The following is a 46,853-nucleotide window of genomic DNA, read 5'->3' as shown; positions in this document are numbered from 1 at the left end:
ACCTTATATTTGCTCTTTTTATCTTTTGGATAGCTAATTTTTGTCCCCAGTTTGTCCCCGAAGCATTTCATAAAAACATAATATATTAAATATCAATTTATTACAAGTCAAAAATGATACAAAACATTTTCTGCGTGGGCAAGTAATCACAAACAAATTATTATCAATATATTACGCAATAAAATACCACAAATTATTGGCTATAATTAAGTTAGAGTATATTCTCTTGCTTTCTTTTATTTGCCGTATTTTCTGTGCATTTGCATATGCTTCCTCAAGTTTTGTCCCCCGTTTGTACTCGACCAGTCAGACTGGGGACAAATTATTGTCCCTCATGACTATTTTGGTGTAATAAGCAATCAAAACCTTGTATTTACCATTAAGGTATAGCAGTAACGATACCGATACAATATACGCACTCACATATTATACTATTGATATATAGCCAAATATGATATATTATATTGTAGCAAAAGTTACAACAAACGGTATTTCATCAACAATATCCCACAAGTATTTTATGATTATTTCTGTATCAAAATTTCCAAGCACTAGGACGAAAGCAAGATTCAACAATAGAGTTCATCATGATACTATCCACATTTACATAACACGAGTAGTGTGAAATATTTTATAACACCACAGAAGTGTTTATTACTCAATTGATTATAGAGACAATTTAATACCTATTTTGTCGCAAAAAAGATGTTTTTTTGCGACAAAATCAATCTATATGAAACTGAAACAATGACTGAATTTACAGTGCGATATATAAAGTCGACATAAAAACATATTTATTTCCGACTTTATATTGTAATGTCCGCAAAATAGCGTTTTTAAGCTTCCACATCATCACATATCGACCAGTTGAAGTATCTGTCGTTTTTCAAATTCATCCAGTAGTCAACACCTTGACTTTTAACTCCGAGTTTATGGAGTTTCTCTGCCATAAGAATTGATAACTCTGCACATAAAATCACATTCTGCTCAAGATCTCTAAATTCATCCAACGTGAGTTTATCTATCAAAAGTCGAAGTTGTGGTAGCAGTTCTAGATCTTCCATTGTATTCAGATAGTAACGCACATAATACTGCATATAGTCCAAAACCCTTCTATAAGAATATCTATTTCTGCAAAGAAGTCTTGTTACCAGCACATTAATATAAGCAATATTACAATAAATCCCCTCTTTCTTTACTTTTGCTGCAAGATCCTCTAGACAAGCTTCCACTTCACTGTTAATATCAGAAAATATAGATTTATCTAACTCCATATAGTCAGTTAGCAATTTATACTTCTCTTCAAGTGAGTTATACAATATATCAAGTCCTTCTTTATCTGAGAGTTCTCGCCGATGTAGATCAATGAATTTCATCATCTCATACACCAAATCCTCGTAACGCATTATTCTCTCAAAACCATCACCTTTGATACGCTTTAATAAAGTCTTTGCACTTGCCTCTAATTTGTCATACACAGTATGTACTTCTTCTACAGTCCACTCCAATGTGTCATCAAGGTCTACAATTGGGATATAGCCAGCTCGTACAAATGATCCATCCTTCCTTATTCCATTTTCCCATAATAACCCAGAATCTAACAAAGCATTTTTTACTATTGCCAAGGTTTTCTTGTCTGACTTGGCATAATAAACCAATCCGTTTACAGAGGAAGTTTTTATGCCTAAATACGAAATCAATGCAGGGATTTTCTTGGCAATATCTTTGTATTGTGACTTGTTGATTACTCTATAAAGATTCCCAAGTAAGATAAAATCATTGCCATTGTCCATCTTGCTGATATACTCTGTCAGTACCGGCTTTATTGCAGTTGAAACTTTCCTGCTATGCTTAGTCCGCAAATGATAGAACAAATCCTGGACTATATGATACTTACCGTTTGTCTTGACTACTTCAAGGCAATCATTGATTACTATCGCGACCAAATCTTCATTCATTGTGCATGACAGACCTACGCATATAAGTTTATAAACGGCATCGGACTCACGTATTTCATCGAATTGAGGCAAAAAGTCTTCTTTCCATAGTTTCAGAATGAATGCGTCCCAATGCGAAGAAGGCACTGCCTTGATTATCTCACTGAGAAGATGGCAGATGTTGTGAAAAGTCCAATATGACAATGGGGGTTCCTTATTAGTTATCAGCTTAAACATCCTTGCTACAAATTCCGGTAATTGGGCATGGAGCACCCCACTATAAGCAAAATCCTGTCCTATTCGTCTTAGAGTATTCGAATCATTAATTGTCGAACTATAGAAGAGAACCGGATAGGGATATTTCTCGAACAGTGCATGGACAACCTTATACCACTGTACTGTTGAGACAATACTCCACATATTTATTTGTGGCATTAACGGAGTTTCCAACATAAAATTCAGACACCTCACAGCATCCTCCACTCTGATTTTCTTATCTTCATCAGCCTCATTCCCATAAGTATAGATTCTCTCTTTGGGTTGAATCAGACTTCCAAAGTACCAATCTCTAAGTGAAAATATACTATGTTGAGCCAAGTCGGTAAACTCATCCACCGAATATGTTCCCCGTATGCTTCCCGACAAAATATTAGCCAGTTGTGTAGCCCTGAACCGTTCTATAGACGGATGTATCTTATCCAATAAAGATTGCGACAGAATCCCGTCGATAGCCTTTCCGTCCACCAGACTAAGAAGCATAAGTTTCTTCATGATAAAGTCTTCCGACGGGTGCCAAGCTTTTAACGCCCCGTTTAGCTGGCCAAATTCAAATGTGAAAGCGAGCCTTACACAACGTTCATAGACAGCCATGTCAGAGTCTCCTTCTACCGGAGCAAGTGGAGAGACAAGCGTGAGGTGGCGATTCTTCAGCCTCTTCACACGCTCCTGTTCCGCATCATTTTGCAGCACCTTTTCAATCTTATCAATAAGGTCAAGCTCTTCGTTCTCATAATCCTCCTGCATCTGTTCCAAAGCCATCAACGCCATTTGGGCTTCAAGTTCGCCTATTTCTTGCCTTCGAACCATCGCATCAATGAAATGAGACTGATAGTGAGTTCCCCGCACAAGCCTCAGATAAGCATCGTAGCGTATCAACCGATTGGCAGCACTCTCGTCAATATCAACATCGAGCATATGTTTGCCCGTGAGTGTATAAGCTTTTGCCCAAAGACTGAAAGTATCGTGAAGGATATGCTGTTCGTTCTGCTTTTCCACACCGGGCAATTCATCTTTTTCTTCCTTTTCCGCTTCCTCGCTCTTCGTTATAAGCCGTTGCTGCTCATTGATCTGTTCTTTTATAGCTTCATCTACGCAGTCTTCATGCCAAGAGCGGCTGTCTTCATCAGCAGCTTTCAGATAATCAAAGAACGCCTTAAACAGTTTACTTCCACGTTCTGGGTCATCATTACCAGAAACCTCCGCTCCTATCAATTCCATTACTTTGCCTTCCGTCAGCAGAATTCTGTATATACGGTGATTCTCAAAATACTGGCGTGTGGCGTCGTCCTGTTCGTCACCTCTCGCATCAATAAAAAACACTTTAATATCTTTTGCCTGCGGATAATCCTGAGTATTATTTTGAGAATTCATCTCAATGATTTCACGCACCCAATTTATCCAGGCAATAAAGTTGGCATCCTTACCGGAGAAACCGACAATACACAAGCAATCCTTCAACAGCGAGATTCTCATCAGTTGCATAAAAGCCTCGTGCTTGGCTGGATAATCGTCATAATCTTCTTGGGTAATGATATATTTCCTGTGCTTGTCACAGTCAAAGCCGTTCGACTCATGCTCGAAGTCTATGCTGCCATGAAGTTTGACTATCATCTCACGCATGTTGCGAAGCGACAAATCGGCAGCACGATTGCTTGCATTAAACTTTTGCATCCCATTCATCATGGCCACGTGCTCCAACAGATTATCATAGTTTGTCGTAAAAATGGCATTCCAATTAATCTTGAGCATAGAGGCCAGAAAATTCGTACTTACGCCGAGCGACATCGACTTGCCAAACAGGGTTGCAGTATTATCGTTGCTAAGTTGCGGCGTATGCGATTCGATATAAGCCTCTACTGACTCTCTCAGCCCCGTCCTTTTCTCAAACTGGGCTGGAATCCGAAGTACGCCTTCGCGCTCAATAATGTTCCTGATAATGTTTTCAATCTCTTTCTCTGAGTTTTCTCCGCCTTTTTCTATCGTATAATGACAGTAGAACTGCTTATCCTGCTCCACCTTAACACCTTTCGCTTTCAATTCGTCGGCATAAAGGAAAGCCACCATATCTTTTATCAAGCCATACCAGTCTTGATAAAGCTTGCATGCACAACACGATGCGCCACTCCCTACCAAAAGGCTCATCCTGCCATTTTCGATATGCGTCTTCATCGCTTTTATAGCATCAACGACATCTATATCTTTAAATTTACCCATTCCTGAATATCTGTTTATAAATATATTCTTTTATTGTGTCACAAACACTCTCCAGCTGCCTTCCTTCTCTCCGCGTTCTACATATTTTTTGGAAATCAGCTGATCCAACAATTTCTGTATAGCAGTCACACTGATGCCTGTTTCTTCTTTCATGTCCGAGAGCGTCAAAGTCGGTTGTGTCCGCATAGCGTTCAGTATCTTCGTATAATTAGGTGTTCGGAATGCAATCCGTTCTCCATCATACCACCACACATTTTCATTCCTTTCGCTCAAAAACAACACATCATTATAGACCTCTGTAGCCACTAAATCATTGAAATACTTCAAAAAAGGACGAATATCCTTGATATTTGCATGAGCACCATCACTGGGAACAGGCCCTACTTCAAGATCCGCCTGATGCAAAGCTTCCAGATACTCACTTTTTTTACGGCTACGAACTACAATCATTGGATAATCATGGCGGGTTAAAATGAAATTTACCATCAATCGGGCGATACGACCATTCCCATCCTCAAAAGGATGAATACGTATATAGCGGTAGTGGAACAGGGCAGCCAACTCCACCGGTGAGAGTTTTCCCTCTTGTTCTGCCGCATTATACCAGTCAACCAAGTCCCCCATCAGTCCCGGTGTTTCTTCCGGTGAGGCATATTCAAATCGGTCTCCATATCGTGTAATGACACTGTTAGGTCGAGTCTTATACTGTCCGGCATGAATCACATAACTTGTTTGTATTCCACCGGGTAAATTACGGTACACAGTGTAATCCTCTCGCAATAGAGTCTTATGCAATGTCCAGATAAAATTCTGCGTCAGTGGCATTCCTTTCATGGCTGCCTCTTCTCTCATCATCCGTAATCCAACATTACTGGCTGTCATTTCTTGTACATCACGCACATCTGCTTCTCCAATCACCTTACCGAAAAGCAGCAGGATTTCTGTCTGTCCATAAGTCAATGTATTACCTTCGATATGATTACTGTTGTAGTTGAAGTCCACGGTAAAACGGCGACTAAGCCTTTCCCTATCCTTCTCCGACAACGGTTGCAAATTCTGCCATGCGGCTAATGCTTTCTTTATATTAAGATACTTCATACGGATTTATATTTATCACTTGACAATGCAAATGTATAAAAAATCGCCGAAATGGTTATAATGATACAACCATTTTTCCGATTTACTTCACAAAATATCTACTTATAAATCCCTGAATAAATATGCTGTCCAAAAGAAAATAGAGTTTTATCACAAATGCTCGCTACTTTAAGGCTGTAAACAGTTTAGTTTAGAACTTGAAGAGATATACAATAAACAAACTAAACCTATTTTTCGTACCGCTATTGAAGTTTCCGCAGAATACATAGAAGCAACAACCATGTATCACTCACAAGGCAGAGTATGACACAATGAAAAGATATTATGTATTTGCTTTTATTTTCTTTTGGACAGCATATTTTTGTCCCCCGTTTGTCCCTTAAAGGTATTTTAATACATAAACACATATTGATTACCAGTATATTACACACTCAAAACACATATTGCGGCGGCAAGTGATGTCGCATTATTAACCGTAACTATTTAGAACCAATCATAACGAAGTCGCTGATTTTCAGCGATTTTTTTTTACCATTAGTCCAGCTAAGTCCAGTTGGATGCAGTTATTCACCATATTTTTCTACCGTATTTCTACCGCGGAACAAGTACACAATTAACCGCAATGTCACACTGACGTATTAGTTTACGTGGGTTGACAATGGTTTACGTGGGTTGACAAAAAGGGAAATTAAACAACGTATGTTTTACTCAAATATGGAGAAAAAAGAAAATGGAAGTAAAAAGAATTTGTCAATGGTGTGGTAAGCCTTTTATCGCTCAAAAAACCACCACCAATTATTGTGGTCCACAGTGCTCCAAACGTGGATACAAACATCGCATGAAAGAGCGAAGAATGGAGCTGAAAGAGAACCAGCAATTGCAGGAAGTAAAAACCAAGCTTGAAAATCAAGAGTACTTCACCTTTGCAAAGGTTGCTCAGTTGATGGGTGTCACTCGTCAATACATTTATAAACTGGTCAAGGAGGATAAGCTTCGTGCATCACGCATCAGTACCAGAATGTCTATAATACGCCGTTCCGATTTAGAGCTGATGCTGAAATCCAAACCTTATGAACGTGTCATGCAAAAAGACGATTATGATGTTGCTGACTACTACACCGCTGAGCAGATTGCTGAAAAATACAAAGTCAAGCCGAAATGGGTCTGGACCTACACCAGAGAAAACAACATTCCCAAGGTGAAAATCCGTCAGTTCAATTACTACAGCAAAAAGCACATTGATGCTGCCTTTGCCAAGTACAAGACAGATGAAGCATTGAGTGAGTGGTATACTCCAGAGGAAATTGAAAAGAAGTATGGAATGACTCGCGTTGCAATCCGTTCCCAGGTTTATCGTAATAACATCCCATCAAAGAAAGAGAATGGTAAGGTCTACTATTCCAAGGTTCACTTCGACCTCTCGAAAACATCTGAGCAGGAAAGCACTGCCGAATACTACACTGTACAGGAGGCCATGCAGAAATGCAACCTTTCCCGTGACTCTGTATATGGTGTTCTGCAATTTCATGAAATCAAACGAGAGAAGAAAGGTCGGTTTGTGAGGTTCCTGAAAGTGGACTTTGACCATGTTATGGGTGCAAGAAAATAGACCATCCGCAACAAATTGAATATAAATGGAAAATTAATCTATGCTGAAAGAAATCTGCATATCTCCATTATTCACATTTGCATCAGTTATTCATTTATTAATTTCTAAAAAAGTACAACTATGGATTGCAAGACAATTACATTGAGAACAAGAGTTCTAAAACATGGCATGTTGGGTTTCTATCTGGATTTCTATCCTGGTTATCGTGACAGAGAAACTATGAAGGTGTATCGCCACAAAAGTATCGATATTCAGATATACGCTGAGCCAAAGAACCAACGAGAGAAAAATTTCAATGCACAGATGACCGAGAAAGCCGAAGCTATCCGCTGTCGCATCTATGCATCAGTAGTTAATGACAAGTATGACTTCTTTGACAAGGACAGATTCAAAGGTGATTTCCTGGCATACTACAAAAAGCAGCTCTCCAAGCATGATCCGAAATGGGAGTTCGTGTATCTCCACTTCTGCAACTACGTGAAAGGTAAGTGTACATTTGAGGACATCACCCTTGAGCTATGTAATGGTTTCAGGGAATATCTTCTCAAAGCCAAGCAGTTAAGGCGCAAAGCAAAGGTATCAAAGAACTCAGCTTCAGGATACTGGTCAACTTTCCGTGGCTTCCTTAAGATATTATATCGCAATAAGCTGATTAAGGAGAATCTCAATGACTTCCTTGATAAAATTGAGACCGACGATGTAATTAAGGACTACCTCTCTGTTGAAGAACTGTATGCCCTGGCGGAGACTCCATGTGAAATTCCTGTGCTTAAAACGGCATCGCTATTCTCCTGTCTGACCAGTCTGAGACGAAGCGACATCATAGCACTCAGATGGGAAGATATTGTTGACTACTCTGCTGGTGGTAAGTGTGTACACATCATCACTCAGAAGAACAAGTCGGAAGATATTATTCCTATTGGCGAGGAAGCACTGGAGCTGATTGGATATGATCCGGAGAAAAGAGGTGTTGTGTTCAAAGGATTAAAGGTAAGCTGGACTCAGTTTCCTATGAAGAAATGGATCAGTTCGGCTGGCATCAGAAAGAACATAACCTTCCACTCATATCGTAGAACATTTGCGACGCTTCAAGCAGCTGCAGGTACAGACCCTAATACTATCCGCAGTATGATGGCCCACAAATCCATTACCACAACACAGAGATATGTGAAAGTGGTGGACAAAAACAAACTTGAAGCCAACAGTAAAATCACGCTGAGAAGACCTGCGAAGAAAGCGAAATAAACTCGCCTGAAATACCCCATTTACCCTCCAAAGTATGATTATTTGAAACAAATCATACTCTGGAGGATTTTTTCATCATATTTTGAACGAATTACCGCAACTAATTGCAACGTATTGGAATAGAGGATATAATTTTGAGATGAAGTTAAATTTAAAACAGCTCATAATATGAATTATTCTACTCAAATTCCAATGCGAAAGTTGTGTTTCATACTTTCTCTTTTGTCTGTTGCTTTTACCATTGTCAGCAGTTATCTGTTCATGAAACATCAGATTAATGTGATGCAGTATTCCACACCTGTTATATTGGTAACAGTTCTGGCTATCATCACTTGTGGCGTACTGAACAAAGTTTTCAAAAAGTTGCTGTCTGAGTTTGGATTTAAGAGCACACCCATCACTCAGGAGCCAGCTACCATCATTGTTCCTATTGAGGAAGCACCTGTTGAAGATCATCAGCCCGAAGATACAATCCAGGAGGAGAAAGAGCCTGTAACCCCACCTATCAACATTACCATCAATCTTGAAAACAGTGGTAGTGTGCAACCTGCAACTGCAAAGAGTAACATTCTAGATAGCTACGAAGAGGCCATGGAAATCAACGAACGTAAAAGCAGAGAGAGACGCATCGAGATTATGAATGCAGTACGAGAGTACACGATAGAAGTTATGCCTGAATTCCTGAGTAAGGAGGATCTGGCTACCCTGCTTGAGAATATCAATTACATGTCTTGTGGCGATACAGATAAGTACGTTCCATTGCGCTCTAAGATTGATAACCCTCTAAAATCACCAGACTTGCGCCATTTTGCTTGGAATATCGGGCACAGATTAAATATTCCCATGAGAGACAGAGCACTTTTTATAAAATCAGTATTCCCATTCGAGCTAAGAGAAGCTACCATAGAGTATCTGGAAAAGAATCTTCGTGACTCTGTTCCATCAAAAATCAAGATTGATGTACCTAAAAAAGGTGATTATCGCTTCAAATGCATGATGAAAGAGGCAGCATAATGCACCAACTGAGATTATTTTGATCTATTCGGATAATTAGTTCCTGCTGACGAAAATCTGCAAAATTCCATTGTATTGGTTTGCAGCATGTTTAACTAAATTATAGTTTAAATTATGTTGCATAAAGAATTAACATTTAATGATTTGCCAACCGTGGTAAATCAATTGTGCGAGAAGATCGCAAGTCTGGAATCTATGATGGAGAAGCATTTTGCAACTCCCGTCCAAAAGAAAGAGAACACGCACGTACCTATGAGTAGAGAGGAAGTGTGTGCCTATCTGGGTGGTATCACAAAATCATCATTCTATCACAAGGTCAAGTTCGGAAAACTCCCGGTAGTCAAGCAGGGCAAACGTCTCCTAGTCTATCGTGACGAGCTTGATAAGTGGCTGGAGGCTGGAAGAAAAAGTGATCCTCTCAAGAGTATTGAAGAGGAACACGATGCTATGCGTGCATCCATTCGCCGTAGACCTGAACCTTTAAATTTTTAGGCTATGGAGAAGAGAGCGATATTAACGCCTGAAGAGCTGCAGGCTTACATGGATGAATCTACCATCAGCCTTTCACAAACCTACATCAAGGCACCAGAAGTGCTGAAAGTTGGTGACTCTGTTTTGGGTACATTAGGAAACTTCAGTGTATCCATCGGTAAGGCCAAGAGTAAAAAGACCTTCAACGTATCAGCGATGATTGCAGCTGCTCTGTCTAACGGATCTGTGCTCCACTATCGGGCACAGTTTCCTGAGGACAAGCGTTTCATCCTTTACTTCGATACTGAGCAAGGACAGATACATTGTCAGAAGGTGTTGAAGCGTATAACCAAGTTGCTCAATCTTCCTGAGGATGCCGATCCCGATAACCTGCTGATGGTCGCACTTCGCAAGTATGATCCGAACACACGTGTGGCAATTATCGAAGCCTTGATTGGCACAATGCCCAATGTAGGACTGGTGGTCATTGACGGAGTTAGAGACCTTCTTTATGACATCAACAATCCTCATGAGGCAACAGCCATCTCATCCCTGCTGATGCGTCTTACTTTTGACAAGCAGATACACATTCACACCATCCTTCACCAGAACAAGGGTGATGAGAACGCTCGTGGTCATATCGGAACAGAGCTCAATAACAAAGCGGAATCTGTCATTAAGGTGGAAGTTGATAAAGATGATAAATCCATCAGCGTGGTCGAATCGGTACTCAGCCGAGACAGAGACTTTGAACCATTTGCCTTTTGTATCAATGAGGACATTCTTCCAGAACTTGTAGAGGACTATTCGCCAACAGAGAAAGGTCCAGGCAGACCGAAGAAACCACCATTCGACCCATACTTTGACATTAGCGAGAGTGTACACCGAAGTGCGTTGGAGGTGGCATTCAAAGATGGGAGTATTGGCAAGTACCAGGATCTGCGTGATAAGTTGCAAGAGGGATATGAAAGCCAGGGTATAAAGATGAATCACAATAAAGCAGTTGCCTTGGCTAAGTTTCTACGCAACAAACGGATGATACTTCAGGATGGTAGGCAAAACATCTATAATCCTGACTTTGTTTACTAACATCAACTTTACTTTATTCAAGGGGCATATATACAGGCAATAAAGCGTAGTTACCTGATTATGAGTAATAATATAGCAGTCTTGTGTAATCCCTATCCAATTAAAATTACAATTATTAATCAAAGTTGTAGAAGCACGATAGCAGGGTCTAGCAGAAATCTGCTAGCAAGATATGCCAAGGTATAACCTCAATTAATTGAGATTACCCCATTGACGCTCTTGCCTGCTCAATGCTTCACAGGTGCAGTGCTCGCAAGCTTGCACATAAATATGTATTCACAATGAAAAAGAAAATATCCAAGAAATTACTCTCCCCAGCTGACAAAAGAGAGACCTTCATCGGTGCTAAAGTAACGGCCCAACAGAAAGAACAAATTAAAGAACTAGCCAAGGACAAGGGTATGACTGTAAGCGATTACCTGCTTGCCCGTGCTCTCAATTACGAACCTAAGTCCAGACTTGGAGAGGTGGAAATATCGGCACTTCAGAATCTGAATATGCTCAGAGTGGATATCCTGCGTTGTACATCCGCACTTGAAGGTGCCAGTCTGTCGAAGCGTATGGCTATATTCAACGACGTAGCTTTTATGAATAACTGGATTGACAAGGTGACCACTATGGTTGATCGTCTGAATCTCATACTTGACCAGGCCAAGGCACCTAATGTTGTTCCGTCTAACCCTAAACCTCAGGAGTCATGATAGCCATAGCAAAAGCAGTTTCATACGGAGTCAATGATCTCCGATACATCACTGGTGAGTCCAATAAAAAGAAACACCCGGAGAAGATTTTCAGAATGCACGACAACCTCTTGCCATCCAAGATGGACGCATACGGAATATGGAGTGCTATGCAGCTTCACCTGGGGCAATACCGAAAACTCAAGAACTCCGTTATCACCATTCGTATCAGTCCCTCTCGTGAGAATACGAAACATTTCAATGAAGATGATTGGCTAAAGCTATGGCAGGACTTTGTCACAGAGTTTGACAAGCCAAGGATGACAGACAAGAATGGAAAGGGTGTCTCTGTACAAACGAACATCGCAAATAGTATCCACACAGTCTGGCTACATCACGACGCTGAGGGTGGAGTCTATCATCTGCACGCTGACGTCTGTCGCAGGGACATAAACGGCAAAACGAACGATGATTCCATGATTCATGAACGTGCACAGAAGGCTGCTGAACGAGTGGTTATCAGCCGTGGCTGGGTTACGGCTGCTGAGATTCACAATATAAACAAGCGTCAAGTTAGTAGTGACTGCTACTCTGTCTTGAAAGCCATGTCAAAATGGTCGTGGGAGGATTATAAAATCGGTATCACTCAGAAGGGCTACAAGGTAAACGAACTCAGAGATGAGAATGATATACTAAGAGGCTATTCTATTATGAAAGGTCATACCAAGTATAAAGCTTCTGATATTGGTGTCGGTCGTAACTTGACAGCAGGAAAACTGGGTCGCACCTGGAGCAGGCTCCATCCCGAAATAGAATACTCCATTCGGGAAACTCCCCAAAGTGCAAAAGTGCAAAGTGCAACAGCAAATCATTCACCAGAGCAACCTGAGAAAGTCGCTGAATATACTCAACGCAAACCAGGCTTTTATGCTTACGAGCTTACCCATAATGGTACTGACCACCGCTTTTATATTCCGGAGAAAGTGCTTGATCTGTTCAATGACGAGTTCGATTACAGGTCTGTAGCAAACTGGCAGGAGCTGACACATATGGCCGTGGCAATCTTTGTCGGGCTCATTGGTGGTGACGAAGTAGCTGTGACTGGTGGAGGTGGTGGCACGCAAAGCGACCTTAATTGGAGAGATAAGAATGAGGATGACTTTAATTGGGCACGTCGATGCGCTCGTATGGCTGGTCGCAAGTTAGGCATCCAGAGTAAAAACGGATTAAAACGATAAGATTATGGGAAAGAGAGTAAATTTATCAAAGATTGAAAAGCCGGTGAAAGATGATAACAATTCTGATGGCACAGTTACGCTTACTGGAGAAGAGTTGAGAATATTTTTAAATGTGTTGCATAAAATCGACGACAATCTCATGGGACTCGCGACTTTGAATCATAATGTTATAGTTGCAAAAGAACAAGTTAGAACTTACACTGATGGAATGTAAGCAATCAGTAAACCCCGTCTTGCGGGAACTTTAAAGATATGGAGATGTGTCTTAAAAATTTGGACTATTCTCTGAAAAAGTCCCAGTTTCTAAGAGACATCTCTTATTTTTTAGAAGATTCTTAAATGACAGCTTGGTCTTTTAGCGCGTGCGGTAGCAGCTCTGCCAAGTCCTTTGAGTAATTGTTGTCGTACTCATGAACATGATTAAGAAAGTAGCTCATCCATTCCTTGAAGTCTACACCAACCGCTTTGCAACATCCCATCAGAGAGTAAATTACAGCGGCATCTTCGGCCGCTTCGTGATTGCCACAGAAGAGATAGTTCTTTCTTTCCAAAGCTACGGGACGGACGCTATTTTCAATGAGATTATTATCGGGCAAATATCGACCATCCATGGTATAGCGCACCAGCTGACGTGAGTAATTCAAGAAGTAGCCGATAGCTTTACCGATTGGGCTCTTGGGAAGTACCTTACTCTGCTCACATATACACCACTTTTCAAAAGCGCGGATAATGGGATAAGCAAGTCGCTTACGTAACTCCATGCGTTGGATGGTATCCATATTTTGATCATTTGCCATTCGCTCCACATCATAGAGCATACCGATTTGGGCTAAAGCATATTCAGCTCTAGCCTTATCGTGGGTTAATGCCCTGTCAAAATAGCGTCTGGCATGACTCCAGCAACATAAGGTGGTTATACCTTTGAACTTTTCCAAGATACTATAGCCGGCATAGCCGTCTGTCTGTATGGCTCCTTGGTAATCTTTAAAGAGTTGTATAACTACTTTTTGGCCTCTCGAGCCTTCATTATAGGAGAAGAAGACCATATTGTTTACCACACTCCGGACCAACCATAAGTATCCTTTTACTGTTTGATGCTTCTCATTATTTATAATCGGAACCGTCGTTTCATCAGACTGAACGTAATCAGTGGCTAAGACCAGTTCTCTTAATCGATAATAAGTGGGACGCATTAAATCTGCCACATCATGGAACCAGGATTCGATAGTTGATGGTGGTATGCTAAAGCCTAAGCGCTTATACATCTGTATTTGTCTGTAGAAAGGAAGGTGATCCACATACTTCCCAACCATAAGGTCTGTCAGCAACGAGGCGCTTGCATAACTTTTAGCGATTGGCTCATTCTGCACAGGAGCGGTTTGTATCTCCTTTGTATCTTTGCGCATTCCTTTATGGCGGATGGTCACTCGGATATATAATTCTGCGGGGTTAAACTCTAAATGCTCAGATGTCTCTGTGTCATCAAACAGCACCCATTCATCTTCATGCCCTTTATAACCTTCAGGATAGATATGTTCTTCCACATGTCGAAGTTCCTCTGGTAACTTGTGCCGAACCGGAACTCGTTTTTCATGCTCCTTGACTATTACTTTTTTGTAATCGGTAATTTCTTCAATGGCTTTTCGAGCGGTTTCCTCCTCCTCAGGTGACATCTCAAGCTGTTCAAAGTCAAGCTTGAGTTGATTGGGGTCATCAGGTATGCGTCGTTTCTCTGACATAGCTCCCCACATCTTACGTTCCAGATAGAGTAGCTTTTGTTCCAGTTGAGCAATACGATTATCTTTGGCTTCAATCGTTTTATCTCGTTCTTGAAGAGCTTCTTCTTTTTCTGCCAGTTTAGCCTCGTATGCAGCCTTCATATCCTTTGCGTCGGTCAACTCCTTCAGCTGTTGTTCAGCTTTAGAAGCACGGCGATATTCTGTATCGCGGTCGCGAAGCAATTGGTCGATGAGGGCTTGTCGGCTTGAGTTTTCTGACATCTTTTCGTTCTTTATTTATGGTGCAAAAGTATGAAAAATGCCCATTTTACTAGAATTTTCACTACCAAAAAACTGCAATAAATGCTACTATTTCTTAGGCTCCCAACGACTACATCGCTTAACTTCCGAAGGGGATAATCCTTTTACAATCATTATTAAGTCAGACCAGTCTATCCCTCTTGAAGAAGCAGGGTCATCAGAGTCGATTTCAGGCAGCTTAAAGACTCCACGCTCCAGTTTCATATTATAGATGACTAGTCCACCATATTCTGCATGGAGTATTTTCATTCCTGTCAAATTCTTATTGATAAAGATATAAGCATCACCATCCTGGACATTTTTGCCCATGTGATTGGTTACTATCCCACTCAGAGAGTAGAAGCTCTTGCGCATATCTGTCGGATATGGATACAGCAAAAAACGAGTTGAATCATTCAGACAGAACATAGGCTATTGGCATAAGAGGATTAGTGTGCGTAACATTTCCAACGTCATATCACTCTTTACTTTAAGAGTTACTCCGTTTTGATACACAATCTCACAAGCAACATTATTCTCTGCATTCAATTCCGAAGTGGTGGCAGAACCCATCATGAGCTTTCCATTATGACGGCTCATCTGTATGGGTACAAAACCTTTTTTCTGCGGCAGCATAGAGTCTGTGAGCTTTTTACGCCAATAGTAGAATTTGCTTTCTTCAAATCCGGTATTGCTACAGTAGTCACGGATGGATAGGCCTGTAGACTTCCAATCCTCATGAATCTTCTTGAATTCATCTAAAGTTAAGTTCTTCATATCTTTTACGTTTTATAATTCACACGCAAAGGTATGAAGAACTATTATGGTCTAGGATACGGGGTTTACTGATTGCTTACTTTCTGTTGATGTCTCTGTCGTTGGTTCTGTAGCAGAATCTGTTAATTTATTCGTAGCATCGCTATAGTAATCATTTTCAACTTCAATAGGTTCTTCTTCCTCTGGCTCAACGTTGAAAGTCAAATCCAACGACTTGAGGTAAGCACAGAATTTCTCATCGTATGCAAGCGAAGAGCAATACTTTTCGATACAAGATTCAACGGAATTATTAATGTCTAGCACATCCTCGCAAACATCTGTATCGACAAAGCACCCAACAAGGTTTCTTATGCTGCTACAGAATTTTGTAAATGTACGGTTATGAAGCCAAGAACCCACATAATACAAATGTGAATCATCGTTGTAGATGCGCATTACATCATTATGTATAGTCTTATAGCCAAGGTCTATCTTTTCGCAGACACTAAAGCGATATTTGGAAATCGTTTCGTTATATTTCTCGTATAATTGCTGAAATCTAGCTGGATTTTCTATAGCAGCAAGCACTAAGAGGCGAGGACGAAGTATCGGTACCATTTTTACCGTTTCATCATTTTTACCAATAGGTGTGGCTATAAAATCATCCTTAGTCAGACACTCTATTTGAAGAATCTGGCAGACTTTCTCGAATGACTCCGAACTTGACGGAAAACTGGTAGTTTGCATTACAAACTCATCACCCCAAAAGATATTCCTCTCCTGTTTTGCGTCAGGATGAATAGCAAATAGTTCTGAGATGTGCTTTTTCTGTCCCTTACCGTTTCTCCATGTAGAGGTTGACGTATTTCTGTATTTTGCAACCAGTTCGCTATCGTGTGTGGGAAGCAGCAAGCATCCAATTGATAACCATACGGCGATAGTCAGATTCTTCTTCTCGACGTTCAGTTACCCTTGCAAGATAATAAAGGCAGTCTTCAAAAGACAAAACGGTACAGAAATGAAGTCTCTCAAACAGATCTCTTGCGTCACGATTATCTATACTTTCTACAATTGCCTTACATGGAACCTTTTCTTCCCATTGAGGTGCTTTTGCACGAACAGCATAACTTGCAGTAATACGAGGTGCATACAACAATTCCGGTTTTTGAACAGAGTTCTCTGTTGGTATGCATACAAGATTGTTAAATAGACCTTCCTCAATCCATGTTTCGTATTCTGACAAGCGACGAGAGAAACATTTCGACCAGAAATAGCAAGCAAATGTGCGGTTTGCGAGATATTTCAAGTCCTCTCGCGTCATATTCTGATGCAAGTTTTCCGCCTTGAAATATTGCTTGATGATATCCTTGTTGCCTTCGAAGATGTAAGTGTCAGAAAGATACGGCAATTCAGACACACCATTTGCCTCAAAGTCGCACGTTGGAGAATATGCTGTTCCAAGTGTCAGCTCATGAGCAAACTTGTATGTCGTTTCATTCGACTTGACCAGATACTTTATCTGCTTACGAAGTGTGTCATTTATGTCATACTCACTCTGTATCTTGGTAACTTCACGTACAAACTGAATGTGAGTGCCAGCAACGCTATTCTCATCGGCAGCAAACTTTGCAAGATAATCCATAACCTTTGCGTCAATCCACATTTGCTTTGTGGTAATGAGATTACGATTACCGTACTCTTCAGAGATAGCAAGAAGCAAGTCCTTGTTTGCCTTTAGGATATCGGGATGAACCTCGTTGGCGAGAGTGATGTACTTGAATGGTTCAGATACAGAATCCTCATCCACGTTGACGATTATTACCTGATCAAGAGTCTTATAACCGGCAGATTGAGTACGAACTCTCAACTGCATAATTTGGTGTTTCCTTTCTGCCCATTTGTCCTTCAGGTCTTTAAGGTGCTTGGTCATCATCGCTACAACCGAATCCAAAGACTCAGTTTTAATAGTTGAAAGCTTAGGCAAGATGTCTGAGAAAAGAATATCCTTGTTATCGGACTTAAGATCGAGTTTCCTGAACAATTTCATCCACTCTGCCTTCTCGTTCTCATTGGCGGTTTCGATGTAAGACGAAGACACAAACTGCGCCTCCTTTACATACTTAGTTACCAGCGCCTCAATTTGCTCGTGCTGATATGTGTCAGAAATGTAAAGAGATGCACCATTAATAAGCGCGTTGTTCTTGTCGAGCAACGGAATAGCCTTGAACTTATCAACAGATGCAATTTGCTTCTGGTTTACCTTTACCCATCGCCAGAAATCAACGTTATTGTTTATAACATTAACCGATTGACGCAAGTTTGCGTTCTGAGCAAGAATGTCAGTTGTGGTATTGATGTCAAATTTCACAATCTTGAACAGCTGACGCATATCTTGAGAGAAATCATCGGTATATTTCTGTGAGAGCACAACATACGTCTTTGGACACCATGCTTTCTCGCACAGAGTCTTTGCGTCCTCGTTGTATTCGATATACTGGATATTCAGTTCCCTTGCTCTTACTATGGTTCCGTCATAAGCAAGTAATGGCATATCCTTGATGTCGTTGAAACTCATAGTATCATCAAAGAGCCTGTCTGCGTCTCGCTTCAAGTATTCCAAGAATGTGAGCATAGTTGCCTCGTCAACAAGACTGGCATAGATAACCGCCTTGTTCTTGATTACAACATCTGTGAAAAACGACTTGTCTGTGAAGGTCTTAACGCCAAACTGCTGACGCAAGAACGATTCCATTTTCTTTACCTCTTCCTTCTCACGACCTTCAAAGTAAGCATTTGAGAGAGCATACATCATGCTATCCTGCAACCAAGTATGATTGATATTGTCGGCATAGGTACTGTTCTGAGCATAGGCATCCTGATTGAAGTATCTTACGTCATCGTTGCAAAGATATACCTCATTTATGTGGATGTCAACACAACGCAAGACATAATCCTTGAAACAGTTTTCTTTCAACTGCGCTTCACAAGCGAACACATATTCAACAAATGATTTGTTGGCGGCATAATTGTTTTCTATGGCTGCGTTTACTTTTGCTCGGAAATCGGCATCGCCAACTATGACAGTCGTGACGAACGAGTCCTTGGTAAATTCGTTGAATCCAAGGTTAGTAAATATTGCTGTTATGTTATCTTTCTCGTCATCAGCCAGGCTGTCAAAATAGATATGCGATAGTACGTTGATAACATTCTCGCCCAACCATTTCTCACGTGTTAAGTCATGAGCATCTTTGTTGAAGAAGTAGTGGTAATTGGTATAGTCGGTACTTGCACCGCCATCCTCGGTAATATACGGAACCTTAGTCTTGTTAGCCTTTAAATCAACTTCCTTTACTGCAAGATAATGATAGAATGCAACAGAATTGCTTGGTACGTTAAGCAACGCCATAGCATCCTCGTTGGATAGAATGTAATCTGTAATCATAGAAGCTGCAGAGAAAGACAGGAAATACTTGTCTGCAAATGATTTCCAATTTTCATCTTCCTCAAAATTTGTTCTTGATGACTCACAAAGATGCGGTACAAATCTACGCAAGAATCCTATTCCATTACAATTCGTGTCAAGATCATAGTAGAGACTTCCTGCTGTAAACAAATCGCCTTCGTACTCAATAAATATTTTTTTCTTCGCAAACTCGTTTAGTTCATCCTCACTCAACCAATGTCTTATAAATCGTGTATTGTTTTCGGGTACTGTCAACCATGTCTGGAAATCAGTTTCCTCACATTTCTTTACAACAGCATTAATCTTTACATCAAGGCTCGAAGGAGAATGCTTGTACAAGAAATCCATGAATGCCTCCGATTGTCTTAACTTGTCAACTGGCAAGGAGTAGTCACCCAACTCCATAAGAATTATGAAGTCTTCGTCTGAAATGACTCCGTTCGCTGTCATGCCAGTCATGTCGTTGATAATATTGTCGATGCATTCAAAGGTTTGTTCACCATCCTTATCCACGCATGGAACAAAAGGCTCTTCTTTTATGAGTTTTTCAAATTCTTCCTGGAACTCCTCTATAAACGTCTTATACACGCGCCTCTTCTTGCACTCATCAAAGTCTGGGATAAGTGCAAAGATAGAGTCAATGTCGTATTCTTTACTTTCAATAAGCTGCTTAATCCAATAAAAAAACTGTTTACCTGCAATACGAGCAATAACGTGATTGAGTTCGATATCCTCAATATCATCACGCTGTCCGTTGGGCACCATATCGGTGTTCATTAGGAAATTGAAGCCCCAATCAGCTCGCTTGGCAGGAAGATAGCAATAGAGCATAGCGTCATCAACAGCTTTCAGTTTACTTCCCTCTTTCTTGCATGCGAACTTAACTGCAGTTTTGTGGAAGTTCATGTACTTCTCTGGTATCTTCTCATAACCATCCGAACGAAGAGAGTCTGGATTTTCCAAGACATCGTTTATCTTATCTGTAATGTCCTCAGGAATATCATTTACAAGAGAATCTGATACACACCAGTCTTTATTGTCTTTCTCACGTACAATCGGTTCATTACGACCATCAATAAAGATGCTAACTTTCTTGATGTTCGGGATAAACAATATGACGCGCTCTGAGTCAAATACATCAGTAAACAAATCGATGTAGTTGTCATCTCTGTTTTCATCGGTCAGAATTTCCGTATCTCGTGGTTGGAGAGCGAACTTTACTCTGAACTCTTCGTTAGGATGCTGACGGAATACAGACTTGATTTCATTATCGATCTCACTATGTTCCGTCCAGATTGGCAATATCTGCCATGGTGTATTGATTACATCCGTAGCAGACTTGTCGAACCTGAATGTGTAATTACCAGTATTGAGAAGAACATAGTCGTTGTCAAGGAAAACGGTCTTAAAACCAATACCTTTGTAGCCGATGGCTTCGGTATTGTCAGCCTTCTCGCCATCATTTATATCACAAATAGCTGCAATATTCTTCGGATTGAAATATTCACCTGTATGCTCGAAGGTTAAGTAGTTCTTGGTAATATGGAACTCCACATCAACAGGCAAAGGTTGAATCTTGCTATCAACTTTTGTACGACGAGGATAGTCGTTAGCATTCTGCAACAACTCATAGATGAATACTTCCTTACCGCTTTGTGTAAGCTGCTTTTTGAGAGTATCAAGCGAACGAACAATCTTCTTTGCAGCACCTGCAGGATAACGCATAATGCCCTCATAAAGACTGCTCACAATGTCTTTGGGGTAAACTGGTGTTATTTCCTCATGCAAGTCAATACCAAACTTGAGAGGATCGGTTTCAAGCAATACCCAAGTGAACTTGTAGTATGCATAGCGGTTGAACTCCTTGTTGCTTCTGAATGAGATTGACAGATTCTTTACACCACGTTCCTTATCTTCAATCTTTGTAAAATCAGTATTACGGATATCTGTTATCGTAAACCGACCTTCATTTCTTTGAGGCGCGAACTGACCAATAAACTGATTGTTATCAAGACGCAATCTGCGTTTAATTTTAATGACTTCCTCGTAATCTACGTATTGGGTTGCTGCACGATTGTATTGTGGTCTTCTTTGCTCTTCGTGAGATTTTGGTTTAGCTTTTTCAATTACATACCTTGTGGGTTTTTCTCCCGAGAAATCTGTCCAAATAAAGAACAATTCCGAATCATTCAAGAACTCATTGAACCACTCATAGCCCAAATTCTTGAAATTGATTCGTGATTTCCAAACTTCTCGCTGGAAGTCAAACATGCTCACCCACCCATCACCTTTTTCAGGTAATGAGACTTTGTCCATTGCTTGATAAATGGAACGAAGTTTATCTTTTATTGTTTCGTCTAACATGGTTGATTCGTTAATTGTCATTCTTAAACCTATCATCCTTCTGCACTAACTCAAAGAATGGCAAATCTCTAATACCATCTACCTTTGAACCTATTTTACAAACACTTTCGAAGAGCTTAGCCTTGTTAATAAAGTCCATATAGCGTTCTCCATTAGGATCACTAGCACCAAATATGCTGGCAATTTCTGCTTTGCTGATAGAATTAACGTGATGAATTACCCAACTCAAAATAAACTGAGAATAATCTTCCTGCGCAGTCTTGAAATCACTGATATTTTGGGTGGACAGTATCATACCAACGCCAAACATTCGTCCTTCGCTTATAATGCTACGAAACGAATTGAAGTCTTTCTTCAAAAACTGATGTGCTTCATCTACCATGATCATAGCACGCAATTCACGGTAACCATCCTCTTGCTTACTACCACCAAGTTGACGCATTTCAGCATAGAAAAGATCAAGTATTAGGGATACTATTACTTTCTTTGTGTCGTCTGGATATAGTGTAAGGTCAATTACACGAACACTATTTAGCCATTCAAACAAGGATACACAATTACTGTTGTCGGTTGTGAATATTGTGTAATCTTGAAGTTTATCAAATAGAGCATAAGCTTTATCATTGGCATCATATGTTTCAAAATATTTATCAATAACTTGCTCCATTGTTGGAACAGGCTTATCCCACGTATTTGAATCCCTTGTAATACCAGCATCATTATATGTGTCAATAATAACCTGCTTGATGTTACTCTGTTGTTTCAATCCAAGCCCATAAGCTTTTGCAAACGAATCAGCTATTCTATCTGCTGTAATAGCGGGCAAATTCATGCCTTCAACCTCATCATTTACTACTAGCTTCAGAGGATTGAATGGATAGTTGAATTTATATGACGTTCCGCCAACAGCATCTAAGAATTCCTTATCCTTGTAGTCTCCCTTGTAGTCGAACACAAGCATACCAACAGGTTTACCTCCCACATTATGCACAGATTCCTTTGCGAACTGCGCAATAACAGATCGAGCAAACTGGGTCTTACCAGTACCCATTGTACCAATAATTCCCATATTAGGATGTGAGACCATTCTGGTATTATTGGGTTCAAAAAGGATATTCTCTCTTGTCACCTTTGAATAGCCAACTATAATCTGAATTGGTTGGTTCGACGAAATCTCCGAGTCTGGAGAATTTACTTCAATGATCTCATCCGTTGTTTGTTCACCCTCCTGTGTATCAGAAGAAATTTTTGCCACGTTACTCGATGTACTATGTTGATCTTTGGTTTCAGTAATATCTATGTCCTGAGCTTGAGCAGAAGAATTTTGGTTCTCAAAACTTTTAACTGGTATAGTACCTGATGGCATCGTGGTTGGTGAATCAAGGATTCCTAAATCTTTATTCTTCCAAAATGCCTTTACCTCATCGGCAACGATTATTGGCGACTGTATAAGCTGGTTAATTGCAGAAACATCATCGCTTATAATACAAGAGTTACATGTATTCAATGAAACCTCAATATGACAAACTAGGATATCATCATTAATCATATCAACAGAAGCTTCAGGAGCACTAGAGCCAGAAAACGCAACAGTTGCAGCATAACCCATTTCACGACACTTCATTTCATCTGCTATGGTATAATCCAAATTGAGTAACCGGAATCGGCAATTATCTATGAATTGATATTCAGCTTCATCTAATAGACCATTTGCCCAAAGTTTATCTGTGTTAGTAAGTATCTGTGATGCAAAAAACGTCTTATAAATATCATTTGCAAAACCACCTTCATCCATCAATGTTTTCTTGAGAACGTTATATGTCTTAACAACTTGTTCACTGGCGGTATGTGTGAAGTTGCTTCCTATAGAAGCTTTAACTTCAACAGGATAGTAATACAACTTTATTGCTCCTTGAACATCTTCAACACCGACTAGAAGCAAATCATCAGACATCTGGCCTTTCACGCCTAGGGCTTTCTTTGAGAACAAAGAATCTTGCTCAAGACCTATATTCCCTGTTACACGAAGTATTTCTTCGAGCGAAATAGGGACCCATACAACATTTTGGTTTCTAGACAAAAACCTCTTCATCATAATGCAAGCAGATACTATGCTCATCTTTTCTCGAATCTGCACATCAGTTTTTCTGATAACATCTAGTAACCAACTTCCATTCAAACTATTGAAATAGTTCATCATAGTACTCATGAACAATTCACGCTGATTTGTATTAGTAACACAGCTGTCATAATAACCAGCCAACATATTGTCATATTGCTTGGTCTGTCTGGTTACAGTAATACTATCATATTTTGCATTTATCGTATATTGGTCCGTATAGTGAATGACATAAAGATCTTTCTGACGATAGAAGAAATCTATATCAACTTCAGGATTTAAGAATGTTACCCAATTAGACTTGTCGTATATAGATTGTAAAAGCAAGTCGTCCTTAAACACATAGCTTTTGGCGAAGCACGTATCTGGAGAATAACTATTTGCCCAATGAGTGCGCTCATTAGCATACAGACTATTCATGTCGATAGCAATTGGATAAACCTTTCCATACTTGCTGAGATCTGTTGCAAATCCACGTGTACCAAATCCAACTGTATATGTTTTGCCCTTTTGGTTGTTAGTTGATGGGATAGAAATCAACCCATTCAAAGATAATTCACTTCGAAGTGCAGACGTTGGTGACTTAGAGAATTCCAAGCCTGTATCCATTTGATAGAAAGAAATGTGACAATAATCAATTTCATTATTACATTCATTTATATCATGCTTATAGAAATCAATTCTTGTAAAAAACTGTCTTATAATTTGTAATGGGCTGATATCTTTATTGCCCATATCTAAATATGTATCAACTTTGTCGAGCTCTTTACAAATCAATTCTTCTGAATTTAATCTATTAAGCTTTTCAAAGAATGTTTCTACAGCTAGATTCTTGACATACTCATGAACTTCTACTCTCTGAATTGCTTCAGGAGAATTCTTCATTTCGCTTTTAACGTATTCAAAAAGCCCCTTGACAACATTAGTATCGTCATAAATACCGATAGTACTTATTATAATAGGACTATCAGCAACCTGAAATAGATAACTGAAATGTTTCTTAAATTCCTTTATTTTACTTGTCACCATTTTAGTGGTGATATTGTATGTGCGAACCTGTTGTGCATTGCTGGCCTTCTCATAAAACAACCATGTTTTAAGGTCATCAGTAAATTCATCACAATATGGCTGCCTATCTGAATTTTCATAGGACATATATGGCATCAGGTAGAATGGCGAAACTAGTTTAAGTATTTTGGGATTCTCAAACATTTGTCCTTTGTACCTGTTTTTATATTCCATCATGTAGGCAATCAGTAGAGGATGATAAGGAGTTAGCATTACCTTGTCACCATCTTCAATAGTCCCCAATTTCGTAAGAGAGTACTCCTTTTCATCCATCAATTCATTTGGAGTAATTGACATGATTACATTATGTACCGCATCAACATACTCTTCGTATAACTTGAAGAGTTCATCATCTATATAACTCAATGTAGGCACATAGCCTTTTTCAGAGTAGTACACATAGATAGCATCTATTTTCTCCTTTACTAATGTAGGGAGTTGGAGTTCTACTGGCTCTAACTTGCTATCAAAACTTGTAAGACAACGCTTCATGCAGTATATGTTCTCTGTTGCCATTTTTCGTTCCAGTTCAAGATAGCTAAAAAATTCTTTATCAGCATTATATTCGTTTGAACCAACTCTTACTTTGTTTCCGCCAGGGAATTTAGCAGAAGTACCATTACTCCAAACCTCTCCAATCAATTTTGGCGGTTTAACTGGAACAATTCTTTGCTCATCAACTTCAATTTTGAATATAATCTTTTTATCCCCAAATGTGATTGGTAAGTCAACACCATCGCAGAAATCGTTAAGGTCAACTTTAACACTATAGTCATCATCCCATTCAATATCTCCAAGAGTATTTGTAAAGTCGATTTTCTTTGATCCTCTTCCAATAGAGATAGAATCAATATCTTCAGGTGTTTTTATTACGATATTTGCTTTTGAACTTATAGAAAAATATGGTTTGATTTCTTCAAAAGTACCATGAGGAGCTTTTACTCTCATCATTATGAAAGTAAATTTATTACTATCCTTACCTATTTCACATTTTACAGCATTATCAGCTAATTCTATTCGTACTGATGAACCTACAACCTTGTACTGAGTTGTAGGATTGCCCTTCACATTTATATCCTTGAGTACCGTACAATCAGAGATAGGTTTATTAAAATCAATTCTAACGCTTGTTGTTATATGGTCGGTATTATCACAAATGATCGCAAAGACTTTCTTAGATTTTTGCGTCATTTTAGGAAGAGGACTATTTATTAACTCAGCCGAATGATCATTAGCTATTTGAAGAGACACAAATTTATAATTAGCCTGCTCAGCTTTCTTTTCGACACTTTTCTTGATCTCTTCGTAGTCAATCTGCATCCACGTATCTGGATTCTTAACAATCTTATTTGCTAAGGCATTGTCATATATTTTAATAAGTTCTGTATATGCCTCAGTTGAATATGAATTAAGGATAGTCTTTATTTGCTCAAAATGATATGAGTTTCCTTTTATACGAGCCTCCATATCTTTTGAGTCAATTGTTATCAGACTTGGGGTTGTACAATATTTGTCAGGGAAATAACCAAACTTGTCATACTTACCCGAAAGTTCAACTGGATGTGATTGTAAAACGCCAAGAATATCTTTGAACATAAATAGGTCAGCTTCATGGTGAGCAATTCGTTCACGAATAGTTTCTGCATACCTTTTTAAGCACATTCTATCGTAATCAAGAATCGTTAGGTTGTCCAATTGGGTCAACATATTCTTGAAAATGGTATCTTGGTGTAAAGGTCCTCCCTCTGCTAGTAGATTTACTCCAGTTGATGTTAAGGATTCTAATTTATTATTGCATAGAATACAAAACAAAGTTTTGTCACTATATTGAGAATCAGGCTGAACTACAGCATTTCTAAGCGTAGTTAAATAACCATTATCTATTACACTTTCGTTACCAACAATAATTTCTGCCCCATCAGCATTTGGCTGAAAGCACTTGGTATTAAGCACATCGACATCCATCCATTCCTGACGGTTTTCGAAAATTCCTGTAACAGTTATATCATGAGCTGTCAGATTTTCTGCAATAGCATTATATAAGCCATTTCTATGTTCAGCATTTTCAAACAGAACATAAAAATATTTTAATCCAAATGAACCAGGCTTGTGTGTTGTGAAATAATCTGTGATTAGTTCATCAACGAGATATTTATAAAACGATTTTAACATATTGTGCTTCACCTGAGTCGCTTTTGCGCTCTAATAAGTTTAATTTCAGTAAGTAATTCTCAATTGCGGCTTTTGTGTCGTAGTCAAAGGCTACACCATATTTACCAAAACCTTCATAAAGATCCTCAAGTTTCATACGGGTACCTTTTGAGATCATCGCCATAAGAAAAAATAGCATTTCGTCATCAAGGTTTAGAATCTCCCTGCCACGTCTTGTTGATAGCATTCTTATTTTCATTATATTGTTGACGCGTATCTTCATCTTTGATTCATACTCCTTGGATTGTAAAGTTGTGCAAAGCAGTCCTAGCTTAAGAATAAAATCATCGTAGGAATTGACTTCGGTAGACACCTCATCTGGGAATTGAAACTTTGCTACTTCACGTTTTTTGAGCTGTTCGCGTTTATCACGCTGATAAGAACATATGACATCTTCAAGCAGCATTTTAATTTCATCGTTGAAATCCTGTTCTTTAAGTTTATTGTATACATCATTATAAAAACCTATGTTGCCATCTAGTAAACTATTAAGAATGTCTAATGCCTCAATTCTTCCAAACGATTTCTCTAAAGCTTCTTTGTTAACGTATTTATTCCAGCCATTAGTGACAGCCTCTCGACCTTCAGATGCATGCTCAGAAGTAAGGATATAATACATCTTTTGTGGTTTCTCAGGAACTATATTGTATTTGCGATAATCAAGATACACAAGTGTCTGAGACAGAGAATAACACAGGTAGAAGTGGAGGAATACATGAATATATTTCACAACAATGCTATCATCACGTTTCAAGAACCATTTAAGGTCTTCACCAAAAGCCTCCTTAATAAAAGGGAGAATAATATATTCATTTTCATTTGAACCTCCTGTGCCAGTTGAGCTACTGAGTGCAGATATAATAATTTCATTGAAGAGATTAGGCTTCTTTGATAACATATCGACAAGTAGATCTTTTGGACAAAGCATAGAAGAGAGGTATTCTGCAATGGATCGCTGACCATGTTCATATTTCTTGGAATTTGTATTACCATCAGTGAGAGGTAGAAATTTCAAAAAAGAAGGGTCAATGATCGTTAATGAACCATCTGAATACATTACATCCTTCATTATCTCAATAAACTCTTCAACCTGTTTCTCTTTCATATGCTTCTGTTGTAATAGATAGTTACGTACAGGTTGAATAGCATTGTTTTCAAAATCTGATATTGCTTTTGTTTGTCTGTCTTTACTTTTTCTGAAAAACTCTCCAGTTATACCTCGTAAGCCACAACTTCTATCATAGTTAGAAGTTGAAGGATTACTGGTAAACGGCAATACTTGCACAGACGATCTAAAAGCATCTGTAAACTCTTTATCCTCTAACAATACATTTTCCACAACACCGTTTTCAAAACGAATTCGAGACGCTGTAGGCAATGCTTTATCTTTTGTGGTATCCTTATAATAGGAACTATAGAAATTCTCTGTATTAATCATGATAGCGTTACGACGTTGTTAAGTTTTGATCTAAGACAAACTGTTTTTTCATCAGATGATATGATTACTACCTCCTTATCGCCTGAACTATATTTAATTAACTCACGGATGAAACGGCTGAATTCCATATTCAATTCACTTTCATAGGTAATTGGAAGTTTCCCTTTCTCAAGTGAACAGATGTATTCGAACAATTGGTAATCCATTTTAAGTTCAACTGGATTATTCTTAACATCCCATTGCATTGGTATATATAATAGGAATTCATTTCTAAATTGTCCGATATAAGGTGCGTCTACACTTGACATTGACTTGTCTATTCTTGCAAAGAGTCTGTATTTACTTCCTTGAATATTGAGAGGAATTAGATCATTCACTTGGGTGTATGCTCCATAATGGCGTGGAATACTCAAATCGACTTTTTCTTCTAATTCAAGGATTATTTCATTTCTAGATTCTTCATTGTTATATAATGAGAGATTCCTTAGGAACTGGCGATATACATCAGATTCACTATGATAATCAAGAAGATGAGAAACTCGAAATATAAATTTTGAGATTCTCTCTGTATCTTTACCATGATTTTTGTAGTAAAAATTAATTTTCTCCTTCAGTGATTCATAGACACATGACAGCTTGTTTTTATCTAGCATATCATCATGCAATTTATAGGCTGTAAACATAACTGCCAAAGACTTATTATGGTCAAGACTACTCACTCGAAGAGGATCTAATTGACATACCATTTTTTGAATCTTACTAGAATTACCTGAGAATATAAGACTTGGCAATAACGATTCAAATAAATGACGGCCTTCATTGTACTTTTCGGAGAATGGAAATACAATTATAGAACATACAAAGTCAAAGAAATCTCTTGGCGTAAAGATTAGCTGAAAACGTACCATGCACTCTATTATGAGCATTACAATACTCTTTTTTACTACAAGCAAAGAAAGTATCTCGAAGTTTAATACTTCTGGATACATTGCCCCATAATGGCTATCCTTTTTTGTTTCCTCATACGCAGCATAAAATGGATTGCAGCAATCTGCTTTTGTGATTTTATTCAGAATTTCACTTATAAATGACGATTCTACAGGATATTCAGAGCCATCTTGTGTGAGCTCAAAATTTTGCTGATTACTGAACGAGACAAATCTTAGGTAATCTGTTTGATTTATACTTTCATAGTGGTCACTTAGAACCTGCTTTGCTAAATTCCCAATTTCTGAAAAGTTTTCATCATCAACAAAATCATTAAGTTTACCAAGATTTATGGCAAGAAGGGTTTTAGTTGAAGTAGTCTTGATATGCTGGTCGTCATAGTTGCGTAATGCGATCTTAAGCGTTTCTATAGAAGACATATTTGGAGAGCAACTAGCTGTAGCATCATTATAAAACTCAAAATCATTGTAGTCATTCGTATTTTTGAGTTTACTTATAATGTGTGACTTTCCATCACCAGCATTACCAATAAGTAACACTAAGCCACCTCCGTTTTGTTTGATGGCATCCATGTGTTTCTTAAGATTTACTTCTATAAGTCTATCAACATTCAGATATTCAGCCAATTCATTTAATTGACATCCGTTCTGAACTGCGCCTAACGAGCCATGGCTCAGTTGTTTAAATATGTCTGTTATCTTGCTCATATTCTATTTTGCCAAAGGATTGGATCTATAAGATCCTCCATTTTATAGTTGTACATCTGTATTAACTCATCATAGTGATTGGGGAACATTTCTAGTACATCTAGGGCTGTTTGTAAAGTTCTACAAATCTTTCGGACCTTGCCATTCTTATTTGGATGTGCATAGAAACCTGCACTAAGGTCCTTTTGGAAAGCATCAAACGATTTAATTTCATCTAAAACCTCAAAACCAGAGTGCTGTTCCCAGTAAGTTTGATTTCTGTAACAATATTCCCAAAATGACATTTTTTTGTAGAATGCCTGCTGATTACACCATCGAGCTATCTGAATATAAAAATTAGGAATTGGAGCCTTATGATAATCTTCATGCCTCATTACATAACCGACACAGCCATAGGACATAAGTATCTTTATTCTTTGGAACAATTCCCATATATCCTTGTAGAATTTATCTTGACTATGCTCAGCTTGCTTATATCCACAAAACAAATAAAACTTTGTTCCTTTTTTAGGATTATAACGTTTCCAAATTTTGAGTGACTTTTCAATTAGTTCATGGTCCTTCCAATTATCAAACGCAAAAATAAAATCTCCATGATAACGTGAACGTGATAACATTTCTGCCATTTCTTCACCATAAGGACTTTCTGCCAACATACGCTCATCAAGACCTTGACGGAATTGAAATGGACGTTTTGTCTCTATAAGTTGTTCCAATAGTGGTCGCCATATTGATGGATCAGATGCTAGAAAATTATCATCCCATAGATATATATATGGACGAATAAGTTTACCATTATCATCCCGTTCCTCATCTAAAAAACATTGTAGTTTAGAATATGGCAATATATGATTCTCAAGTTTATTTACGCAAAAAGGACAATGTCTTACACATCCACGAGTTAAAAATCCGATCGAATATTTCTGATAATCCTTATATTTCTCTCGTTTAAAACCTTTTTCAACTTGTTGATTTACAAAAGAGTCATACAGATGATAGTATGGCATTTGCCTAGCCATGTTTATACCATACTCTTTGCCTCCATGGAAGTTTCTCAACGAATTTAGGAATTCATCGTTTTCTAAGCGATTCATGTCATCTTCACGCATTTTGCGATATTCCATTACATTTGCTTCATTAGCATAGAAACCTGTTCCTCCACAATGGAATTTTCGCTCTTCAGATGTACCTTTAGCACGTATATACAGTTCAGGTAACTCGGTATATGTGAATACACGAGACATGTATATTTTTGTATAATGCGATGTATCTGCTTTGGGATCTAGTATCAACTCAAATTGAATTCCGTTGTCATGGAAGAATCCTGCTAATTTAAGCAACACAAGATTAGGATGACGTGTACATTGTCAAGCAAGTCAGCATCTATTAATCCTATTATTTTTTTTATTCTAGCCATTATTATTCCTCCAATGATTTAACAAAAGCTTGGCCTTTCTCTGTTAGCACATAACCACCAGTCTTTAAAGATCCTTGATACTCTATCAAAGCTAAAGGCTCTGATGATAGCTGTTTAATGGTTCTTTCTAAAGTTGCTTTGGAAATTTCGATATTTTCCAATAATGATTTGCGCTTAATAAGAGGCGACTTTGATATTGCCAATAAGACAGTTTGTGCATTATCATTTATAGCCTCATTTATAGCCTCATTTATAGCCTCATTTTTCGCTTCACCTATAGTTAAAGAACCCTCAAAGCCCTCATGACAAGGGATTTCTATCAAGAAGTAGCTTCTTTCTTCATTGGTTTCAATCACAGCTGGAGCAGAGCCATTTCTGCGTAATTCGTCCTGAATGGTTGGGATGCCAGTACCACGACCTTCCGACAACTGCAACTCTTTAAGGTAATCACCCAAACGACGGTTACGATATCGACGTGACTTTAGACGTTCTGCCTTTTGAATAGCATCCAAACTTATAGAGCGATCTGGGCCAGTATAGCTAAGAATTGATATTTTATCTGGTTCAATTGTTATCTCCACTGGCTCACGCTCTTGATAATCTCTATGATATAGTGCATTAACTACAGCCTCTTCAATCGCCTGGTAAGGATAGTTGAAATAGGTTATAGACTCCGCTTTATCTTTAGGTTTGATGATTCTCTTCTTGATAACATTTGTTTTGATATAGTCCAATGCTTGCTTAATCATTTCAGGTACAGGACCTACGATCTTTGGAACCTCAATCATATTATTGGGATTCTTGATGCAGCCCTCTGGAAAGATTACAATATCAACCTGCGTGGTTGGGAAGAACTTGGCTGGATTTTTAGAGAACATCATAGCAGCTACATTCTTCACTAGCTGACATTCAGTTGGTCCAACTAATAAGTCCATTTGAGACAATATCTCAGACATTGACAGCTTTTCAAAATCAGCTACCAAGCGACTATTTACAGTTTGTAGATAATCCAGAACCAATGCTCTAGAAATATCTGTCTGTTCAATATTTTCATTCCCTCTTTCATCAAATGGAAGGCGACTTGCCAATTCACGCAATTCATCCAATACTTCGCCTTTTGCCTCTATGGTATTGGTACCATTACGCACATACCATTTACATGGTGATTGATTGCTCGCTGTAACACGTTCACGCACATTATACGGACGATTTACACCTGCTGGTACCCAGATAAGCAATACATATTTATCATCTACCTCCTGAACATCAACTCTTGGCATGTAATAAGGATCAATCTTATTGTTATAGCCAATCATTTCACGCTGGATTTTGTCAAGCTCTTCAACAGGAACTCCTGTTACAGGGCGTTTTGCGATGCCTGTATTATCTTCCTCTTCTACACCTACAACAATGTATCCTCCTCCAAGATTATCAATATCGTTGGCGAAAGCACAAATAGTACGATAGATTTTATCAGGATTCCAACCTTTTTTAAATTCAATGCGGGTGGATTCTATTTTGCGTTTGTGAAGTAGATCTTCTATGTTAACTGGAATAGCCATGTGGATTACTTAGTTAGATTTATCTTTTTCTACATGAATCAACTCTCTCACATCAACATTCAAGAGCTCTGCGATGCGAAACAGTGTTTCCAAGTCTGGTTGTGAAGCATTTGTACACCAGCGAGACACTGAACATGCATTCTTGCCTACCTGCTGAGATAGCCAGCGAGCTGTTTTATTTTTTTCAACCAATACAATTTTAATCCTATTTAGTTGCTTCATGACTGAATTTGTTTATAGTTTAATGCAAACATATTAAAATTTATCGTAATGGGCGAATAATTTTCAGGTTAATTTGAATAGTCGCATAAAATTGACTAAGTGCCATTGTTGATTTTAATAAAAAAGTATTTATAAGTCGTGGAAATGTGGTGTTTTTGATAGATTTCCACGAGGGATAGCGCATTTTCCTTTTTATGTTCTTAAAGAGATTTGCTGACAAAAGAAAAATAGAATGACTTTACTTTAATGTCGTACCCTACATATACGGATAATAAAGTAAAGCTATATTCAAAAAGAGGGAAAAGAAGAAAGAGGCTTTGCCTCTGATATTTTCTTTTGTTTGATTACTTGTTAAGTGTAAGGGGGTACTTTCAAAGTACATCCTTAGCAATAATGATAAATGAGGAACAAATCGTTATGCATATGTCACCCATCAAAGGGGTGTCCATTTCGGCTACCCCTTGAATTGCGACCTCTCCCTGATATTTTTCTTTTGTTTGCTTATTGCTTTAATCACAAGATGGGGTCGTTTCAAAGGACATCATCTATTACATTTCACCAAACCTTGAACCAGTGTCGCAAATCACGACGGTGCTTTTAGAAATATATGGAATTGTAGGGAGGCCCTGTAACGGGGCGTCCAAAAAACGATGACCCCTTATAACATGGAGTCACATTTCGTTACCCCATACTATAGTACATAATAAACAACGAGGAACAAATCGTTACATATATGTAACATATCAATCCCAAAGGGGGTGTCCATTTTGGTCACCCCTTGAATTGAGCCCTCCCTGATATTTTTCTTTTGGTGGATTACTGCTTAAATCACAAGATGGGGTACTTTCAAAGTACATCATCCGCATTTTTGTGATATTACTACTTTAATCGCAAGATGGGGTATTTTCAAGCTACCTCATATGTTGCATTCCACTAATTCTTGAACCAGGGTCGTATATCACGACGGTGCTTTTAGAAATATATGTAATGACAGTGAGGCCCATTTAGAAGGCGTCCCCAAAACGATGCCCCCTTTGGAATCTAAACCGAAGCCTAAAACAAGGCGGAGGTTTTAAGACATGCCATCCTGAATTATAATGTCACATTTCTCACATGGGTGAAGCCGTGAAACACGGCGCCATCACTTTTTTGAATATGATGTCGCAATTTGCTACCCCATACTACTGCATTATGTTCGTACACCATACCGTAGCTTTCATTCCGCTAGTTATCATGCCTTGTATAATCAAGGAGTCTCTAAAAATGAAAACCGAAGCCCTAAAACAAGGCGGTGGTAAAAAAATACCCCCTCTGGAATAGAGTTTAAAAATTACACAAGGATGAGGCCCTGAATCAGGGCGCCACATTTATACTCATCACAACCGATGAGATTCAGCAGAGAAATATTTGATTTTTCTTTTGTCTGCCAAGCCTATATACAGTCATAGCCCCTAGTCTCTATAACTTACTATATCTGATTATTTAGGGCTATAATCGGCTTAACTTACTACTTGTATTTATTTATACTACGGCTTTTATATCAGGAACTGTCACTAATGATGACCTGATTCTTGCAGTTATAACCACATATCTAAATCAAGTATCTGGTTACATCTTGGAACAGTCGTTCTGTACAACACATGTTGATTTTTCTATTGTATGCTTAATAAGTAGGTAATTATCCTGTGATGATAAACAAAATGTAGTCTATTTGTATATTGGCAATATATAAAACTCGGTATCTTTATCTATTAAGAGCGTGGAATGTAAATAATTTGCATATACTACAATTTCTTAATTTAGTCGACTGCGGAAAGTTATGCAGTTAAATTTGCGTGAAAGTCTCCTGCAATTAGTTGACATAATCGGCGATAATTCCACGTATATTTCGTACCTTTGCAAAAGGAAAAGTAGAAGTGAACTTCGTGGCAAATTTAAAGTTTTGCTGGTTCTTATGAAATGAGGGAAAATTGATGCTAAAATATTGATTTTCACAAGAATAAAACAAATTCGACCGCTATTCTACCGTTTAAAGCGTAAATTCCTCATTTCGAATATTATAGGCATGGTGCATCGGGAAATAACAATCCCCAATATATTTATTAACACCCTAAATATCCCAATATATGTTTTCCCCCACAATTGATACCCTTCTTCGAACAAGCGATTATAGTAGCAATTGCCATGAGAAAAGAATTAATGATATTTCTTCTGGCTATTACTCCTCATACCTATTTTCTAATAAATATTCAACAATTTCTTTATATGCCGGTAGCCACATAACTTCATCAAGGGAGCTTAGTACTAGCCACCGTGCAGATTTATGTTCACGAAGCTCCAATTCACCGACTAAAATTGTACACAGATAACAGTGCATAGTAAGGTGAAAAGATGGATAGTCAAAATCAGTAGTACATATAAATCCATCAATACTAATGTCAACACCTAACTCTTCTTGAATTTCCCGTCTGAGTGCATTTTCATGGCTTTCGCCTTTCTCTATTTTACCACCAGGAAATTCCCACAAACCTTCAAACTCGCCATAACCACGTTGGGTTGCAAAGTATTTTTCATTATCATAGATTATAGCTGCTACAACTTCTATCTGTTTCATAGCTTATATTGCTTTAACATATTGTGCCATTGCTGGTTGTTGAAGTTTCCATGTGATATTCATAGGGAAGTCGTCATGAGAAGACATATACTCTACTAGACCAAAACAATGGAAAGGACAAGTATTACCATAACCATCCTTTTTCTCTTCACGAACAAAGAGGATTATTTTGTTTTGTGTATCAGCTTGCTTAGTATATCGCTGTCCTCCATTATTTTGATGAGAGTCTGTGTTTTGTGACTGCCAATGGAAATAGTGTTCATTAATGAGATAATCATTATACTGTGTTGAAGGAGAAAAATCCTTATCTGATTTATTAAGCGTTACAAAAAGTAATGTAGCATTGCATTCGGACAAATTAAAGACTCCCGTTACAGAACCTTGCATCTTGCGCGCTTCCGTTTGCCTACCGACAAGCGTAAAAATTTCCTCACGGGTATAGCAACCGTATAATTCAAGTCCAGGCAAAACATCCTCTCCTAAAGGCATCGTTTTTAGTTGAAGATGCGCAAGCAAATAAGAAATAATTTCCGAAATCTCTTGCTTAAAATAGCTGTACATTTCCTTATGGATCAATTCAAGCGCTTCATAAATACTGGCAAAACCTGTTTTATCCAAACGATCCTGAAAAAGAGCGTAATATAGCATCAAAGCATACTTATAATTTTTAGTATCAAGATATTGCTTACTTCCATCGATAAAGAGTTCTATAAAATGAAGGAATGATGCAGTATTGTGGTGCAATAAGTTAGCCATCCCTTTCTCCAACCGTTTGGTTATAACATCGTCTTTGTACGCGATACGACCTGCAGCGCGCTTAAGCGATGTCCAGCAATTGTTACTTTGATAAAGAGTACGAATATCTTGTCCATTATTCTCTAAAAACTGAGAAATGGTAGGTATATTAGGGTAACTATTGATTTCTCTGATAATGCGATTCTTGTTATAAATAGCACTTTGGATATTATCAAGAATATATTGTCTTGCTTTCTTCTCCATCACGATACTGCAGCCTGATGGCAACAAAGTGAATCCATCTTTGATTTGCTTAACAATATTCTTTTCAGGATTGAGCATCAAAGCCCGGAAACGACTAGCAAAGTCATACTTACGATTAGATTGTGCTACGAAGTCAAGTACAGTGAGTTCCGTCTTACCTACAGAAAGGCGCAAACCACGTCCTAACTGTTGAAGAAAGATCGTTAAACTCTCTGTGGGACGTAGAAAAAGTACAGTATCCACTTCAGGAATATCTACACCTTCGTTGAAAATATCTACTACGCAGAGATAATGAATAGCTCCTTCACGCAGTTCTTTAGCAAGTTGCTTGCGTTTATCAGATGGTGTATCCGATGTTAAACTCTGAGCATTAAATCCATACAGACTCAACTGTTCTGCCATAAAATCGGCATGACGTTTATTCACACAGAAACAGAGTGCACGGCACATATATTCATTAGCGAGGTATTTATGCAACGCTTCAACAATATACCCAGCTCGTTCTTTGCTGCAAAGTTTATCCGCAAGACGCTCGATATTGTATTTTTGCCCATTCCAAAGAGCATCATCACTAAGATCAGTAGAATCTGTTACGCAAAGATATTGAAATGGTGTGAGCAATCCTGCTTGTAAAGCTTGTGGCAAGCGAATTTCTGCACTAATTCGTCCACCAAAATCTGGTCGAAGATCACGTCCATCCATACGCTCAGGTGTAGCAGTAAGTCCAATAAGGAGTTGCGGTACGAAGTGAGCAAACAATTTTCGGTAGCTTTCTGCCTGACTGTGGTGAGCTTCGTCAATCACGATATAATCATAAAAATCAGCACCTAGTTTCTCAAAAAAATCTTCAAAACGGGAGTTTAACATAGAGATGGAAACAAACAAATTTTCGTATTCGCTTTCATCTTGTGGGCGGCAATTGCCTACCCACAAAGTACCGAAATTTGCATCACCAAGCACACTACGATAAGTATTCAACGATTGGCGAAGAATTTCCTCCCGATGAGCCGTAAATAAAATGCGGCTTCTAGAGTGTATGCGACGAAATTCCTGATAGTCAAAAGCTGAAATCACTGTCTTTCCTGTACCAGTAGCCGCAACAACTAAATTTTTGAAATTCTTAAGCTCTTCACGTTCTACACGTAACTTGTCAAGAATTTGTTTTTGATGAGGAAGAAGAGTAAAATGTCGATATATCACTTCATTCGAAGTATCTCTAAAGATATTACGATGTATTTCTTTATTAAACTTTTCTATACCTCCAAGCCGGAAATCCTCAAAATTAGAACTATTCCAGTACATCTCAAATGTAGCAAGAGCAGTTTTTATTATATGTGGATTTTCAACACTTGTAACGCGTATATTCCATTCAAGACCTTCAGTTTGAGCAGATTTTGAAAGATTTGACGAACCGATATAAGCAGTATTCATACCGGAGTTGCGCACAAAAATATATGATTTGGCATGTAGACGTTCAATATCTGTATTATAAGAAATACGTATTTCAGTATTCGGCAACGCAGCAAGCTGCTCTATTGCTTTAGCCTGTGTAGCTCCGCAATAAGTAGTTGTTATGATCCGCAAACGATTCCCTTCTTTTTGGCAGAATTTGAGCAAATCATTGAGCAATATACGGACACCTGATACTTTCAAGAAAGATACAATGAAATTTATCTCATTAGCACTTGCTATTTCACGGCGTATTTCTTCTCCTAGAGAAAGCAAGCTACTACCGCCCGTAAACAGATTACTTACGCGAAAGCCAGAGATGGGACGAATAGTTTGTATGCGACTTTCTGCTTGTAATAGTGCTTGTTGTCTGCTCATTACCTCCGTTAACAATTTTGAAGGTTCAGCTATCTGAATTTCATCAATAACCCCAGCTTCTTTCAAGATATTATTTATAAGATTTACGCGATCTTCTTGATTTTCGATCTCCTCAAGTTTCTGGCGAATCACCTTCCCCAAATAATTGGCTAGTATTTGTGGAGACTCTGCCTCATCTATATTTTGTAACATACAAACCATACCTTGCTCTTCAATTTCATGAATATGCTGCTTTGTTATCTGGTTGATAACATGTTCGTATATACCCTTCTTTAGCATATAAAAGATTTATTTAAATTGTTTTTCCTGCACTACCGAGACTTCCATAAAGTTCATCTCACCTTCAAAGACAAAAGTAAATATAAAAAGACAGAAAAGCTAATACAATTACTTTTTTCTGAACGCCAATAATACCCTGTTTTAAATAGATGAGTACATCCTTAAACAATAAGCCTACAAAATATTCAGCTAAAATAGCTGGAAGAAGATTAGGTCTATTTTAAATAGAACAGTATCTTTGTGCATCAATAAGTTTTTATGCTTTATACTCTAAAGCAAATCTTTTGACTTTACAGAATAAACAACATAATATGGCAACAATAGAAGAACTTACAGAAACCATTGTGAAATTCAGAGACGAACGGGACTGGGCCCAATTTCACAATGCTAAAGATTTATCATTGGCATTATCCATTGAAGCAGCAGAACTGAACCAACTCTTTCTCTGGAAATCACCGGAAGAGGCAAATGTTGAAAAAATAAAAGAAGAATTGGCAGATGTCCTCAATTACGCATTACTCATTGCTAATAAATATAATTTTGATGTCGCCCAAATCATACTGGATAAAATAGAGAAGAATGCGCAAAAGTATCCGGTTGAGAAAGCCAAAGGATCTGCTAAGAAATATAACGAATTATAACCGAACACCATGACCGGCAAAAGAGTATTATACCAAGAACCGCAGGCTACGTTTTTTCATGATGTAATGACCAATCTGTTTACAGACAAAATAACAAAGGCCGCCACCTATTATAACTTACACCCAAGCAATTCAGAACTAATGTCATGGGGGAATAATGCCCCTAAAATAAAAGACTTGCTTCAGTTGAGCGGAGTTACTGATACATATGTGACATTCGAGTACCTCGTTCCATACAACATGAAACGCATTGACTGCATCTTATAAGGTAGAAACTCACAAAATCAGGGAAATGTAGTCCATATCGAATTAAAACAATGGGACAACAAAGGGGTCCGGGATGCTGACTGCGAAGGAAACTTCAACGTCGACGAAGATTCAGACACCACATTCCAGGTACAGGCATACACAGGCGGAGGACACCGGCTGGTATCCCACCCTTCCCAACAAGTAAGAGGATACAATGATTATCTGACCGGATTCATAGAAATATTGAGCAGCAAAGAACTTCATATCGAAGGACTCGCATACTGCTACAATTACCGCAAAAACAAAACACCCAATACCTTATTTGATGAGAAATACAGCGAACTCCTGCAAGCATACAAAACGTACGCCGGCGACGAAGTGCAGGAACTCGCCCAACACCTGCAGCAAGCATTAGGCAACGGCGATGGCGAAACGATCTTCCACAAAATGATCAACAGCCCCATACGCCCTTCTAAAAAACTGCTGGAATCGGCAGCCAACCTGATTCATGAGGGTAATGTATCTGCATTCGCCCTAATCGAAGAGCAGATTATAGCGCGCAATGTCATTCTTGATAAAATCCGCAAAATCGGTAACAAGAAAAGTATCATTATCGTAAAAGGAGGACCGGGAACCGGAAAAACAGTGATTGCCTTACATATCCTGGCTCTATTGGCGGGAAACAAGAAAAGTTATAATATCCGTTATGCCACAAAATCAAAACCTTTACTGGAAGGGGTAAAAGACCGGTTGCCGCGTGGCAGTAAGGCTAAACTGCTATTTTCAAATGTAACTCAGTTTATTCCGGCCAACTGTGAACCTAATAATATAGATGTATTGCTGGTCGACGAAGCCCATCGCATCTCTAATAGTGCAAACAACCAATACACGCCGACTGATAAACGAACCAATCTTACACAGATTCAAACAATCGTCCAAGCAGCCAAGATATCCGTATTCTTTATCGACGACAAACAAGCCATCCGAAGCGTCGAGATCGGATCTTCCCAACTCATTCGGGAATGTGCCAAAGAATACAATGCCGATATTGCAGAAGTCGAATTAAAATCCCAGTTCCGCTGCAATGGTTCGGACAACTATCTGGACTGGCTTGAACAAGTTATCTATAATGAACCTGTAAAATCATCCTTCAAAGAAGATGAATTTGACTTTAAAATATTCGACGATCCTCAAACACTGTATGATGAGATAAAGAGAAAAGACAGTATAGACGGGCAAAGCGCACGCCTGACTGCAGGATTTTGCTGGCCATGGTCAAGTTCTCTGGATGAGAACGGAGATTTTGTAAAAGATGTTACCATCGGGAACTTCGCAATGCCGTGGGAAACCAAAGATACTATTACCAATATTCCCAAGGGATATGTCAAGTGGTATGAATGGGCATATAAACCCGAAGGCATCAAACAAGTCGGATGTATATATACGGCGCAAGGTTTTGAATTTGATTACATAGGTGTCATCATCGGTCCTGATTTACGGTATGACACAGAGCAACAATGTCTGATTACAGACATTAAAGAAATCAAAGATCCTATGTTAAAACGAAATGCGGCATATTTTGATAACTACGCCCGCAACATCTACCGTGTTTTAATGTCCAGAGGAATGAAAGGTTGCTATGTATATTGCTGTGATGAAAATTTAAAAGAATATTTGAGAGCTAAAATTAGAGATAGAAAATAAGAAAGTATGGCAGGCTGGCTGGAACTTGTTTCAAACAGGTTCCAAACAAAATAAAGCGTTTGTTTTCCGTATCATTTACAAAAAACCGTCCTACAGACGACATCAGATACGAAGATAACCACTACCGTTATACACAATCAAAAAAACAAAGTATGTATCTTACAAGTATGACTCACGAGGAACTGTATGCCGAAGTGCATAAGGACCTCATCGAAATATCGACCAAAGCAAATATGTTCATGGATAAAGTTCGTAAGAAAACAAAGAACATGCTGCCATATCCTTTGGCGACCCAGCGTATAACCCTCACCACCACCCGAAGAAATGTGTGGACAGTGGTGGGAAAACACAATTCATATATGCAAGGCGTAGGATTTCAGGCTTACGCCCCCATTGTCGGCGCTTCAAGCAATGGCTATATCCAAATGTCGGGTTTCAAGCCCCGTGATATGGTGATGCATTACACAGCGCATTTCATGCAACGATATAAAGAACGTTACATCGACCATTATCAAATAGACCGCAAGGGAGAAAACTTATTCGAGTACTTTGTATATAACAATCCGCAAGTCTTGTATACCCGCAAGAATAATGGCGGCTATTTCATCGTTTCCGACCATGGTATTGCAGTAGCCGATTTAAGCAACGACCTAAAACTCATGACTCATGTCACTTTTCTGGGAGATGATGAACTGACGCTAAAGAAACAGCTCATCTATGATGAGGAAATCAAAATCTACAAAGGGGCACTTGAGCTGAAACGGTTAAAATCAAGAAAACAAAAGGATGATCTCGTCACGATTTGGAATGTTGCCAAGAAGCATAATGCAGGTATTGAGATGGTAAAACGATGGTACCAATGGAATGGAGTAAAAGTGGATGAAGATTATCTTCAACAATGCATTGATCTCATTGAGAAATATAATGTCCAGTCACTCGATCAATTTGCGGAACTTATGTCCCGACAATAAAAAGGACCTTCATAAAATCTTTTTTATTAAAGATTATTACACCAACATATCCTAAAACCTCAGAACTATCGGGCACGAAGTTGCCAGAAAGCTACGGCAGCCGCAACGGCTACATTGAGCGAATCGACACCGTGCGACATAGGAATACGGACTACGTAGTCAGCTTCGGCAATCGTTTCCGGCGAAAGTCCGTCCCCTTCGGTACCCATCACGATAGCCAATCTGGGTTCGGTTGTCAGGACAGGATCATCAATGGAAACAGAGTTATCCGTGAGTGCCATGGCAGCTGTACGGAAGCCCAGCTTGCCCAAGTCGCTGAGAGAACCGTCCAGCCAAGTCCATGGTATAAGGAAGACCGTTCCCATCGATACTCTGACCGCACGACGGTTCAACGGGTCACAAGAGTTACGCGTCAGTAGTACGGCATCAATTCCCAAGGCGGCTGCCGAACGGAAAATAGCACCGATGTTGGTTGTATCAACAACACCGTCGATCACGACGATGCGCCGGGCTCCCCGACAGACTTCTGCCATACTGCGCACCGCAGGACGACGCATGGCACAAAGAACACCACGTGTCAGAACATAACCGGTCAATGTAGCAAGCAGTTCCCTGCTACCCGTATAGACAGGCACATTGCCACAACGTTCAATGATGTCGGAGGCATCGCCAATGATATGTTTATGCTCACATAAAATGGCTAAAGGTTCATAACCGGCGTCCAGAGCTCTCTCTATAACCTTTGGACTTTCTACGATAAAAATACCCTTGTCAGGCTCGATACGATTGCGTAACTGAGCCTCGGTAAGAGTACAGAATATCTCAACTCCGGGATGAGACAAAGAGGATATTTCGATAACAGGCATATTCTTATTTATTACTTTCGGTTTGACATACAATCGCTACCTTGATGACGCCGTCCAGCTTGTTTTCAAAGATACGATATGCCTCCTCAATCTCGTTCAGCGGAAAGCGATTGGTAATAAGAGGAGTGGTATCTATCTTCCCTTCCTCAATCAGCCTGAGAATCTCTGCGCAGTCACAACCGTCCACTCCACCCGTTTTGAAAATCAAGTTCTTGCCATACATCTCAGGCAAAGGAAAAAGCAGAGGTTTGTCGTAAAGAGCCACAATAGTGACTATCGCATTGGGACGGGCACAGTCCCACGCCATCCGGAAACTATCTTCGGTCCCCGCCACTTCCAGGACAACATCAGCTCCACCGTGATCACTGTTTTGGAGTACAAACTCCTTGCAGTTCTCAGGTGTCGTTATCAGTACATCGGGATAATGTTCACGGACAAACCGAATCCTTTCAGGGGACTTTTCACAGACAATGATACGTTTCGGATTCTTCAGCATCGAGCAGAGCAAAGTGCAAATTCCAGTAGGTCCGGCACCAATGAGGAGGACAGTATCTTTCTCCGTAATCTCCGAGATACGAGTTGCCCAGAAGCCTGTGGCAAGGATATCACCGACAAAAAGAGCCTGTTCATCACTGACTGTATCGGGAATACGGTTCAGTCCCTGATCGGCATAAGGTACTCTGACATATTCCGCCTGTCCGCCGTCGATACGGCAGCCTAAAGCCCAGCCACCGTTGGGGTCGGTACAGTTGTTGACATATCCGTGATGACAAAAGAAACACTCCCCACAGAAAGTCTCGACATTCACAGTCACTCTGTCGCCGGGACTGACTGATGTAACTTCAGCTCCCACCTCTTCCACGACACCTACCATCTCGTGTCCAACCGTTATTCCGGGTACTGCACGCGGCACACTACCGTGTTTGATATGCAGGTCACTGGTACAGATACTGCCAAGAGTCACACGCACGATTGCATCCCGTGCATCCGTAATTTCCGGTTCCGGTTTTTCTCGCAATTCAAATTTTCCGTGTTCAATATATGTATATGCAAGCATAATCTCTTCTTGTCAATTAATAGATTCATTCTAGTGCAAAGATAGTGATATAGATAAAGAGATAGATAAGATGAAGATAAAATTACTAGAACCTCCTCAACTCTTCCATCATTGCCGACCGACGCTTATATATCGTCCTAAAGTCTTCAACCAATTGTTTTACAGCAACCTTTCCTCCATTAAGTTCTTGCATACAAAGCAATGCCCGCGCAATCTGCTCATAATATTTCCGTCCTATATTCCGTTCGGCATAATCAATCAATATAGAAATATACATGTCAATCAATTGCTCCGAATGACTGTTTTTCAGATGATGAGCATACTGCATCAATGCTTCCAGCTGCCCAAAACCGGCAGATGACAACAAATGGAATAAACGTTCATCCTCTTTTTCTTCCACATAAATTTCGGCCTCTACATTTCTGTCAAAAGAAAAATAGCCATTAAACGGTACCTCTTTCATCATCTCGTCCAAAAAAACTTTCCATTGCTCCTTCGGGATCAGCGTCTTCAGTTTATGATAATATTCCAACTGCTCTCTACCGGATATAAACAATAGGCGACACGTATCAATGACTTCAGAAGTGCGATTCGTCCTCTCAAAAATCTTCAATTTAAGCTTTAACCATTTACCTGTAGTTCCGTCATATTCTTCTTTTTTCGAAAGTTCTATCCCTTCATCCAACAATCGGACAGCCTCGTCATACTGTTCACGCTCCATCAATTTCTTAACCTCCATTTCTCTTATTTCAGATAAATACAGATATTGGCGAATCGTATCATCCGCTTTTTCCTGCTCTTTCTGCCCCAGCAACATATCGACCTTACGAAGAACCAATTGATACAAATCATAAGAATCTTTTCTCTCTTCGAGAAGCTTGTCTATCAATTCCAGAGCCTTATCCGCAGATTGGATGGAGAGATTGATTTGCATCATAAGATCATCTACATCATAGATATCATAATCATGATAAATCGATATCCCGGCAATTTGGCAAAGTTCTTGCAATATCCCGGTCTTTTGTTGCTGAGTGGTTTTCGGATGTCGAACCACTTTCAGTATCAAATCTCCTGCCTGTTCACAATAGTCTGAAGCGGATATATCATCATCATATAATAGTTCATCATCATAATTTTCTCCTATCGAACGAAGTGTCTGAAGAGCTATAGCAATCGTATCGTCCAAACTCTCCAACTTCAAGAAGAAATCTGCTTTCTCCAAAAAAGTATCCAATTGACTGAAAACAGTTTCCCAGTCACGGCTAAAGTCATCATAACGATTATGATAGCGCGATTTCTTACTCTGAAAGGAGTTCTCAAATATCTTTTGAATTTCTTTTCTGTAATCTTTATCTTGGGAGGTCTTTGACAATTTTTTCGTAATAAACCGGTCCAACAGGGCTGTTTTAAATTCCTGATTCGTAGAAGCATATTCACATATAAACCGTGAAAGTTCCTGAGGCTTAATAAAAGAAAGACATTGCTGTATATCCACATCAACCGGACTATACAGGACTGTATCCTCTATCCGTTCCAAATCTACAGATTCCTCCACATCCATTTCTTCATCTCCATCATCCTCCAATACCGACATTTTCGAAAAGACACTGCGACTCACCTTCTCACTATTATCACGAATAGCGAATAATGTTGCTACCACATGCTTACAGATTCCCCCGTCATACGGACAATCACAGTACCATGAGTCTACTTTGTCTCCTTCCAGAGATATTTCCACAGTATAACTACGGGTACCGTCAACGGTTGCAGTCCATTCGCCGGACGAAGCCTCTTCCAAATCAGATACTGCACCCAGTTCATAATATTCTTGGCCACGCATTAATATCTTAAACGGCACTATGGCCTCAAAATTATCTAATGTAATCATATATTATCCTGCTCTTTAATATAACCTTCCTGTTCATACCCCCGCCTATACTTATGTATCATCTCAACCAACGGTTTCAAGCGCTCATCTGCCACCTCCATATATCTATACCGCGAATACTGAACATCATACAGTACGTGATTCCCATTTTGAAGCCGCTGTTCCACATCAGCAGGAATATAAAACTCCGCCCGTTCGCCCAATTCCGAATAGAACTCCGATAAGAATATAGACACTCCCGCCAAATCAAAATCTCCGAAATGAATATAACGGTTGGGAATCATCTTTAACCAAGCGCATAGATCTTTCGATTGGAGATAACGAGATACAAAGAGTACTTTCATCCCTTCAAATAAATACTTCTGGGCACGGATATACCGGAAATTCTCTCCGTTCTCCATGCCGACCACCACTACATCTTCGGGAATACGAAAGGATTCGTAATCTTGCATGAATATGCAAGTACCTCGTGCCGGAGAAAGCAAGTAAGGTTCCTCATGAAAAACAGCTTCTATCGGCTCGTAACAATTAAGAGGGAAACCTTTAAACGCACGGGTATGCCTAAGTTTAGAGTTAGCCCCCTTTGCCACT

At 39.1% G+C, this 46,853-nt stretch carries 31 protein-coding genes (1 of these 31 only partly in view); 12 read left to right on the top strand and 19 right to left on the bottom strand.

The window, feature by feature from the left end:
• Positions 1–836 precede the first annotated feature (836 nt).
• Both HMPREF2794_RS16690 and HMPREF2794_RS16685 read right to left on the bottom strand, forming a co-directional pair.
• Positions 837–4,430, bottom strand: a complete 3,594-nt coding sequence (locus HMPREF2794_RS16690) for an SIR2 family protein (RefSeq protein ID WP_055271355.1) — start codon at positions 4,428–4,430, stop codon at positions 837–839.
• A gap of 30 nt (positions 4,431–4,460) precedes the next feature.
• On the bottom strand, positions 4,461–5,528 hold the full coding sequence (locus tag HMPREF2794_RS16685) for a Fic family protein (protein ID WP_055271354.1): 1,068 nt from the start codon (positions 5,526–5,528) through the stop codon (positions 4,461–4,463).
• A 730-nt stretch (positions 5,529–6,258) separates the two neighbouring features.
• On the opposite strand from HMPREF2794_RS16685, the gene HMPREF2794_RS16680 reads away from it, so the two are divergent.
• From HMPREF2794_RS16680 to HMPREF2794_RS16645, 8 genes are all read left to right on the top strand, one after another.
• Positions 6,259–7,137: a helix-turn-helix domain-containing protein gene (locus HMPREF2794_RS16680; RefSeq protein ID WP_055271352.1), complete on the top strand. Its 879-nt coding sequence runs from the start codon at positions 6,259–6,261 to the stop codon at positions 7,135–7,137.
• A gap of 120 nt (positions 7,138–7,257) precedes the next feature.
• Positions 7,258–8,382, top strand: a complete 1,125-nt coding sequence (locus HMPREF2794_RS16675; RefSeq protein WP_081030953.1) for a tyrosine-type recombinase/integrase — start codon at positions 7,258–7,260, stop codon at positions 8,380–8,382.
• Positions 8,383–8,550: 168 nt separating this feature from the next.
• Entirely contained in the window at positions 8,551–9,396 is an 846-nt protein-coding gene (locus HMPREF2794_RS16670) for a hypothetical protein (protein ID WP_055271348.1), read from the top strand.
• A gap of 114 nt (positions 9,397–9,510) precedes the next feature.
• Positions 9,511–9,888: a helix-turn-helix transcriptional regulator gene (locus HMPREF2794_RS16665; RefSeq protein ID WP_055271346.1), complete on the top strand. Its 378-nt coding sequence runs from the start codon at positions 9,511–9,513 to the stop codon at positions 9,886–9,888.
• Between the two features lie 3 nt (positions 9,889–9,891).
• Positions 9,892–10,956, top strand: coding sequence for an AAA family ATPase (locus tag HMPREF2794_RS16660; RefSeq protein WP_055271344.1), 1,065 nt, complete (start codon positions 9,892–9,894; stop codon positions 10,954–10,956).
• 281 nt (positions 10,957–11,237) lie between these two features.
• A complete protein-coding gene (locus tag HMPREF2794_RS16655; RefSeq protein WP_055271342.1) occupies positions 11,238–11,657 on the top strand; it encodes a plasmid mobilization protein in 420 nt (139 codons plus the stop codon).
• Positions 11,654–12,874: a hypothetical protein gene (locus tag HMPREF2794_RS16650; RefSeq protein WP_055271340.1), complete on the top strand. Its 1,221-nt coding sequence runs from the start codon at positions 11,654–11,656 to the stop codon at positions 12,872–12,874. The genes HMPREF2794_RS16655 and HMPREF2794_RS16650 overlap by 4 nt, the downstream gene beginning before the upstream one ends.
• Before the next feature lie 4 nt (positions 12,875–12,878).
• Positions 12,879–13,088: a hypothetical protein gene (locus HMPREF2794_RS16645; RefSeq protein WP_055271339.1), complete on the top strand. Its 210-nt coding sequence runs from the start codon at positions 12,879–12,881 to the stop codon at positions 13,086–13,088.
• Between the two features lie 121 nt (positions 13,089–13,209).
• Here the strand turns inward: HMPREF2794_RS16645 and HMPREF2794_RS16640 are convergent, their stop codons facing one another.
• The 13 genes from HMPREF2794_RS16640 to HMPREF2794_RS16580 all read right to left on the bottom strand — a co-directional run bounded on the left by HMPREF2794_RS16640 (position 13,210) and on the right by HMPREF2794_RS16580 (position 38,886).
• Positions 13,210–14,874 carry an IS66 family transposase gene (locus HMPREF2794_RS16640; protein ID WP_055271337.1) on the bottom strand — a complete coding sequence of 555 codons (1,665 nt, stop codon included), beginning with the start codon at positions 14,872–14,874 and terminating at the stop codon, positions 13,210–13,212.
• Positions 14,875–14,961: 87 nt separating this feature from the next.
• Positions 14,962–15,321: an IS66 family insertion sequence element accessory protein TnpB gene (gene tnpB, locus HMPREF2794_RS16635; RefSeq protein WP_055271335.1), complete on the bottom strand. Its 360-nt coding sequence runs from the start codon at positions 15,319–15,321 to the stop codon at positions 14,962–14,964.
• A 3-nt stretch (positions 15,322–15,324) separates the two neighbouring features.
• A complete protein-coding gene (locus HMPREF2794_RS16630) occupies positions 15,325–15,669 on the bottom strand; it encodes an IS66 family insertion sequence element accessory protein TnpA (RefSeq protein WP_055271333.1) in 345 nt (114 codons plus the stop codon).
• A gap of 51 nt (positions 15,670–15,720) precedes the next feature.
• A complete protein-coding gene (locus HMPREF2794_RS29600; protein WP_224207290.1) occupies positions 15,721–16,560 on the bottom strand; it encodes a hypothetical protein in 840 nt (279 codons plus the stop codon).
• On the bottom strand, positions 16,538–21,475 hold the full coding sequence (locus HMPREF2794_RS16625) for a sacsin N-terminal ATP-binding-like domain-containing protein (RefSeq protein ID WP_240052985.1): 4,938 nt from the start codon (positions 21,473–21,475) through the stop codon (positions 16,538–16,540). The genes HMPREF2794_RS29600 and HMPREF2794_RS16625 overlap by 23 nt, the downstream gene beginning before the upstream one ends.
• A 10-nt stretch (positions 21,476–21,485) precedes the next feature.
• A complete protein-coding gene (locus HMPREF2794_RS16620) occupies positions 21,486–26,846 on the bottom strand; it encodes a helicase HerA domain-containing protein (protein ID WP_139147270.1) in 5,361 nt (1,786 codons plus the stop codon).
• A complete protein-coding gene (gene dptG / locus HMPREF2794_RS16615; RefSeq protein ID WP_055271330.1) occupies positions 26,815–28,311 on the bottom strand; it encodes a DNA phosphorothioation-dependent restriction protein DptG in 1,497 nt (498 codons plus the stop codon). The genes HMPREF2794_RS16620 and dptG overlap by 32 nt, the downstream gene beginning before the upstream one ends.
• Positions 28,308–29,966, bottom strand: coding sequence for a DNA phosphorothioation-dependent restriction protein DptF (gene dptF, locus HMPREF2794_RS16610; RefSeq protein ID WP_055271328.1), 1,659 nt, complete (start codon positions 29,964–29,966; stop codon positions 28,308–28,310). The genes dptG and dptF overlap by 4 nt, the downstream gene beginning before the upstream one ends.
• Positions 29,963–31,309, bottom strand: a complete 1,347-nt coding sequence (locus HMPREF2794_RS16605) for a hypothetical protein (RefSeq protein ID WP_246839613.1) — start codon at positions 31,307–31,309, stop codon at positions 29,963–29,965. Before HMPREF2794_RS16605 ends, dptF begins: the two co-directional genes overlap by 4 nt.
• Positions 31,310–31,385: 76 nt before the next feature.
• Positions 31,386–32,945: an RNA-binding domain-containing protein gene (locus tag HMPREF2794_RS16600; protein WP_070612378.1), complete on the bottom strand. Its 1,560-nt coding sequence runs from the start codon at positions 32,943–32,945 to the stop codon at positions 31,386–31,388.
• 9 nt (positions 32,946–32,954) lie between these two features.
• Complete coding sequence (locus tag HMPREF2794_RS16595; RefSeq protein ID WP_055271322.1) at positions 32,955–33,167, bottom strand: helix-turn-helix transcriptional regulator; 213 nt, start codon at positions 33,165–33,167, stop codon at positions 32,955–32,957.
• A gap of 2,218 nt (positions 33,168–35,385) precedes the next feature.
• Positions 35,386–35,781 (bottom strand): (deoxy)nucleoside triphosphate pyrophosphohydrolase, encoded by a 396-nt coding sequence (locus HMPREF2794_RS16585; RefSeq protein ID WP_070751954.1) that lies wholly within the window; start codon positions 35,779–35,781, stop codon positions 35,386–35,388.
• A gap of 3 nt (positions 35,782–35,784) precedes the next feature.
• Positions 35,785–38,886, bottom strand: coding sequence for a DEAD/DEAH box helicase (locus HMPREF2794_RS16580; RefSeq protein ID WP_070751952.1), 3,102 nt, complete (start codon positions 38,884–38,886; stop codon positions 35,785–35,787).
• 311 nt (positions 38,887–39,197) lie between these two features.
• Between HMPREF2794_RS16580 and HMPREF2794_RS16575 the strand changes: the two genes are divergently transcribed.
• The 4 genes from HMPREF2794_RS16575 to HMPREF2794_RS16565 all read left to right on the top strand — a co-directional run bounded on the left by HMPREF2794_RS16575 (position 39,198) and on the right by HMPREF2794_RS16565 (position 42,451).
• Positions 39,198–39,527 (top strand): nucleotide pyrophosphohydrolase, encoded by a 330-nt coding sequence (locus HMPREF2794_RS16575; protein ID WP_022301599.1) that lies wholly within the window; start codon positions 39,198–39,200, stop codon positions 39,525–39,527.
• A 9-nt stretch (positions 39,528–39,536) separates the two neighbouring features.
• On the top strand, positions 39,537–39,794 hold the full coding sequence (locus HMPREF2794_RS29595; RefSeq protein ID WP_246839612.1) for a hypothetical protein: 258 nt from the start codon (positions 39,537–39,539) through the stop codon (positions 39,792–39,794).
• Between the two features lie 225 nt (positions 39,795–40,019).
• Positions 40,020–41,480: a DUF2075 domain-containing protein gene (locus HMPREF2794_RS16570; RefSeq protein ID WP_246839611.1), complete on the top strand. Its 1,461-nt coding sequence runs from the start codon at positions 40,020–40,022 to the stop codon at positions 41,478–41,480.
• A gap of 152 nt (positions 41,481–41,632) precedes the next feature.
• The gene (locus HMPREF2794_RS16565; RefSeq protein ID WP_010537089.1) at positions 41,633–42,451 is read left to right on the top strand and encodes a hypothetical protein; all 819 of its coding nucleotides are present in this window, start codon (positions 41,633–41,635) and stop codon (positions 42,449–42,451) included.
• 65 nt (positions 42,452–42,516) lie between these two features.
• Here the strand turns inward: HMPREF2794_RS16565 and HMPREF2794_RS16560 are convergent, their stop codons facing one another.
• From HMPREF2794_RS16560 to HMPREF2794_RS16545, 4 genes are all read right to left on the bottom strand, one after another.
• Positions 42,517–43,317 (bottom strand): TrmH family RNA methyltransferase, encoded by an 801-nt coding sequence (locus HMPREF2794_RS16560; RefSeq protein WP_070751957.1) that lies wholly within the window; start codon positions 43,315–43,317, stop codon positions 42,517–42,519.
• Between the two features lie 4 nt (positions 43,318–43,321).
• A complete protein-coding gene (locus HMPREF2794_RS16555) occupies positions 43,322–44,374 on the bottom strand; it encodes an alcohol dehydrogenase (protein ID WP_070751951.1) in 1,053 nt (350 codons plus the stop codon).
• A gap of 85 nt (positions 44,375–44,459) precedes the next feature.
• Entirely contained in the window at positions 44,460–46,262 is a 1,803-nt protein-coding gene (locus HMPREF2794_RS16550) for an SWIM zinc finger family protein (RefSeq protein ID WP_022302072.1), read from the bottom strand.
• On the bottom strand, positions 46,259–46,853 hold the 3' portion of the coding sequence (locus HMPREF2794_RS16545; protein ID WP_070751949.1) for a DUF7281 domain-containing protein. It continues 275 nt past the right edge of the window; the window shows 595 of its 870 coding nt (coding positions 276–870); the start codon falls outside the window, past its right edge — the gene reads right to left on this strand; its stop codon occupies positions 46,259–46,261. Before HMPREF2794_RS16545 ends, HMPREF2794_RS16550 begins: the two co-directional genes overlap by 4 nt.

The organism is Bacteroides sp. HMSC067B03 (assembly GCF_001811315.1).
Lineage (GTDB): Bacteria > Bacteroidota > Bacteroidia > Bacteroidales > Bacteroidaceae > Bacteroides > Bacteroides faecis.
The sequence above is the reverse complement of the archived record's forward strand: the minus strand, read 5'-3'. Positions and strand labels throughout refer to the sequence as shown.

Coding starts and splice junctions, on each gene's coding strand:
- HMPREF2794_RS16690 (WP_055271355.1), bottom strand. CDS start 4,430: ATGGGTAAATTTAAAGATATAGATGTCGTTGATGCTATAAAAGCGATG.
- HMPREF2794_RS16685 (WP_055271354.1), bottom strand. CDS start 5,528: ATGAAGTATCTTAATATAAAGAAAGCATTAGCCGCATGGCAGAATTTG.
- HMPREF2794_RS16680 (WP_055271352.1), top strand. CDS start 6,259: ATGGAAGTAAAAAGAATTTGTCAATGGTGTGGTAAGCCTTTTATCGCT.
- HMPREF2794_RS16675 (WP_081030953.1), top strand. CDS start 7,258: ATGGATTGCAAGACAATTACATTGAGAACAAGAGTTCTAAAACATGGC.
- HMPREF2794_RS16670 (WP_055271348.1), top strand. CDS start 8,551: ATGAATTATTCTACTCAAATTCCAATGCGAAAGTTGTGTTTCATACTT.
- HMPREF2794_RS16665 (WP_055271346.1), top strand. CDS start 9,511: ATGTTGCATAAAGAATTAACATTTAATGATTTGCCAACCGTGGTAAAT.
- HMPREF2794_RS16660 (WP_055271344.1), top strand. CDS start 9,892: ATGGAGAAGAGAGCGATATTAACGCCTGAAGAGCTGCAGGCTTACATG.
- HMPREF2794_RS16655 (WP_055271342.1), top strand. CDS start 11,238: ATGAAAAAGAAAATATCCAAGAAATTACTCTCCCCAGCTGACAAAAGA.
- HMPREF2794_RS16650 (WP_055271340.1), top strand. CDS start 11,654: ATGATAGCCATAGCAAAAGCAGTTTCATACGGAGTCAATGATCTCCGA.
- HMPREF2794_RS16645 (WP_055271339.1), top strand. CDS start 12,879: ATGGGAAAGAGAGTAAATTTATCAAAGATTGAAAAGCCGGTGAAAGAT.
- HMPREF2794_RS16640 (WP_055271337.1), bottom strand. CDS start 14,874: ATGTCAGAAAACTCAAGCCGACAAGCCCTCATCGACCAATTGCTTCGC.
- tnpB (WP_055271335.1), bottom strand. CDS start 15,321: ATGTTCTGTCTGAATGATTCAACTCGTTTTTTGCTGTATCCATATCCG.
- HMPREF2794_RS16630 (WP_055271333.1), bottom strand. CDS start 15,669: ATGAAGAACTTAACTTTAGATGAATTCAAGAAGATTCATGAGGATTGG.
- HMPREF2794_RS16625 (WP_240052985.1), bottom strand. CDS start 21,475: ATGTTAGACGAAACAATAAAAGATAAACTTCGTTCCATTTATCAAGCA.
- dptG (WP_055271330.1), bottom strand. CDS start 28,311: ATGATTAATACAGAGAATTTCTATAGTTCCTATTATAAGGATACCACA.
- dptF (WP_055271328.1), bottom strand. CDS start 29,966: ATGAGCAAGATAACAGACATATTTAAACAACTGAGCCATGGCTCGTTA.
- HMPREF2794_RS16600 (WP_070612378.1), bottom strand. CDS start 32,945: ATGGCTATTCCAGTTAACATAGAAGATCTACTTCACAAACGCAAAATA.
- HMPREF2794_RS16595 (WP_055271322.1), bottom strand. CDS start 33,167: ATGAAGCAACTAAATAGGATTAAAATTGTATTGGTTGAAAAAAATAAA.
- HMPREF2794_RS16585 (WP_070751954.1), bottom strand. CDS start 35,781: ATGAAACAGATAGAAGTTGTAGCAGCTATAATCTATGATAATGAAAAA.
- HMPREF2794_RS16580 (WP_070751952.1), bottom strand. CDS start 38,886: ATGCTAAAGAAGGGTATATACGAACATGTTATCAACCAGATAACAAAG.
- HMPREF2794_RS16575 (WP_022301599.1), top strand. CDS start 39,198: ATGGCAACAATAGAAGAACTTACAGAAACCATTGTGAAATTCAGAGAC.
- HMPREF2794_RS29595 (WP_246839612.1), top strand. CDS start 39,537: ATGACCGGCAAAAGAGTATTATACCAAGAACCGCAGGCTACGTTTTTT.
- HMPREF2794_RS16565 (WP_010537089.1), top strand. CDS start 41,633: ATGTATCTTACAAGTATGACTCACGAGGAACTGTATGCCGAAGTGCAT.
- HMPREF2794_RS16560 (WP_070751957.1), bottom strand. CDS start 43,317: ATGCCTGTTATCGAAATATCCTCTTTGTCTCATCCCGGAGTTGAGATA.
- HMPREF2794_RS16555 (WP_070751951.1), bottom strand. CDS start 44,374: ATGCTTGCATATACATATATTGAACACGGAAAATTTGAATTGCGAGAA.
- HMPREF2794_RS16550 (WP_022302072.1), bottom strand. CDS start 46,262: ATGATTACATTAGATAATTTTGAGGCCATAGTGCCGTTTAAGATATTA.